The organism is Flavobacterium sp. GT3P67, assembly GCF_004349155.1.
GTDB lineage: Bacteria > Bacteroidota > Bacteroidia > Flavobacteriales > Flavobacteriaceae > Flavobacterium > Flavobacterium ranwuense.
The window spans coordinates 1-57,671 of record NZ_SMLF01000011.1 but is presented as its reverse complement, the minus strand read 5'-3'; the positions used below and the strand labels follow the sequence as shown (position 1 = coordinate 57,671).

Genomic DNA, 57,671 nt, shown 5'->3' with positions numbered 1-57,671 from the left:
TTTTTATAATTTTATTCGACATAACTATTTTTAAAAAACAATGTGCAAAGGTAATTTATATTTTATAATCCCTTTGTAAATTCGCCAGTTATAAAGTCCACCACTCTGGAAAGATCACCGGTTTCTTCAAAAACAGTTAATTGTTTATCTGCTCCAGTTCCGTTTTTCAAAATTTCATGAACATAATTAATATCTTCACGGCTTCCCAATTCATCTACTACATCGTCAATAAAATCTAACAATTCCAAGATAAGCATTTTGGTTTCCACTTCTTTTTGCAATCCAAAATCAATCATATTATTGTCAATTCCATATCGGGCTGCACGAAATTTGTTTTCCTTTATCAAAGCCAATCGATAAATATTAAAACTCGTATTATTCATGTTCAATTTGTAGAGTTTGGCCACAATTGCCTGAATAATGGCAACAATACAAATCGTTTCATCAACGGTTAAACACATATCACAAATCCTAAATTCAATCGTATTATAAAACGGGTGCAAGCGTAAATCCCACCAAATCTTCTTAGGATTATCAATACAATTGGTTTTTACCAACGTATCTAAATAATTTTGGTATGCTGCAACCGAATCAAAATATTCCGGTAATCCAGTTCTTGGAAACTTGTCAAAAACCTTAGTTCTAAAGGATTTATAACCTGTTTTTCTTCCTTCCCAAAAAGGGGAGTTTGTAGAAAGCGCAAATATGTGAGGCAGGAAATACGTGGCCTGATTCATCAATTGCAAGCCAATTTCACGGTTTTCAATACCTACATGACAATGCATTCCAAAAATCAAATTGGAACGTGCTGCATCTTGCAATTCGTTTACAATATCATGGTAACGAGGATCGTCAGTAATAGGCTGATCCTGCCACTTCGAAAAAGGATGCGTTCCTGCTCCACCCACAATCAAATCTTGCTTATCCGCTAACTCAACGATTTTGGAACGCAGAAATCGAATTTCATTTTTGGCATCATTTACATTATTGCAAATATTTGTCCCCACTTCCACCACCGATTGATGCATTTCGGCCTTCACTTGCTCATTCAAAATTATTTTGGCGCCATCCACAATTTTTGACAAATGCGACCGTAAATCCCTTGTTTCAGGATCAATAATTTGATATTCTTCTTCTACACCAAGTGTAAAAATGGGTAATTTTTTCATTCAATTTATTTTTTTTAGGAGCTATTTACTTCGTCAGTTCGCTTCGCTCGTGTCCCGCTTTCCGTTGCAATCTTTTTTGTCCTGAAAAAAATCAGGACAAAAAAGGATTTTTACTTTAATCGGGGCTAGGGCATTTCGTAATCAACAAAACTTTTATTTAAAACTACATTTTTCTTCCCCAAACTGAATACTGATTACTTTCCTCCGGCGGCGTCTTTTATAAAAGTTCCCCAAGTCAAATTCATTTTTCCCGTTTTCTGTTTTTTGGCAGCAGCAATAGCCATTTTAGCGGATTCTTCCACCACCCATTCAAAATTTTCAGCACCAACAGAAGTCAATTCTGCATCAGGCGCTGGATTTCCAAAATCAATAGCATATGGAATTCCGTCACGAACTGCGAATTCTACCGTATTAAAGTCATATCCTAAACCTTTACAAAGACTTAAAGTGTAGTCTTTTATGGTAGCTAATAACTTTTTATCAACTGGAGGTCCATCAATTACATACCGCAGATGATGCGGATTTCTTGGTTCGTATTGCATAATTCGAACCGCTTTGCAACCCAAACAATAGACCCTAAAATATTCCGTAAAAACAATTTCTTCTTGCAACATCATCACTAACTGCCCCGTTTCCTGATGCTTGTCCCAAAACTCTTCTTTGTTTTCTAAACGATACACGTTTTTCCAACCGCCACCAGCGTATGGTTTCATGTAAGCCGGAAATCCAATGTAATCAAATATTCCTTCCCAATCCATTGGGTATTTTAAGTTTCGGAAAGATTTTCCGGTGGTATCAGTAGGATGTTCGGCTGAAGGAAGAATTACCGTATTAGGCAGTGGAACTCCAAGGGTATCTGCTAAAGCGTTATTGAAAAATTTATCATCAGCACTCCACCAAAAAGGATTGTTAATTACATTAGTTCCTGTTAAAGCGGCGTTTTTTAAATAAGCACGATAAAAAGGAACGTCTTGCGAAATTCGGTCAATGATTACAGCATATTCACCATCTTTATTTTGAACTACTTTTTCAATAGCAACAGCTTCAGCAATGATTCCTTTCTCATTTTTTGAATTGACACGATCAATAAATGCTTGCGGAAAGGTGTCTTCCATTCCAAATAAAATTCCAATTTTTTTCATCTTGATACGTTTATAATTTTAAAAAAATTTAATTCTTGATAAATAATGCGGAAACATTTCTTTCCAAACAGGCCAGTCGTGCTTGCGTTCCTGACGGATATCTAACCAATGATGAATGTTCCTGTCGCTTAGAACTTTGCTTAATTTTAGATTGGCATCAAAACAAATATCCCAATTAGAAGTTCCTAAAACGATATCCATATTCCACAATTCAGAATCATTTAGACCGTATAAATAATCTTCCGGACTGTTGTAAAACACATCATCATTATGAAAACCATCCATAAAACTTTTAATATTGAAAGCACCGCTCATAGAGAACATATGACTGACATAACCAGGATGACGAAAGGCAAAATTAGCGGCATGATACCCGCCAAAACTGCAACCTGCCACAGCAACTTTTCCTGAGGAAGTATTGTTTTTTAACTTTTCGACGATTTCATGACAAATCATTTTATCGTATCTAACGTGATTTTCTATACGATGTATGGGATGAATATTATTATTGTAAAAACTGTCTTTGTCTATGCTGTCTGGACAAAATATTTGGATTAAACCCTGATCGATGTACCATCTTGCGGAATCAATCAATCCCATGTCTTTATTTTCATGATAACTGCCCATGGAAGTAGGAAACAAAATAATAGGATATCCTGCGTGTCCAAAAACTAACATTTCAATATCCCTGTTAAGATTAGGTGAATGCCATTTGAAATATTCTTCCTTCATAACTTTATTTTTAACAATTATAATGAAAAAATTCATGCAAATGACATAAATATTTATGCTTAATTAAGATTTATTATATAAAACATTACGATTATCAAATCGTAATTAAATTGCAAAATTCGAATCAATATCTTTCTGTTTTTTAAGTTATAAACAACAAATCAAGTCCTTTTAACATATTTCTAAAGCGAAAAAATCTAACAATTTCAAAAAACCGATGGGATTGTACTAAAAATTAAGATTTCATAGCCCTTTAATTAAATAGTCAAAATCAGGATTGCTTTTTTATTATTCATTTAATTCAAACAGTTGGACTTGACTTTTTAGTCTTTCAATTAGGATACTCATCATTCTTTTATTGATATTAGACGAGTTTTTTATGTAAACAGCATACTCATCCGAAGTAAATAATGCGATTATCATTCCTTTTAAAGCATTTCTAAACTTGATGTCTTTTTGGATTACATTTTCTATAACCGATAATTTTTTCTCAACTGTGTAGCTATAAAAGTCTGCTTTGTTTTTTGCTATATAATTAATAAAAGAAGCAATAAACAAATCATTTTGCAACTTTAAAATAGGCCTAAGTACTTCATTTTGAAATGATTCTTCGGTTGAAGATTGATTGGTTACCGAACCTATTGATTGTCCTCGGAATTGTTTTAAAAAAGTATCGCGTTCGCTCATGGTTTTTTCTTTAAAAATAAAGAAAATAGCTATAAGAAAAGTTTATTTTTGCAGTTATAAAGAAAAATTATGAGATTTCATACTAGAAAATGGGTAAAACCAGAAGATTTAAACCCAAACGGAACCTTATTTGGAGGTAAATTATTGGCTTGGATAGATGAAGAATTGGCTTTATATACCATCATCCAATTAGAAAATACCAGAATTGTAAATTTGGATGCTGAAGGAAAACCAAAAGCACACGGAAAAACAGCTATAGAATTTGTAAAGGACCGATTGTAATTCTCCTTGCATTTAAGAAAGTCAAAACAAAAAATATTTTTTAGACTTTAAAATCATTTTCGGAGGCAGTTTCAAAAATTTCCAAATCAAAATAGTCTACTGAAGCAATAATATGATCGAATATATCCGACATGATGTATTCGTAATTCTCAAATCGTTTGTCATGTGAAAATGCATAAACTTCAAGCGGAACACCGTGTGAAGTGGATTGCAATTGACGACAAAGCATAAGCATCTCTTTATTTAATCCGGGATAATTGAATAGGTATTCCGTAATATACTTTCGAAACAATCCTAAATTTGTCAAATTTCGTCCGTTAATCGCAATTGATTTATCAATTTTATTACTGAAATTATATTTGTCTATTTCTAATTTTCGGGTGTCAATATAATCCGATATAAGATGAATTTTTTTCAAGTCATTTAATTCTGCTTCTTCCAAAAATCGAATGCTACTTGTTTTAATAAGAATGTGTCTTTTGATACGTCGACCATCTGAATTTAGCATTCCGCGCCAGTTTTGAAACGAATCAGAACTTAAACTGTACGTTGGAATTGTAGTAGTGGTATTATCAAAATTTCGAACTTTCACTGTTGCCAGATTGATTTCAATCACATCACCATCAGCTCCAAATTTATCCATCGTAATCCAGTCCCCAATTCGAACCATATCATTTATAGAGACTTGAACGCTGGATACAAAACCTAAAATGGTATCTCTGAAAATCAAGATTATCACCGCTGAAACAGCTCCTAAAATGGTTAAAAGCTCTTTTTGGTCAATATCAAATAATTTGGAAATAATAACCGTAATCCCAACCGCCCAAAGCACAATCATGATTACCTGAATAAAACTGTCAATAGGTTTGTCGCTGTATCTTGGTTTCAGCTTTAAATAATCACGTAATGCATTGAAAATAGTGCGGATAATCCATAAAACGAGCATTACAATATAAATCCCGACCAGCTTACCAAAAACACCTTCCCAATATTCATATCGTTCTAGAATTATTGGAACCGATTTATAAATAAATAATAGCGGAATTAAATGTGCAATGTATTTTGCCGTTTTATTGGTAACCAGTAAATCATCAAATTTGGTTTTAGTTTTTTGGGCTATCACCGCCATGATCGTTACCAAAATAAGACGAAAGACCACATAAATAAAATACGCCAATATGCAAAGCACAATAATATTTATAATCAGACTCAGATAAGAAGCAAAACTGCTTCCAAATCCCCATTTTCTGAATACAGGATATAGAAAATTGAATATTTTTTCTATTAATTTATACATTTTTCAAGTATTTCTTTTCTATGTAAAAAGTCCCAAAAGGAACTACTGATGCCAGACAAATAATGCCGAATTTTTTCCAATCCCAGTTTTGCTCAAACTTTAGCATTATTGCCAAAATAATATAGGTAACAAACAAAAGTCCGTGTGCCATTCCTATTGGAAATAATAGTGTTTTATAAAGAGTGAAATTGGTAGGTTTTATAAAAAGCATATTCGAAAATAAAGCCAAGTAAGAAACTCCTTCGAGTAAAGCGATAACCTTGAAAAATTTAAACATAAAAAATAAATTAGATTATAAAAGTAAAAAATTAGGTTTTGAAAAACCGAACTTACTGTTTTTTTATGCCAAAATTAAGTATTATCATTGATTTACGGAGCATTCATTCCTAAAGTAAATTACTTTTGTATTCTTAAACTTTGATAATGAGCAAACGCGATTTAAAAAAATATTTAGCAGAACTTAATAAGGAGCAACTCGAAGAACAAATTATTGAATTGTACGAGAAATTCGCCCCCGTAAAAGTCTATTATAATTTTGTATTCAATCCAAAGGAAGAAACACTTTTGCAGGAATGCAAACTCAAAATTTCGAATGAATACTATCCGGTAAAAAAAATAGGAAGACGCAGTAAACCTAAAATGAGGCGATCCGTTGCTCAAAAATACATCAAGCATTTTATTCTTTTGGGCGTGGATCCCTTTATAATTGCTGATGTAATGCTCTATAACATTGAAATTGCACAAACGTTCTCATCTGAAAATACTATAAAGAATGACTTATTTTTTAAAAGTATGTTCAATTCTTTTGAACAAGCTGTAATTTTCCTTATCGCAAATGGAATTCTCAATGATTTCAAGCCAAGAATTATAGCCATACATAATCAATCCATTGTACAAAAATGGTATAATGAGCCTGAATTCAATGCGACTATAGAGCGATTTGAATATTAAGTCGTTTCATAATTCAATTTTATTTAATCAATCGTATTTTTTTTTAATTAAAATTGACAATTAAACTGTTTTTTAGGCGTATTTTTGCAAAAATCCAACAATAAGCAATGTCCCAAAACACTTTAGAAATAGAAATCGAAGACAAAAAAGAACTTTATGCGTACCAAAAAGGCGACATTGACGCCATCTTTGAGCGCATAGACAATGCACCTCCACAACATCATCTGTTATACCAATTGCCTACTGGTGGTGGGAAAACAGTCGTGTTTTCAGAAATTGTGCGTCGTTATTTATCACAACACGATAAAAAAGTAGTTGTTTTAACACACCGAATTGAGTTGTGTAAACAAACTTCAAAAATGTTGAAGGGTTTTGATGTTAAAAACAAAATCATCAACAGTAAAGTAAAAGAACTTCCGGACCAAAACGATTATTCCTGTTTTGTTGCCATGGTAGAAACTTTGAAAAACCGAATCAATGATGAAAAACTACATTTAGATAATGTAGGATTGGTAATCATCGATGAGGCGCATTACAACTCCTTCAGAAAATTATTAAGCTCTTTCAAAAATGCTTTCATCTTGGGAGTTACAGCAACGCCTTTAAGTTCGAATATTAAATTACCCATGCACGAGAGCTACGATGAATTAATAGTAGGAGACACCATTAGTTCGTTGATTGCAAATGGATTTTTGGCCAAAGCGATTACTTATAGTTATGATGTTGGTTTGACATCACTGAAAGTTGGTATCAATGGTGATTACACCGTTAAATCATCGGATGATTTATATACCAATATGGCCATGCAGGAAAAATTATTGCATGCATATACGGAGAAATCGTTAGGCAAGAAAACCTTGATTTTCAATAATGGTATCAACACCTCTTTATATGTGTATGAAACTTTTAGAGAAGCCGGTTATGCGATTCGTCACTTAGATAACACCAGTAATAACGAAGAAAGAAAAGATATTTTACATTGGTTCAAGCATACTCCTGATGCTATTTTAACATCAGTTGGAATTCTTACTACAGGTTTTGATGAGCCGACCGTAGAAACTATAATTTTAAATCGAGCCACAAAATCGTTGACATTATATTACCAAATGATTGGTCGTGGTTCCAGAAAACTACCTAACAAAGACACTTTTAATGTTATTGATTTAGGGAATAATGCCGCACGATTTGGATTATGGAGTGAGCCGGTAAACTGGCAACATATCTTTAAATCACCAGAATTTTACTTGGAAAATTTACGTGATGATACCGAAATTGAATTGTATTTTAAATACAGCATGCCACCGGAATTACGTGCTAAATTCAGTAAAACGGAAGTCGTAACTTTTGATGTCGATGAAGAACATAAACTCATCATCAAACTAAATTTACGTTCAAAAGAAGTACTGGAAAAATCATTGGATCAGCATGCTGCCATGTGTGTTGATAATTCGGAGACTTTACAAGAAGCTAAAATATTAGGAAAACTATTAGATGATGATATCGATTGTCGCATCAAACGCTATTCTAAATGTTTGAGTCAATGCAGTAAAAATTACCGCGAGTGGCTTGTTGACGATTACAAATTAAAACTGGTATTGTTAACCGGGAAAAAATATCGGGAAAAAATCATGAACGAACCGGACGAAGACTAAATTTCTTTTTAGGAGCTAATCTCGCTGTACACTATATCTGTCGTGGCGAACCCTGCCACAACAGGATGCTGTTTCCATCGGGGCTAAAAATTACGTTTACAAAACAACTATTTTTTATAAAAATATAAAATCCAAAAAAATGCCAAAACAATTCTCTGATTTAGCAATTTCAGCACCCATATTAAAAGCGATTACCGAATTAAAAATTGTTGTGCCCACAGAGATTCAGCAAAAAACAATTCCGTTACTTTTATCAAATACTACAGATTTGGTTGGACTTGCTAAAACCGGTACTGGAAAAACAGCGGCTTTTGGATTGCCTATTTTACAATTAATAGATACTGATTTGCCAGTTGTACAAGCTGTTATTTTAGTTCCAACGCGTGAATTAGGCCACCAGATTTTTAAAAATTTAGAAGATTTTTCAAAATATTTACCTCAAGTTTCTATTGCGGCAACTTGCGGAGGAATTCCAATAAAACCACAAATCGAAAGACTTTCATTGCCAACACATATTGTTGTTGCAACTCCCGGAAGATTGATTGATTTGATGCAGCGCAAAGCCATAAATCTAAAAGAAACCAAATTCCTTGTGCTTGATGAAGCGGATGAAATGGTGACTATATTAAAAGAAAGTTTAGATGAAATTGTAGCTGAGTTACCTAAAAACCATAATACTTTTTTGTTTTCGGCAACCATGCCAGGAACCATAAAACAATTGATTCAGAACTATTTGAATAAAAACGTGGTGCAAGTTAGTGCCAACATGGAAACGATAGGAAATCAAGGAATTGACCATGAATATATTGTGGTGGATCCAATTGAAAAACTAGATGTTTTGATGCATTTTTTAAATTCTAAAGAAGGAGAACGCGGAATTATCTTTTGTAAAACGAAAGCTGCGGTCAATAAATTAGCCAAAAACTTAGCCATCAACCGGTTTTCATCAGGAGCACTACACGGAAGTTTATCTCAAGGAATTCGTGACAGAATCATGGAGCAATTCCGTGAAGGACATATCAATATATTAGTAGCTACCGATTTAGCCGCAAGAGGAATTGACGTAAAGGAAATTTCTTACGTGGTAAATTATCACTTACCGGATGTTTATGAAGCATACGTCCATCGTAGCGGAAGAACAGCAAGAGCAGGAGCAAAGGGACTTTCTTTGACGGTATTACAACCAGAAGAAGTAGTGGAAATTGCTGATTTTGAAAAAGAATTAGGAATTAAATTTACCCAGTTCAAAAAACCAACTGTTGCCAGCATCGAAGAAAATAACACCTTGTTATGGGCCAAGCAAATCTTCAAGACAAAACCCAATCATGATGTTGCTCCAGAATTAAAAGAAAAAATAAAAACTGTTTTTCATCATTTGACTAAAGACGAATTGATTCAAAAATTATTGGCCAATTATATGCTTCAAAACAAAAATGAACCTTTAGAAAAGCCGGTTAAAAAACTAAAAAAGAACTAATATTTAAAGTTTTTTTAATATTTTATATTGTAACAGCATCCGTAAATAGTGTATATTTATGGATGCTTTTTTATTTTAGACTATAAAAATACGATATGGAAATTATAATAATAGGAGGAGGATTTGCAGGATTGAATCTTGCTAAAGAACTAGTAAATGAAAAAGGAATCAATGTAACGCTTGTTGACAAAAATAATTATAATTTCTTTCCGCCACTAATATATCAGGTTGCTACCGCTTTTTTAGAACCCTCAAGTATCAGTTACCCTTTTCGGAAATTTTTCTCAGGTAAAAAAAATCTACAATTCCGTCTGGGAAACCTATTAAAAGTAAACCCTTCAGAAAACAAAATCATTCTTAACAATGGAGAATTAGAGTACGATTACTTGGTTTTTGCTACAGGTGCCGAAACGAGTTATTTTGGAATGGAAAACGTAAAGAAAAATGCCATACCTATGAAAACGCTCAATGATGCCATTGTAATGCGTAATACATTGTTGAAAAATTTGGAAAAAGCAGCCATTTGTAAAGACATTCGCGAACGCAGAAAATTGTTAACCATTGTAGTTGCCGGCGGTGGACCTACAGGTGTTGAAGTTTCGGGAATGTTTGCTGAGATGCGCAAAAATATTTTGCTAAAAGAATACCCGGAATTAAGCACTACAGCGAGCAATATTTATCTAGTTGACGGTGCCAATGCCGTATTATCTCCAATGAGTAAAGCCTCACAAGAAGACACACTTGAAGCGTTGACAAAATTAGGTGTTGTAGTGAAATTAAATACTACGGTTGTGGATTATATCGATGACACGGTATATTTTGGAAATGGAGAAACGATACAAACCAAAAATTTAATTTGGGCAGCGGGAGTTTCTGCAAAAGTTTTCGAAGGAATTCCAGCTGAAAGTTATGGTCGTGGAAAAAGAATGGCTACTGATGCTTTTAATAAAGTTAATGGTACTGAAAATATCTTTGCAATCGGCGATACGTGTATTCAACTTACAGATGAAGATTTCCCAAATGGTCATCCACAAGTGGCGCAAGTTGCGATTCAACAAGGAATAAATTTGGCAAATAACTTTAAGCTACTGAACCAAAACAAGCCATTAAAACCCTTTAAATATAATGATAAAGGATCTATGGCTATAATTGGTAAAAACAAGGCTGTTGTAGATTTACCAAAACCAAAAATGCATTTCAAAGGATTTTTTGCCTGGATAATATGGCTCTTTATTCACCTCATTTCATTGATAACGTATCGCAATAGGGTGAAAACATTCTTCAATTGGATGATTGCTTATTTTGCAAAAGATCAATCTTTACGTATGATTATCAGGCCTGATAAAAAAATAAAAACAGAACCAAAACAACAATAAATCAAATTACAATTAATGAACTAATGCAATTCCTTCATCGTGAGAAGTTGCAATAGTTTTTTTAATGTTTCGTTTTCCAAAAATTAAAATGATTAATGCCAAAATTGTTGAAACAGTCATAATCACAACCATTGGTAAAATAGAATTTTTCACAAAAACACCAACGGAAAATGAAGCTAAAGCTCCTAACCCTAATTGAATAGCGCCCATCAAAGCCGATGCACTTCCCGCATTTCTTGAAAAAGGAGCCATGGTAAGTCCCGCTGTATTGGGATTTGAAATTCCTAAACAAGCTAAGAATAAAAATAGCATAGCAATAGTTTCATATAAGCCTAAAAGATTATTTATCGACAATGTGAGGAATGAAACACTGATAATTGTCTGCGAAATCAAAGCGCCAAAAATCATTTGCTCACTTTTGAATCTATTTAATAATACGGAATTAAGCTGGCTGGCAATAATAAAACTCAAAGACATAAAGGCAAATATCCAGCCGTAGGTTTTTGCGTCTACTTTGAAAATATCCATAAATAAAATGGGAGAAGCTGCCACATAAGTAAACAATCCGGAGAAAGCCACAGAACCTGTAAAAGCATACGTGTAAAACTGGGGTTCTTTTACGATTTTTATAAAATTGGAAATAATAGGTCTGGGTTTTAATGAAATTGAAATGTCTGGTTTGTACGTATTTGGCAAGCCAATTTGAGCAGCTAAAAGAATGACAATTCCAATGCACATCAATATAAAAAAGACAGTATGCCAACCATAATCTTCCGTGACATAGCCACCAATAGTTGGTGCTAACATTGGCGAAAGCCCGACAACAAGCATCAATAAAGAGAATACTTTAGGAATATCTTTCACAGGAAATAAATCACGAACCATAGAAACCGAAGCCACAGTTGCCGCACAACTGCCCACAGCCTGAATGAATCGTAAACCAATAAAAGTATCAATGTCAGTTACAAAAACACAACCTAATGAAGCCAAGATATACACTAACAAACCTATAAATAATGGTTTTTTTCGACCAAAACGGTCTAATAATGGTCCGTAAAGCAATTGTCCCGCAGAAATTCCAATGAAATAACTGGACAAAGTCATGGAAACATTAGCTACTGAAGTATTCAAATCTTTAGCGATTCCTGCAAAACCAGGTAAATACATATCGATCGAAAATGGGCCGAGCGCTGTTAATGATCCTAAAATTAGAATTAATTTAATATATTTTGCTTTTGTGATTGATTTATTGGTCATCAAATTGCTTTTTTTTAATTTTTTGCAAAGGTAAATATTTAAAAGGCGAATCAAATGTTAGATCCAATAAATTTAACATGCTGCAAAAACAGATTGTATGAAATGAAGCAATTAATGTTTAACTAATAGCATGATTCCGGACAGAAAAAGAAGTCCTAACATAATTCTCTTTAAAAAAACCTCATTTAATTTTAAATATACCTTTTTACCTAATACCAAAGCCAGTATAAAAAAAGGTAAAACATACAATGAATTGTACAATTGATTTACGGTTAAAATCCCTTCAAAAACAAGGACAGGAATTCGCATCAATGTTACCAAACCCAAAACACCAAACATAGTGGCACGCAAAGTCTTTAAATCTGAGGTTTCGTTTTTTACAATTATTAAATATAAAGGCCCGCCCGTTGAAAAAACACCTGAAAAAAAACCGCCTAAAAACCCAAAAAAATATTTCATTTTTGAGATTAACTGTATTTCTTTTTTTTCTTTTAAACTATTTAAAACAAACAGAATTATAAATACGCCTAACGCTTTTTTAAGAATTACGGGTTGGCCGTATGATAACACTACAATCCCAATTAGTAGTCCCAAAAATGATGATAAAGCTAATTTTTTAAGAAGTGGTTTATCAATGTAATTCCATTCTTTGTACACATGGATAGGAGTCGAAATAAAATAAAATATAGATAAATACCCAATTGCATCTGGTAGTGGCATTACAAATAATAAAAACGGTAACGCAATTAAAGCACCCGCAAATCCGGTAATAGTTTGAACAAAAAAACCAGTGAAAATTCCAATAGTAAGCAGCAATAACATCATATCCATAGTGCAAAATTAGAATAACATATAGCTAAATTAAAATTTAATCAACGGATTTAGTTTCATTATTCCATAATATAAATGTAATTTAGCCTATATTAAAGCTTTATTTATGGCAGATACACTTGATTTAAAAATATTAGAAAGTCTTAAAATTAATTCCAGGACTTCATTTGTAGAAATTGGTAAACAAATAGGACTTTCGCCATCATCAGTTAGAGAACGTGTTCAAAAATTAGAAGATACTGAAGTTATAAAAGGATATAATGTTCAACTCAATAATAAAAAACTTGGCTTTGGCTTAGAAGTTTTTATTATGTTCAAATTATTTAGTGGAAAACTAAAAATATTTTGTGATGATTTGAAACAGTTTCCTGAAATATATGAAATTTACAGAATTACTGGAACTCATAATATTTTCATGAAAGTAGTTTTAATAGACCAATTGCATCTGCAACAATTTATCGACAGACTTTTAGTTTATGGAGAGCCTACAACACATTTAATCTTATCAGATTTGAAGGATTTGTAACTTTATGCTTTTTTCTAGATTGTACAAAAGCTAGAATATTCTATTGTGATAAAATGCACTATAATTTATATTATGTAAAATAGAATTTTTTTAAATACAATCAAAGAATCAATTTAAGTAAAACAAAAAAGCATTACCTATTGGTAATGCCTTATAGAATTATAAAATAATTTTATTGTACAGAAATTGGTATACTCCAGTTATCCCAACTTAAAGCAATATTGTTTTTATCAATTGTATAAACTAATTTTTCAGATGCTGATTTTGCAATTTGCTGTTTAACAGTAACTCTTAACTGATCTTCTTTTTCTTTATATTTATAAGCTCCCCATTGTTTAGCTTCTTTATTAAAGATGATAATACATTCTTTTTCATTTGGTATAATAAAGAAAGAATATTTACCTGCAGGCAATTTAGATCCGTCAATAGTTAGCTCTTTGTCAGTTTCGAAAGTTGTGGCGTCGTTTGCACCTGCACGCCAAACTTGATTAAACGGAACCAACTTTCCCCAGATTTCTCTAGCTCTTACAGATGGGCTTCCATAATTGATACTAATGGTTGCCCCATTAATTTTCCCTGAAACAACCTCTTTTGTACTGGAAGGTTTCTCTTGAGCACTTAAAGAATTTATAATCAAAAATGCGATAAGTAAAAGATGTATTTTTTTTAGTAATCTCATGATTTAAAATGATTTAGTTTATCCTATAAAAATAAAATAACTTCATTTAATTTAGCATAATTCCCTTTAATTTTAAGAAAAAATTAAGAAATTTATAAATTAGTTGTTTTACTACAATAATGACAGCATTATAATTTATTATTTTATTATTTTTACAAACAATACACCATTTATTTGACCAACTATGAATACAATTGCTGAGCACATTGCTGATTTTTTAAAGGAATATCCGCCATTTAATCACTTGACATTTGAAGAGTTGTCCGAAATAGCTATGAGCATTCGCGTTGTAAATTTAGAAAAACACAAAATATTATTTCAAATAAATGATCTTTTACACGATAGTTTTTATGTAGTAGCTTCAGGAGTTATTAACTTATCTGTTATAGCAGATGCTGAGGAAACTTTATTAAACAAATGTAACGAAGGAGATATTTTTGGCTTACGTCCCTTTTTTGCTAAAAACAACTATATGATGACGGCCAAAGCCAGAGAAGAAAGCATTGTTTATGCTATTCCTATAGCCACTTTCCGCCCTTTTGTAGTCAATAATTCAGAAGTTCTGAACTTTTTGCTGGAGAGTTTTGCAACGAATACGCGAAATCCAAAAGACAAAGAAAATTTAAGAGGTAAACTGATCTCTGACAATGTTTTCTATTCTGACCAGCAATCAGAAATGCAATATTTTCAATCTTTATCCTATAATACATCACCATTAAAAACGACAATTACAGCAATTGTACAAGATGTTGCTCAGCAAATGACTGAAACATTAAAAAACAATATAATCATCTGTGACAATAACTTTCCTATCGGAATTGTGACAGACAGTGATATGCGTTCCAAAATTGCAACCGGTCGATTTCCTGTAACAGTTTCAGTAGATAAAGTAATGTCATCTCCAGTTATTACTGTGGTGGAGAATGTCTCCTTGGCCGAAGCTCAATTATTGATGTTGAAACATAATGTGACCCATTTATGCGTAACACAAGACGGAACTGATAAATCTGATGTAAAAGGAGTCATTTCTGAACATGATTTGATAGTTGCCCAAGCAAATAATCCCGGTGTTTTAATTAAAGAGATTAAGCGTTCACAAAACCCTAAGGAATTAAAACAAATTAGAGAACGTTTAACGGATTTAATCCAAACCTCTATTTCTAAAAACATACCGCTTTCTCACGTTTTCAATATTGCCAGTGAAATCAATTTAGCTATTATTAAGCGATCTGTAGAGTTATCAATTTTAGATTTAGGTTCCCCTCCTGCCCGTTTTGCTTGGCTAAGTATTGGAAGCCAGGGAAGAAAAGAACAGTTATTATTAACCGATCAAGACAGTATCTTGATTTTTGAAGATGTTTCAGCAGATAAATATCGAGAAGTGAAAGATTACTTCCTTAAACTTGGAAAAAGAACAACCGCTACACTCGAAAAAATTGGTTATGAATTATGTCCAAACGGACATATGGGGAGTAATATGCTTTGGTGTAAATCACTGACTGACTGGACTAAACAATATGACAGCTGGATGAATACTCCAGGTGAAAATAGTAATGATTTAAGTAGTATTTTCTTTGATTATGAAATTACTTTTGGAGAACAAAAAATTGAAGATGCAATTGGAAATGTTGTTTTTAAAAATGCAAAAAATAATACTCTATTCTTTGATTTCTTAGGAAATGATGCTTTAAGAAAAAACTCACCGCTGACTTTTTTCAAAAATTTCAATATAGAAGAAGAAGGTCCGAACAAAGATAAATTTGACATAAAAACGCGTGCTTTGATGCCATTAATTGACGGTGCTCGATTATTTACCTTAAATTTTGATATACGAGGAATCAATAACACATTTCAGCGATTCAAGCAGTTAGCTATTGCAGATCCTAAACATGCTGAAATTTATCTTAATTCTGCGGAAGCCTTTTTGATTCTATCAAAGTTCAGAACCTTAGAAGGTTTAAAAAATGATAATTCAGGCCAATTTATAAATTTGAATGAATTATCAAAAATTGATAGAGAAAAATTAAAGAATGCTTTAACTCCTATGAGAGAATTGGAAGAATTAATAAAAAATAAATTTCAACTTACTCAATTTTCATAATTATGTTAGACTGGTTAAAAAATATTAATAAAGAATATCCAGAATTCTGGAAAACCTATCTTTCTAAATTTGATAAGAAATCAGCCCGTTTTGTTGTTTTGTCAACAGAAACTTCTGGCATGAATCCTGTCAAAGATGTTATTTTATCCATTGGTTCTTTTGCAGTAGTCGACAATAGTATTGTCATCGGTGATAGTTTTGAAGCGGTTTTGTTACAATACAAATTTCTTCATGATAACGGTCTTTCAAATGAATTTTTGGTAGAAAGTAAAATGAAAAAATTAGGAGAATCAGAAGCTATAAAATTGTTAATTGAGTTTATTGGAAATTCAGTTTTAGTTGGTCATCACATTGATTTTGATGTTGAAATGATTAACGCAACATTAGAAAGGCTGGACTGTGGCAGATTGAAAAATGAAGCTTTGGATGTTGATATTATGCACAGAAAACTGCATGATATTAATGATAAACAATTTTCTCTTGATGAACTTTGTACGGTATATAATATTCCTAAAAGTGACCGAAATTCTTCTGCTGAAGATGCTTATAAAACTGCATTATTATTCTTAAAATTAAAATCAAAACTTGGAATAAAATAATCTTTATTCTAATCAATCAGAGTGATTCCTTCCCAAAATCGTCCGTGATGACTTATAGAAACGGGTTTGATTATTTTAGTTTGCTTGTCAATTATAAAAGGAATTCCATTAGCTTTACTAACTGTCTCGTTTGAATTTATTTTTTTTATAGCATCAAAATTTTCTTTTTTCACCACGGCAATTGTATGTACAAATGCATTAGAAATTATAGTTTTAGTAAAATACGTATTCCCTTTTATTGAGACTGAACCTGAAATTTCATTTTCATAGCTGCATTCTAATCGTAAAGGGAAATACCCTCTAATTCCTGTTTCTCTGTTATAGATTTTATAAGCTGCTTCTTTTCTACTCCATAAATTCCAAATCATAATTTCAGGATTTTCGTTGTCGGCTATCAGTAATTGTTCTTTTATAGTAAAGATTTTGTCTAAAAACCGGTTCCGTTTCCAATTACTTTCTTTTCTGGCCAAAGCCAAATCTACGATATCATTTCCAATCATTTTTTATTGACTTTTTTTCACTGCTAATTCACTGATTTTTCTCGGATAATTTAGTTTCAATAATTTCCAATGCCGATTTTACGTTAACCATGCGCTCCATAGCTTCATTGTCAATTACAATATCATATTTCTCTTCTATATCCAAAATAATATCTACTAAATTAGCAGAATTGATCTTCAAGTCATTTATAAAATCAGTATCTTCCGTAAGCGCATCAAAAGCCTCTTGATTTTGAATATACGGTTTTACTATATTTTTTAATTCTTTAATTGTTTGTTCTTTATTCATATTGCTTGGTTATTTAGTTTACAGCTATTAAAAAACTTAAAAATACAATGTCTTAATAGTTGAATTCTAGTTGATTATTATTGATTTTTGGATTCGGGATTAGATTTAAATTTCTTAAAAATTATGCATCCATTCACATCTCCAAAGCCAAAACTGGCTTTTGCAATTATATTTAATTCTTTTTCAATCAGTTGTTGTGGTATTCTCGATTCATCAATTATTGCTGTGATTTCAGGATGCAAATCGGCACAATTGATATTTGGAAAAACAAATCCGTGATGCAATTGCAATACCGAAGCCACACTTTCGATACTTCCCGCACCTGATAAGCAATGACCTACCATTGATTTTAAAGAGTTTATGTATGGAAATTCTTTTCCTTTTCTACCCAAAGCTTCACTCCAATTCTGAATTTCTAAACTGTCTTTCGATGTGGCCGTCAAATGTCCGTTGATTGCGTCTATTTCATTGGCGTTGATTCCAGCATTAATCAAAGCATTCTGGATGCATTTTTGTACAGCAATAGGATTTGGAGCTGTCATTGTTCCTAGTCCGCGTTGTCCACCGGAATTTACATTTCCACCTAAAACTTCTGCGTAAATTGTAGCGCCCCGTGCGATCGCAGTTTCTAAATCCTCCAAGACTAAAGCTCCTGCTCCACTTCCCGGAACAAATCCTGAAGCACTAGCAGACATTGGCCTTGAGCCTTGCTCCGGATTTTCATTATGCTTAAAAGTACATACTTTCATGGCGTCAAAACCACCCCAAATATAAGGTCCGGAATCACTGGTACTTCCTGCTAAAATTCGTTTTGCTTGCCCAAATTTAATTCGCTCGTACGCCATCAAAATACTTTCGGTTCCTGTCGTGCAAGCCGAGGAATTAGTTGTCACTTGGTCCCCTAAACCTAATTTTCCTCCTAAATAAGCGCTAACGCCACTATTCATGGTTTGTGCCACAGCTGTACTTCCTAATCTTCGGACTTGTAAATCGTCAATTTTGTACATGCTTTCTCGAAATTTATTGATTCCTGATGTTGATGTTCCAAAAATAGTTCCGCTGTTCCAATCCGGCTCTTCATTGATTTCTAAAGATAATCCTGCATCTTTCCAAGCATCAATTCCAGCAATTACGCCATATAAAATCCCCGTAGAATTGAAGTTACGCAACTCCAATTCAGAGAAGTATTGCAATGATAATTCAGTAGAAATTTCAGGCTTTCCGGAAATCTGACAGGAGAATTGCAATCTTTCCAATTCTGGATCGTGTTTAATACCCGAAATCCCATTTTTGATGGCATTAGTAAACGCATCAAGTCCTACTCCATTTGGAGCAACAACACCAAGACCGGTAATTACAACTCTTTTTTGCATATATGCTGAATTTATTTCAGTATCCATTGATTTTTTTGAACCATTAAATACTAAGAATATTAAGTTTTTTCAATCTTAAATTATCATTCCCGCAATAGTTCCCATACAAACTTCTTCACCTTTTGCGTTTTTCATGATGACTTTACATTTTAATTTTCCAAATCTAAAATATATTTTTTCCGAAATTACGGTTACTTTCTCCTTTGGAAAAACAGGTTTTAAAAATTCTATTTCTGTTGATGTTAAAGCAATTGAAGCAGTTTTCTTAAATGAATTATCGAATAAAAACACCCCCAGACAAACCAATCCAATTTGCGCCATGACTTCAGTTAAAATCACGCCTGGTGTAACTGGCATCTCCTTAAAATGTCCTTTATAAAAATCAAGATTTTCATCGAAAGTATATGTACCTTCAACCCCATTTTCATTAATGTGAACAATTTCGTCCACAAATAAAAAGGGTTTCGAATACGGTAATTGGGATATTATTTCTTCGTTATTCATTTTCCTGTCTAAAACTGTAATAATACTCTTTGTGCCGAAAATCCTGGTCCAAAACTCAGCATCAACCCTTTATCGCCTTTTTTTGGATTATCATCCATAATTCGTTCCAAAACATATAAAACAGTAGCGCTCGACATGTTTCCGTATAAACGCAAAACTTCTTTAGTATCGTTTATATTTTTTCCTAAATTAGAAAATAAGCCTTCTACAGTTTGGACAATTTTCTTTCCACCGGGATGAAAAATCAAATGGTCAATATCCTCCATTTTTAAGTTATTTTTTGTTAAAAATGGATGAATTATATCCGGAAAATGAGATGAAATCGTTTCTGGAACTTCAATATCCAACACCATTTGCAAACCTGAATCCGTTAGTTTAAAACCCATCATGTGGATATTATCATAAAAATGATACATTTCCTCTGCTAGAATTTCCGGTCCTTCATCGTTTTCATGGGAAGAAAGCAATACACAAGCGGCTCCATCTCCAAAAATAGCCGCGCTTACAATATTTGCCATTGAAAAATCATCCAATTGAAACGTTGCTGACGGGCTTTCAACTGCAATTACTGCTGCCCGTTTCCCTGGATTTGCCTGCAAGAAATTTTTAGCATAAATAATTCCCGAAATTCCTGCTGCACAACCCATTTCTGTAACCGGAAGACGCACAATATCCTGACGTAATTTCAACTTATTGATTAAATAGGCATCTAATGACGGAATCATAATTCCAGTACAACTCACAGTAATGATGTAATCTAAATCTTCCGGATTCCAATTGGCTTTTTGCAACGCTTTATCCAACACTTTTTCGCCTAAATCGATGACTTCACGAACATAAATATCGTTTTTTTCTTCAAAAGAATTTTTAGTAAAAACGGCAATGGGATCCATAATGGAATACCGTTTATCAACGGCTGCTCCCTCAAAAATTTTCTTTACTTTTCTGATAAAACGTTCGTCTTGCCCAATGAGCCAAGCATCAAGAAATGGGATAATTTCGTCTGTATTCCTTGAATATTTGGGTAATTGTTTGGTAACACACTTTATTTTTACACTCATAATTTTTTAGCCACGAATTATATAAATTAACACGAATTTCAAATCTATTCGTCTATTGTCTTTTTAGTCTTTCCATATAATCCATTGGTAGCGGAAAGCCCATTTCCATTGAATTTTATATTTTTTAAAATTTAATTTTTCTGAAAAACGAACCAATTCTTCTTTTTTAAAACCTCTTAGAATCGAAGTTAATCCATCCTGTCTCGGCACATTATTCAATCGGAACACAAAACATAATGCTTGAAATAATCGGTATGCAACTGAACTTCTATGCAAGTCATTAATAACAATTCCAACATTCGAATTTTTATAAAACACATTCAATAAATCAATAATCTCACTGTCTTTAAAATGATGCAACGTTAACGTGCAAAGTACAATATCATATTTTAATTCCTCAAAAGGTTTATCGAATATATCCTGACAACGATACCTAATATTTGGATAATTTTCAGATAATTTCTGAGCATGATTAATGGTAAAATTGTTAGCATCAACCCCAATTAATTGAAAATTCAAATTGTTTTTTAGCCCATAAGCGGCTAATGTTCGTAACATATCTCCGTTTCCACATCCTACATCTACTATTGTGATTCCTTTTGATTTAGAAATTTTTGCGGTCAATTCCTGAACTCCACGTAAAGTTAAGAGGTTTCCTCCTAAAAGCTGGTTGATTTTGGCAATTTTATCCAATGCATCACGCAAGATTTCTCCTTCCATGGCAAAATTATCCATCGTTTCAAGCGTATCAGTTCTGAATTTGGTGTTTAGAAACATCTATGGATTTAAAGTTATGGGATTTCCGTGCGTTTTCTTTATAATTTTGGATAATAAAAATGGAAATATAATTAATATACGCATCAATGTTGCTGAAAGTTTTTGTTTTTGCAAAAGATTCGATAACAATCGACCCGTTTCAAGCCTTTTCTTGAAATTAAAATTCCATTCCTGAATGTATTTTTCTTCTAGTTCATTTCTGGATTCAATTCCATTGGTGTAATATTTAGTAACTAATTCTGAAACAATTTTGGCGCTGTGGATTGCCATTGCCATTCCGTTGCCACACAAAGGATGAATTAGTCCTGCAGTATCGCCAATCATTAAAATATGATTTTCAACGGCTTGTTTTTTCTCAAAAGAAATTTGACTTATGGTTAAAGGTTTTTCAAAAAGCAAATTACTTTTTTCGAAAATTGTTTTTAAATGTGGATTTTGAAAAACTACCTTGTTTTGATATTCCTCTATATTTTTAAACTGTTTGAAAGTCTCGTAATCTGCTAAATAACAGATATTAATCCTGTCTTTTTCGACTTTAGAAACACCACAATATCCTCCTTTAAAATTATGTAAACCAACCAAATCATTAGGGAAATTTCCCGAATAATGTGCTTTTATGGCTAACCAAGGAGACTTCTTCTGGATGAAATTGCGATTCAATTTCTGATCAATATTAGAACGTTTTCCGAAAGCACCGATTACAATTTCTGATTTAAAAACCGTTTGATTTGAAGTAGTAATAATAAACTCATTTTTATCAAAAACTACACTTTCAACATTATCCTGAAGAATTTTGCAACCATTTTCAATTGCTTTTTTATATAAGTATTCGTCTAAAGCAAAACGACTAATTCCGAAACCACCAAGAGGCAGAACACTTTTAATTGTTTTTCCGCTTGCTGTTGAAAACTCAAGCTTGTTGATATTTGTGGGTTGTAAATCAGTAATATTTAAATCCAACCAATTGAGATAAGGCAAGACTTCATTTGATATATATTCTCCACAAACTTTATGCTTTGGAAATTCATTTTTTTCAATTACAATGACTTGAAGTCCAATTTTAGACAAATGAATCGCCGCAGTCAATCCTGCTAAACCACCACCAATAATTAAAACTTCATTGTTTTTCATAGAGAAGTAAATTTATGGATTTGTTTGAGAATGCAGCTATATTATTTCATATAAAACTTACATAATTATTGGATATAAAATAAGCGCTACTTTCATATTTTGAATTCAAAAAAAAGCCGTTTTGTTACAAACGGCTCCTAATTAATTTATAATTTTCCTTCTTTAATTTCTTCTACAATCTCAGGGTTTAAAAGTGTTGAGATATCTCCAAAATTTGAATAATCCCCTTCGGCTATTTTGCGAAGAATTCTACGCATGATTTTTCCGGAGCGTGTTTTTGGCAAACCAGAAACAAATTGGATTTTGTCTAATTTTGCAATCGGTCCAATGTGATCTGAAATATGTTGATTGATTTCCTTGCTTAGATTTTCTCTATCACGATATTCTCCAGTTTCTTTTAAAATAACAAAACCATATAAAGCATTTCCTTTTATATCATGTGGAAAGCCCACAATGGCACTTTCTGCAACGGCCGGATGTTCATTTATGGCATCTTCAATTGGTGCAGTTCCTAAATTATGACCGGAAACAATCACCACATCATCTACACGACCCGTAATTCTATAATAGCCTACTTCGTCACGCAAAGCACCGTCTCCAGTGAAATATTTGCCTGGAAAAGCACTAAAATAAGTGTCTTTATAGCGTTGATGATCGCCCCAAATGGTTCTGGCAATTCCAGGCCAAGGAAATTTGATACAAAGACTTCCCGTAACCTGATTTCCTTCTATTTCATTGCGCTTATCGTCCATAAGAACAGGTTGAATTCCCGGCAATGGTAAGGAAGCATAAGTAGGTTTTGTTGGGGTTACAAAAGCAATTGGTGAAATCATTATTCCGCCGGTTTCTGTCTGCCACCACGTATCAACAACAGGGCATCGCTTTCCTCCTACATGATCATTGTACCAGTGCCATGCCTCTTCGTTGATAGGTTCTCCAACAGATCCTATAACTTTTAAAGACTTTAAAGGATATTTTTGTACATAATCTAAACTCTCTTTTGCTAAGGCTCGGATAGCGGTTGGTGCCGTATAAAATTGAGTCACTTTATGCTTTTCGATAGTTTCCCAAAAACGACTAAAATCTGGATAGGAAGGAACTCCTTCAAAAATTACAGTTGTAGCGCCATTCAATAATGGGCCGTAAAGAATGTAAGAATGTCCGGTTATCCAACCAATATCGGCGGTACACCAAAAAATATCGTTTTCTTCGTAATTAAATACATTTTTAAAAGTATAAGCGGTATACACCATATAACCCGCTGTGGTATGCACCATTCCTTTTGGTTTTCCGGTAGAACCAGAAGTATATAGGATAAACAATGGATCCTCAGAATCCATAATTTCAGCTACATTATTGTCTGAAGCTTCCTCTAAAAGCGGTTGTAACCATTGGTCACGACCTTCTTGCATATTTATAGCAGTATTCGTTCTTTTGACAACCAATACATTTGAAACACCAGGACAGTTTATCAGTGCTTCGTCAATTATTCCTTTTAAATCTATAGTTTTATTACCGCGATAGCCACCATCAGATGTAATAACCATTTTACAATCACTGTCATTTATTCTTGTTGCCACTGCTGAAGCCGAAAATCCTGCAAAAACAACGGAATGTATCGCTCCAATTCTTGCACAAGCCAAAGTTGTAATGGCTAATTCAGGAATCATAGGTAAATAGATACAAACTCTATCTCCTTTTTTTATGCCTTGTTCACGTAGTACGTTTGCCATTTTACAAACACTTTGGTGCAATTCATTATAGGTAATGTGCAATGCTGTTTCTGTTGGATCATTTGGTTCGAAAATAATGGCCGTTTTTTCTCCTCTTTTTGCAAGATGTCTGTCAATACAGTTTTTAACGATATTTACTTTTGCTTCCGTAAACCATTTTATCTCGGCCTCACCCATATTAAAATCAACAACTTTATCCCATTGTTGGTACCACGTAAAGTTTTCTTCTGCTATTTTTCCCCAAAATTTTCTTGGTTCACGAACTGATTTATTATAATGTTTAAAATATTGTTCTAAATTTTGAATCTTATAGTAGCTCATGTTTTTATTTTTTATAAAAGTATTAAATCTCCCGCTATTCTTAAAATTATTTAAATCATAAATTTCCATTAAAAATTAAATAGAACATAAAAAAAATAGCGTTTAAATGGTTATTTTCTTGTTTTATGTTGTTTTTAACAATTATGTAGATATAAAAAAAGCGAGATAGATTTTTCTATCCCGCCTTTTATCTCAACAAAATTTAACAACAATTATTTTAGTACTAGTAATGATAATTTTTAAACATGATTTATTAAAAAAACAACCATGGATATTGCTACTATTTCCCGTTCTGTTTCGTTTCATAGGGATTACTTCACTCAACTTTAAGCTCGTTTAAAGTTAAGTGAATGTATAAGCATCCATATCCATTTATCTTTTTTAATAAATTTTAACTAATTCAAAATATTATGAAACCAAATGATATAGTGCAAATCCCAACACACCCTCTTGTGTGGTAATTCCTATTTTATTATCCTATTTTTTTCATAGCAGTCATCGATTCTCTCAACCACGCTCCTACATCTTCAATTGGATGCTGGCGAACAGTACTGTTTACCGCAATCAGCACTGCATTTTCAACACCGTTAGATTTTGAAAAAGGTTTTCCAATAACATTTGTTTCAATTTTTTTCATGAAATCAGCCAGTAACGGTTTACACGCATGATCAAATAAATAACAACCGTATTCTGCTGTGTCCGAAATGATTCTGTTCATTTCATATAATTTTTTTCTTGCCACAGTATTTGCAATTAAAGGCAATTCATGCAAAGATTCGTAATATGCTGATTCTTCAATAATTCCTGATTGTGTCATCGTTTCGAAAGCTAATTCTACACCCGCTTTTACCATTGCAATCATTAAAATACCATTATCAAAATACTCTTGCTCAGAAATATGAGCTGCTGTTGGAGCCGTTTTTTCGAAATTCGTTTCTGCCGTTGCTGCTCTCCATGTCAATAAATTAATATCATCATTAGCCCAGTCAATCATCATATTTTTTGAGAATTCACCAGAAATAATATCATCCATGTGTTTTTGAAACAACGGACGCATGATGTCTTTCAATTCATCTGCTAATTCATATGCTTCAATTTTTGCAGGATTAGACAAACGATCCATCATATTAGTAATTCCACCGTGTTTCAAGGCTTCCGTTACTGTTTCCCAACCGTATTGAATTAATTTTGAAGCATACGCAGGTTCGATTCCTTTTTCAACCATTTTATCAAAACATAAAATAGAACCCGTTTGCAACATTCCACAAAGAATGGTTTGTTCTCCCATCAAATCCGATTTTACTTCGGCTACAAATGAAGAGTTTAACACTCCCGCTTTGTGTCCACCAGTAGCAACTGCATATGCTTTTGCTTGTTCGAAACCTTCTCCGTTTGGATTATTTTCTGGGTGAACCGCGATTAAAGTTGGTACACCAAAACCTCTTTTATATTCTTCACGCACTTCTGATCCCGGGCATTTGGGAGCACACATAATTACAGTGATGTCTTTACGAATCTGCATTCCTTCCTCTACAATATTGAAACCGTGAGAATAGGCCAAAGTTGATCCGTTTTTCATCAAAGGCATAATCGCCGTAACTACAGCAGTATGTTGCTTGTCTGGTGTAAGGTTACAAACCAAATCAGCCGTTGGAATTAATTCTTCATAGGTTCCCACTTTGAATCCATTATCAGAAGCATTTTTAAAAGAAGCTCTTTTTTCTGAAATCGCATCTGCACGCAATGCATAAGAAATATCTAAACCTGAATCTCTCATGTTTAAACCTTGGTTCAAACCTTGTGCCCCACAACCTACAATGACTACTTTTTTTCCTGCTAAAGCTTTAATTCCGTCTACAAATTCAGATTGATCCATGAATTCGCATACGCCTAATTGTTCTAATTGTAATCTAAGTGGTAATGAATTGAAATAATTTGCCATTTTTTATTATTTAATGATTGTAAAATTTAATAATTTTTTTCTTTTTAAGAACTCTTTCTCGACTGAACAACATTAATCACTCTAAGAAAGTTCTTCTAATAAAGTTGATATTTCCATTTTTGCTTTGGAAACCGATATTCTTCCGGAACGTACAAATTGCATGATTCCAAAAGGTTTTAATTTTTCATATAACGATTCTATTTCAGCACGTTGTCCAGATTTTGAAATCACAAAAAAGTCTCTCGCAACAGTAACTATTTCAGAGTGGCTTTCTTTAATTATATTCTGAATTTGTTTTTCATCAAATAATAAGCTCGCTTCAATTTTGAATAGTGCATTTTCTAAGAAAATAGTTTCTTCGTCAACATGGTAAAATGCTTTAATGACTTCGATTTGTTTTTCGATTTGTCCTACTATATTTTGTACCCATTTTTCAGTGGTATTTACCACAATGATAAATCTGGAAACATTTTCAATTTCAGATTCGGATACATTTAAACTCAAAATATTGATATGGCGTTTCAAGAATATTCCAGATATTCTGTTTAATAAGCCAACGTTGTTTTCTGAATAAACAGAAATGGTGAATGTTTTATTTTCCATAATATTAACTTAATCGGATATCAGATACTGATGCTCCTGTTGGAATCATTGGGAATACGTTATTTTCTTTTTCTACCATAACTTCAAGGAAATAAGATTCTTTTGAAGCCATCATTTCGGCAACAGCCGCATCTAAATCTTCTCTTTTGGTTACTTTCTTCGCTTTGATATAATAGCCCTCAGCAATTGCGATGAAATTTGGATTAATCATTTCTGTAGAAGCATATCTTTTGTCAAAAAACAATTGTTGCCACTGACGTACCATTCCTAAAAATTCATTATTTAACACCACTATTTTCACAGGAACTTTGGTTTGAAAAATAGTTCCTAATTCCTGAATGGTCATTTGAAAACCTCCATCACCAATAATAGCCACCACTTCACGATCCGGCATTCCCATTTTGGCTCCAATCGCAGCTGGCAATGCAAATCCCATCGTTCCTAATCCTCCTGAAGTAACATTACTTTTAGTCGAATTGAATTTGGCATAACGGCACGCAAACATTTGGTGTTGTCCCACATCCGAAACCATAATGGCATCTCCTTTAGAATGTTTGTTAATCATTTCAATAGTTTCTCCCATAGAAATTCCTTCTTTCTTAGGCTTTAACTCGTCATTGATTACCGCTTCCAATTCAATTTCATATTTTTCCTTGAATTCATTGTGCCAAGATTCGTGCGAATTATTTTTGATTAAAGGAAGTAAAGCCGTCAACGATTCTTTTACATCCGCCAAAACTGCAACAGTTGTTTTCACGTTTTTATCAATCTCAGCCGAATCAATTTCGAGATGAATTACTTTAGCTTGTTTGGCATAAGTCGCCAAATTTCCTGTAACACGATCGTCAAAACGCATTCCGAGTGCAATTAAAACATCGCATTCATTAGTCAAAACATTAGGACCATAATTTCCGTGCATTCCTACCATTCCTACATTTAACGGATGATCCGTTGGCAATGCCGAAAGTCCTAAAATTGTCCAAGCAGCAGGAATTCCTGATTTTTCGACCAACTCTTTTAGCAAAGCTTCGGCTTCGCCAAGAATAATTCCTTGACCAAAAATGATAAATGGTTTTTTAGCAGTATTGATTAATTCCGCAGCCTCCTTTACTTTTTCAAGATCTAAAGTTGGTTTTGGATTGTAACTTCTGATACCAGTGCATTTTTTATAACTAAATTCGATTTCGTCAAACTGAGCATTTTTTGTAATATCAATTAATACTGGACCTGGACGACCTGATCTGGCGATATAAAATGCTTTTGCAATGATTTCAGGAATTTCTGAAGCCTCAGTAATTTGGTAATTCCATTTGGTTACCGGAGTTGAAATTCCAATAATATCTGTTTCCTGAAAAGCATCGGATCCCAATAAATGTTTTCCTACTTGTCCCGTGATACAAACCATAGGAGTCGAATCGATTTGCGCATCAGCAATTCCTGTAACTAAATTTGTTGCTCCCGGACCTGAAGTTGCAATCGCAACTCCCACTTTCCCTGTTGCTCTTGCAAAACCCTGTGCTGCATGAGTAGCGCCTTGTTCGTGACGTACTAAAACATGTTGCAATTGATCTTGAAATTTATATAATTCGTCATAAACAGGCATTATAGCTCCGCCTGGATAGCCATAAACCAAGTCTACTCCTTCTTCTAATAAGCATCTTATAACGGCTTCGGCGCCGGATATTTTATTGTTTTTCATTTTTTATTTTTTAGCTATTGCAAATGTTTTAATGCAATTGCAATAGATTTTTTGATATTATTTATCAGTTACACATCCTGTAGATGCACTTGAAACAGATCTGGCATATTTTAACAAAACTCCTTTAGTAGCCTTTAAAGCCGGTTGAACCCAACTCGCTTTTCTAGCTGCAAATTCATCATCAGAAATTTTGAGATTTATTGTATTGTGTTTTGCATCAATAGTTATTATATCTCCATTCTTGACGAGTGCAATTCCACCTCCATCATAAGCTTCCGGTGTTACGTGACCTACCACGAATCCATGTGAACCTCCAGAGAACCTACCGTCAGTAATCAAAGCAACACTACTACCTAATCCCGCTCCCATAATGGCCGATGTAGGTTTTAGCATTTCAGGCATCCCTGGACCACCTTTTGGACCACAGTTCCTAATGACGACTACATCTCCTGGTTTTACCATTCCACTTTGAATACCTGGAATAACATCGAATTCCCCTTCAAAAACAACAGCAGTTCCTTCAAAATATTCTCCTTCTTTTCCGCTTATTTTGGCAACACAACCTTCTGAAGCAAGATTTCCATATAGTATTTGAATGTTTCCAGTTGCTTTTAATGCTTTTTGGATTTCATGAATCACATCTTGTCCATTATTCAAATCTGGTACAGTTGCTAAATTTTCGGCCATTGTTTTTCCTGTTACAGTCAAACAATCTCCGTGAATAAATCCTTCTTTCAATAAATATTTCAGTACTGCAGGAACACCTCCAACAGCGTGCAAATCTTCCATCATGTATTTACCACTTGGCTTCAAATCAGCAAGTACTGGTGTTCTGTCACTTATTTCTTGAAAATCAGTTAAGGTAATTTCTACATCAACAGAATGTGCCATTGCAATTAAATGCATTACCGCATTGGTTGAACCTCCTAACACTGCTACAAGTGTAATCGCATTTTCAAAAGCCTTACGAGTCATAATGTCTCTTGGCTTAATATCTTTTTCTAATAATACACGGATGGCGCTTCCAGCATCAAGACATTCTTGTCTTTTTTCTTGACTCAAAGCAGGATTTGAGGAACTGTATGGTAAACTCATTCCTAATGCTTCAATTGCCGATGACATCGTATTAGCTGTGTACATTCCGCCACAAGCACCCGCTCCGGGACATGAATTTTGAATAACCCCTTTAAAATCTTCCGGAGTTATAGTGTTATTGAATTTTTTTCCTAATGCTTCAAAAGCTGACACAATATTCAAAGATTCTCCTTTCCATTTTCCAGAGTGAATTGTTCCTCCGTAAACCATAAGTGCTGGGCGATTTACTCTTCCCATAGCAATTAAGGCTCCAGGCATATTTTTATCACAACCAGGAATTGCAATCAAACTATCATACCATTGCGCTCCCATTACTGTTTCGATAGAATCCGCAATTACATCACGAGAAACTAATGAAAAACGCATACCATCTGTACCATTCGAAATACCGTCACTGACACCAATTGTATTAAAAATCAAACCGACTAAATCAGCATTCCAAACCCCTTTTTTTACATCTTTTGCAAGATCATTTAAGTGCATGTTACACGTATTTCCTTCGTAACCCATGCTTACGATTCCTACCTGTGCTTTTTTTAAATCTTCCTCAGTCAAACCAATTCCATACAACATCGCTTGCGCTGCAGGTTGTGTTTCATCTTGTGTTATGGTCTTGCTGTATTTATTTAATTCCATTATTTATGTTTGTTTGTATATTTAAATTTATTCCAAAAAAAAAACCTCCCAAATAGATGGGAGGTTTTAAATATTTTTTTAATTATATCTATACCATTCCCTCTGCACATGTGATAATCACATTGACATTAATAATTGAAGAAATAATAGATACGATTTGCATTTTTTATTTTTATTTGCGTCAAAAGTATAAAAACAAATAGAACTAAAAAAAATATAACCTCAATATTATATGCATTTTCAATTATTAAATGCATTTTTTGATTATTGTTTGTTAAACAATAGTCGATTGTCCTATATAGACATTGTCACTTTTAAAATATAAATCGTCTTTACTTAAAATATAATTTGAAATAAAGTCACCCACTTCATTTGTTCCAAATTTTGAATAGGGATTCAAATCTGCTGTGACAACATTTAATTCAATTGCTTTATGTACTGCTTCGTATACTCTTTGCGATTCCACTTGAAGTCCAAAATGTTCCAAAAGCATTGCCGCAGATAGTATTGAAGCAATCGGATTAGCGATGTTTTTTCTTTTAGCTTCTGGATAGGAACCGTGAATAGGTTCAAAAAGGGCATTTGAATTTCCTAAAGATGCGGATGGTAATAATCCTATTGAACCCGTAATTACACTTGCTTCATCAGATAAAATATCACCAAATAAATTTTCGGTCAGAATGACATCAAATTGTTTTGGATTAATAATTATTTGCATTGCAGCAGTATCAACAAAAAGAAAATCTAAGGTTACATCAGGATATCCTTCACCAATTTCTGTCACTACTTTTCTCCATAATCTTGATGTTTCAAGGATACTGGCTTTGTCAACCAAAGTCACCTTTTTTTGCCTTTTTTGAGCAGTTCTAAAAGCTAAATGACTGATTCTTATGATCTCTTCTTCGGAATATTCACATAAATCAGACGCTAATGTTCCTTGTTTGTTGATCTTTTTCTCGCTGAAATAAGATCCTCCCGAAATTTCTCTGAAGATTATAAAATCAACGCCTTCAATTATTTTTCTTTTTAAAGGAGATAAATCCAATAAGTCATTGTATGGTTTTATAGGTCTTATATTTGCATACAATCCTAGCGCTTGTCTCAATTTTAATAATCCTTGTATAGGACGTAGTTTTGAATCTGAATTGATATCATATTTTGAATCATCAACAGCCCCAAACAATATAGCATCAGTGTTCAAACAAAGGTTCAATGTTTGTTCCGGCAAAGGATTCCCTGTTTTTTCAATAGCAACAGCACCAATAAGAGCGTCTTCAAAAACAAACTCATGATCGAAAACCACACCAATTGCATACAACGCTTTTTTAGCTTGTAAAATTACCTCCGGACCTATTCCGTCTCCTGAAAGTACTGCTATTTTTAAGTTCATAATAGTAAGATTTAGATTTTAATAGAAATCAAAATATTTTTAGTTAAGGATTAATTCCTTATTCATTTTACAGGCTTCAATTATTTGATGAATATCGTCATCGAGAACTTCTTTTTTAATGTCGGCAAACTTTAAAAACTCTCCATAAACAATATCTAATTGCACTTTTGTAAGTTCGTACCCTACTTTTTTGGCTCTATAGGCCAATGCTGCTCTACCACTTCTGGCGGTAAGAACTATAGATGATTCATTGACACCTACTTCTAAAGGATCCATGATTTCATAAGTCGCTCTGTTTTTTATCACACCATCTTGATGAATTCCGGAGCTGTGTGCAAAAGCATTTGCACCGACAATCGCTTTATTAGGTTGCACCATCATTCCCATACTTTCAGAAACCAATCGGCTCATTTCATTCAGCTGACGTGTATTGATATTGGTATCCAAATTCAAATACGGATGTTGTTTGAAAATCATAACCACTTCTTCCAATGCTGTATTTCCGGCTCGTTCGCCTATTCCATTTATCGTACATTCAATTTGTCTGGCTCCATTTACTGCTCCTGCAATTGAATTTGCTGTTGCCATTCCTAAATCATTATGACAGTGACAAGACAAGATTACGTTTTCAATCCCTTTGACGTTTTCTTTCAGATATTTAATTTTTGCACCATATTCTTCTGGTAAGCAATAACCCGTTGTATCTGGTATATTAAGAACCGTAGCGCCCGATTTTATTACTTCTTCGCAGACACGAGCTAAAAACTCATTGTCCGTTCTACCAGCGTCTTCAGCATAAAATTCTACATCTTCAACATACGATTTAGCATGTGAAACGGCAAACTTTGCTCGGGCAATAATATCTTCTCTAGTTGTGTTTAGTTTGTGTATTATGTGCGAATCAGAAGTTCCAATTCCAGTATGTATACGAGGTCTTTTTGCATGTTTTAAAGCTTGTGCCGCAACATCGATGTCATTTTTCACTGCTCTTGTTAATCCGCAGACAACTGCATTTTTAACAACCTTACTTATTTTTGAAACAGATAAAAAATCACCTGGACTAGAAACAGGAAAACCAGCTTCGATAATGTCAACACCCATTTCGTCCAGTCGATTTGCTATAACGAGTTTTTGATTGGTATCTAATTTACATCCTGGGACCTGTTCGCCATCTCTTAAAGTGGTATCAAAAATTTGAACTTTCTCTCTATTCATTTTCATTTATTTAATGTAATTTCACATCTTGATAACAAAAATATCTTTCATTACTTTAATATAAAACTCAATTTAATGAAATATACTGCTTATAAAGCAAACAATAACTTTACAAACAATTGATTTACAACGCATTAAGTTACTATATTTTACAATGGCTAACCATCAAAAAGATTTCTTATTTGTATTAATAAAATCCCTTTCAAAATCTGAAAAAAGACAATTCAAGATTTTTGCAAGCCGATTGGAAACCAGTTCCAATACAAAATTCATCGAATTATTCAATATTTTAGACAAATCAGAAGTCTATGATGAGAAACTAATTCTGAAAAGCGGTATCATTAAAAAAGTACAATTATCGAATCTAAAATCATACTTGTACAAGCAAATTTTAGTGAGCATCCGATTGAATATTCCCAGCCAGAATATTCGGTATCAGCTGAGAGAGCAAATTGATTTTGCTGCCATATTGTACAATAAAGGGTTATACAAGCAGAGTTTAAAAATTTTGGATAAAACAAAAATTTTAGCTTTAGAAAATGATGAAAAACTCATGGCTTATGAAATTGTAGAATTCGAAAAGCTTATTGAATCACAATATATAACACGAAGTATTCAAGGACGCGCTGATGAATTGGTTATTCAGGCCAAAGAATTAAATTACCGCAATACCATTTCCAGTAAATTGTCTAATTTATCGTTGCAACTGTACGGCATTATGCTTAAAACCGGTTATGTAAAAAGTGACGAAGAATATAAATATATTGACGACTATTTCAACAAACACATTTCTAAATTTGATGATAAAAAATTCGGTTTTAGAGAAAAATATTGGTTTTATAATGCTTATCTCTGGAGAAGTTTCTTAGTACAGGATTTTCTTTCCTGTTATAAATACGCTTTAAAATGGGTGACACTTTTTTATGATAACCCAAGTATGATTCATTTGAATCCTGTATTTTTCTTAAAAGGAAACCATTATTTATTGGAGTCTTTATATATGTTGAAGTACAAATCAAAATTCAAAAAGTATTTATCGCTTCTGGAAGATACCATAAAAGATTCTCATTTCCCAGTGAATGATAATATCGCGTCATTATCATTTTTATATGTCTATAATAATAAATTGAATTACCATATTCTGGAAGGTACCTTTGCCGAAAGTGAATACTTAATTCCCGAAGTATTAAATAAATTAAAAATTCACACGGACCATCTTGATGAACATCACGAAATGTTGTTCTATTATAAATTTGCGTCAATTTATTTTGGGAACGAAAAATATGCGGAATGTATCTTTTATTTAGAGAAAATCATAAACAACAAAAATCTTTCGATGCGAGAAGATTTAATGTGTTTTGCCAGAATACTCTGTTTGATTGCTCATTATGAATTAGGAAAAGATTATTATTTGGAAAATCAGTTAAAAAACACCTATAAATTCCTAATCAAAATGAATGATTTACATGAAGTACAAAAAGAAATCATTAAGTTTTTGAAAAATTTAAACGCCATTTATCCAACAGACATCAAAAAGGAGTTTATAAAAATGAGAGCAAGATTTATCGAATTGGAAAAAAACACCTACGAAAAAAGGGCTTTTCTGTATTTAGATATTATTTCTTGGCTCGAAAGCAAAATTGAAAACCGAAAAATAAGTGATATTATTAAAGAAAAAGCCAAATTGATTAATCGATAAGACTCTATATGACAAAAGGAGGCTTTTAGCCTCCTTTTTGTTAACTTATAATATTTAAAAAATTAAAATATCGAAGAGTACTACCCCAATTATTAAGCTAATTTCTCGGTTCTGTGAATAACGGGTACTTCTTGCAACAATGGTTTAGCATTTTCGAAAAAAGAAATAAGATACGATTGCTCATTATGAAGCTTTAATCCCGCCTCATTTTCCCAAACTTCGTGAAAAATAAAAATCGTTGACTCTTCCATATTTTGATGCAAATCATATTGCAAACAAGCCGCTTCTTTAGTGGAATTTTGAACCAAATCAAGTAAAAGTGATTTCAAGGTGTCTTTACTTTCCGGTTTGCTTTTTAGAATAACTGTTAGATTTATTGGCATAATTAATTTAAAAATAATTGGGCTAAATGGTTTTGATACAATTTAAGATCATTTTCAACATTTGCATTTTTTTCTATATCATGAAAATGAATACTTTGTAACGGTTTCATGCCTGTAAAAGCGTTCATTCTGTAAAAACCAAATAACGGTCCTTCATCCACACTGTGCTGATTAAAAAATTCTCCGGGTAAAGTAAAAGCTTCTTTTGGTGCATTCCAAGAGGTAGTCAGCATATATTTTTTGCCGTGGAGCATTCCTCCTGTTCCATAATTAATTGTTGGATTTTCAGCGGAACGTCCGTCACTTTTATAAATTCCTTTGGCATGACCTTCAGTAAAAACGACATCAATGTATTTTTTAAACCCGTGAGGCAATTGAAACCACCATATTGGCGTGTGGTAAATAATTATATCAGCCCAAACAAATTTTTCGACTTCAGAAACAGGATTGTAATCGTCATTAATATTGGTTGTTTTTATTTCAAAAGCGGTATTATTTTTGAAAAAATTCAAGGTTTCATTCGAAATGGTTTCATTAAACCTTCCTCCAGAATGGCCAAACTTTTGTCCCCCATTGATTATAAATATTTTTGTCATGATTTATGTTTTTAATTTGATGGTGCAAAGTTAGAACGATAAAGTCTATTATTAAAATAACTTAATTCATACCTTTGTATCATAATTATAATAGTTATGATAAATTTAGAATGGTATCGTACGTTTAAAGCGGTTTATAAAACAGGAACGTTGACTAATGCAGCAGAAGTATTATTTATTTCCCAACCTGGAGTGAGTCTGCATTTGAGTTCATTGGAAAATTATGTGGGTTATAAATTATTTGACCGAACAGGTCGAAAAATGGTTCCCACCGAAAAAGGAAAAGTGCTCTACAATTTCATCATTGAAGCATTAACCAAACTGGAAGAAGCCGAAAAAAATTTTCAAAGAAGCACTGAGAAAAATACGCCAACCATAAGTGTGGGAATGTGTTTTGAAACTTTCCAAATTACATTGGAACAGTATATTTCGACCTTACCATTTAATGTTATTATTCAATTTGGTGAATATCCGGAAATGGTTGAGAGTTTAGAAAAAGGTATTTTGGATTTAATTATCACGCCACAAATGGTAGTTAAAAACGCAATCGAATACCAGGCATTTTCATCAGAAACTATTGTACTTGTTGGCGGAAGCGAAATTGACGATTTGGAATTCAATTCGATAGAAAAACAGGAAAGTATTCAAGAAATTGAGCTTTGGCTGAAACAACAAAAATGGTACGGAACCACAGGAGACATGGAGCATTTACGCCGTTTTTGGCAGCTAAACTTTAATAAACATCCTGATTTCAGACCCAATTATATTGTTCCAAATCTAAACTCAATAATCCGTTGTTTAAGCAGTGGTAAGGGATTAGCTGTTGTTCCTGATTTCCTTTGCCGAAAAGAAATTGACAACGGTTCTATTAAAATGATTTGGGAAGGAAAAACTCCACTGAAAAACACACTCTATTTCGCCACCAGAAAAAAAACAATGTATCAGGAAGAAATAGCGCTAATTAAGAAAATATTTTTGGAATTAAATTAAAACACTACGTTTAAAAAATATTTATTACTTTTAAGGTATACTTAAAAATTTAAAATTATGAACGGATTTTTCAAAACACTAATAGCAGGTTACGGAGCCAAAAAACTAGGCGGAGGTTGTATTGGGACAATTATATTATTTATAATTATCTATTGGATATTAGGTTATTTTTAGAATCAAAACTCTAAAAATAACCTTATTTAAGATTTAAATATCTAGTATGCCAAAAGTTGTTTCAAATCAGTTTCAAACCTGCCTTTCGGCAAATATTGATCTTCTAACGCTTTTGTAAACGGAATTGGCGTGTCTAAACTTGCTGTGCGTTTTACGGGAGCATCTAAGTATTTGAAACAATTTTCCATTACCATTGCCGAAATATCACTGGCTATTCCACCAAACATAGAATCTTCCTGATAAATAATCACTCTTCCCGTTTTCTTTACAGAAGCAAAAATAGCTTCAGTATCCAAAGGTTGTAAAGTTCTCAAGTCCAATAAATCAGCCGAAATTTCAGGATTTTTTGCTAATGTATCCAAAGCCCAATGTACTGCCGCACCAAACGAAATAATTGTAACATCATTTCCTTCTTTCAACAAAGCCGCTTTTCCTAATGGAATCGTATAATAATCAGTAGGAACATCTTGGTAAACACTTCGATACAGTTGCTTGTGCTCAAAAAACAATACTGGATTCGGGTCGTTTATGGAAGTGTTTAAAAGTCCTTTTGCATCATACGGAAATGCAGGATAAACTACTTTCAAACCTGGCGTTTTTGTAAACCAAGCTTCATTGGTTTGAGAATGAAAAGGACCTGCTTGTGTTCCGCCACCGCAAGGCATACGAACCACAACATCAGCTTTTTCTAACCAACGGTAATGTGATTTGGCCAATAAATTCACAATTGGATTAAAACCTGTCGAAACAAAATCGGCAAACTGCATTTCTACAATCGCTTTATATCCATTAATCGACAATCCCATTCCTGCCGAAACCACCGCACTTTCGCAAATAGGTGTATTAATGACACGCTCTTTGCCAAACTGCGCTACAAAACCATCTGTAATTTTGAAAGCACCGCCATATTCAGCAATATCCTGACCCATGATTACTGAATTTTCATGACGTTCCATCGATTGCCTCAAACTAGTTGAAATCGCATCTATAAAACGAATATTTTCTTTTTTATCTGAAGGGTTAACTTGTTCAAATACATACGGTTTGTAAGTATCATTTAGCTCTTCACTTAATGAAGCTTCAATCTCAGGTTCTGCATTGGCTATAGCCAAACTTTCGTCGATATCTTTCTTTATTTCAGCATGCAAGGTCGCATCAAAATCGGCTGTAAGAATTCCGTTTTCGGTCAAATAGTTGAAGTAATTTTTAACGGGATCTTTAATTGCCCACATATCCATTAACTCTTGCGGAACGTATTTGGTGCCACTCGCCTCTTCATGCCCGCGCATTCTGAAGGTTTTGAATTCCAATAATACTGGACGTGGATTTTCTTTCATCGAAGCCTTTAATTCGAATAACAAATTATAGACTTCCAGAATATTATTTCCATCAACAATATGGCTTTCCATTCCGTATCCTTTTCCTTTATCGGCTAGGTTTTCGCAACGGTATTGTTCATTCGTTGGGGTCGAAAGGCCATATCCGTTATTCTCAATAACAAACATAACCGGTAATTCCCAAACGGAAGCAATATTCAATGCTTCATGAAAATCGCCTTCACTTGTAGCACCTTCTCCAGTGAAAACTGCCGTAACTTTTCCGTTTTTCTTGAGTTTATTGGCTAAAGCGATTCCGTCAGCAACTCCTAATTGTGGACCTAAATGCGAAATCATTCCAATAATCTTGTATTGTTGTGTTCCAAAGTGAAAACTTCGATCACGGCCTTTGGTAAAACCATTGGCTTTGCCTTGCCATTGCGAAAAAAGGCGGTATAGCGGAATGTCTCTTCCGGTGAAAACACCTAGATTTCTGTGCATTGGCAAAATGTACTCATCCGAATCTAAAACTGCCGTTACGCCAACAGAAATAGCCTCTTGGCCAATTCCAGAAAACCATTTGGACACTTTTCCCTGACGGATAAGAATCAACATTTTTTCTTCTATCAGTCTTGGTTTCAGTATTCGCTTGTATAAATCTAATAATTGATCGTCCGTAAGATTTTTTCTGTCAAAGGTCATTTTTTTGGTTTTATTGTATGGTTCAAAGATAAAAAAATATAACAATTTATCAATATTTTGTTATATTTTTTTAATTTACTTCTAAGTTTAAAATTTAGATATAAAATTATTCTTTACATTTGTATCTGCAAGGTTTTTAACCTTACAATTATTAAAAAATATTTAAAAATATGCAAAACATTCCTAGTGTTGACTTGCGTGATTTCCTTTCGGACGACCCGAAACGTAAACAAAAATTTGTAAATGAAATCGGAAGTGCATTTGAAGATATTGGCTTCGTTGCACTCAAAGGGCATTTTTTAAACGATCACTTAGTTGATGAATTGTATGGCGAAATTAGAAAATTTTTCGCTTTACCATTAGAAACAAAACACAGTTATGAAATCCCTGGAATTGGCGGGCAAAGAGGGTATGTTTCTTTTGGAACAGAGCATGCCAAAGGCAAAAAAGAAGGCGATTTGAAGGAGTTTTGGCACTTTGGACAATATGTATCTGAAGATTCAAAATACGCATCAGAGTACCCTGAAAATGTTGAAGTTAAAGAACTTCCCCGTTTTAACATTGTAGGCAAAGAAGCCTATCAAATGCTGGAAAAAACAGGAGTTTATGTTTTGAGAGCTTTATCCCTTCATCTGGGTTTGGATGAATTTTATTTTGACCAGTATGCTAAAGACGGTAATTCAATCTTAAGACCTATTCATTACCCACCTATCACATCTGAACCAGCAAACGCTATTCGTGCAGCTGCTCACGGTGATATCAACTTGATTACTTTATTGATGGGTGCGCAAGGAAAAGGGTTGCAAGTACAAAATCACAATGGAGAATGGATTGATGCCATTGCTGAACCGGACGAATTAGTCATCAATGTGGGTGATATGTTATCGCGTCATACCAATAACAAATTGAAATCTACGATTCATCAAGTGGTAAACCCACCAAGAGAATTATGGGGAACTTCACGTTATTCTATCCCGTTTTTTATGCATCCAGTGAGTGATATGAAATTGGATTGTTTGGAAAATTGTATTGATGCAGAACATCCAAAAAAATTCGAAGATATTACCGCGGGAGCCTATTTATACGAGCGTTTAGTAGATTTAGGGCTTATTAAAAAATAAACTTAATTTACGTCAAATACTAAAAGACATTAAGTTTATGCTTAATGTCTTTTGTTTTTCACCAATTTAAATCAGCATTATCTGCGTTCAAAATATATAAAGTTATGGACTTACAAGACCAATTAAAAAACCTTTTTCCAGATCACGAACCATCTCCTGAAGATCCAATTGAAGAAGTGGCTCACGAATTATACGTTCAAAAAGAGCCTATGATTTGTAAATTCGAAAAAAGAAAAGGAAAGGCGACTACCATAATTGAAGGGTATGAAGGTACTGACGAAGATTTTAAAATTTTGGCCAAAGAAATCAAAACAAAATTGAGTGTTGGCGGAACTTTTAAAGATGATTCTATTATCATACAAGGTGATTATCGCGATAAAATAATGACTATTTTAAAAGAAAAAGGTTTTAAAGTAAAACGTGTTGGAGGGTAATCCCCTCCTAACCTCTCCGAAGGGGAGGAACCAAAACGAAATAAAAAAATACTATCTAAATCCGGCACTGGCTCCCTCTCCTTTGGAGAGGGCTGGGGTGAGGAAAAAATAATTTAACAATGATACAATCATCAGAATTAATATTAAATCCAGACGGTAGCGTTTACCATTTGAATTTAAAACCAGAACATATTGCACACGATATCATTTTTGTAGGGGATCAAAATCGAGTGGAAAAAATCACGCAGTTTTTTGACAGCATCGAATTTTCGACTCAAAAAAGAGAATTCAAAACCCAAACCGGAATTTTCAAAGGCAAACGAATTACGGTAATATCAACAGGAATTGGCCCTGACAATATTGATATCGTTATCAACGAACTGGATGCTTTAGTCAATATTGATTTAAAAACCCGTCAACCAAAAGAAAATCTTACTTCATTGAACATCATCCGAATTGGAACTTCGGGTTCTTTGCAAGCGGATATTCCTGTGGATAGTTTTGTGATGTCAAAATTTGGATTAGGTTTGGACAACATGCTCCGCTCCTATTTGATTGACGAAGTTTCGAATCTTGAGATGGAAGATGCTTTTGTAAAACACACCAATTGGGATTTACGAAAAGGAAAACCGTATGTGATTTCGTGTTCTGAAAAGTTAGAGAAAATTATAGAAAGCGATAAAATGCATAAAGGAATTACGGCGACTGCAGGTGGTTTTTATGGTCCTCAAGGACGAGTGTTGCGTTTGAATATACAAGATGAAGAATTGAATGCTAAAATGGATAATTTTGAATTTGGCGACAACCAAATCACAAATTTAGAGATGGAAACGGCAGCTATTTATGGACTTTCAGCTCTTTTAGGACATAATGCACTTTCTTTAAATGCTATAATTGCTAACAGAGCTTCGGGAATATTTAGTGAAGATCCATACAAAGCCGTGGATGAATTGATTGCGTATACGTTGGATAAATTAGCTAATCAATAGTAGAAAATCAATTTTATTTTGGAGCTAATTTCTACTCTACACTGTATCTTTTATGCTGTCTGAAAAATTGACTCGTTCCTCGCAATGACAACACAAAAGGATGCCGTTTCGATCAGGGCTAAATCGGTACATAACAACATTTTTTATAAACATCATGAATCTTATTTTAGAAACCAACCGATTGCTTTTAAGAGAAATGCTGCTGTCAGATGCAGAAGCTTTATTTGAAATGGACAGCAATCCTAAGGTACATCAATATCTTTGGAACAAACCATTAACGGATATTAGCGAAGTACATTCCTATATAAAACTTGTTAGAGAACAATACATCCAAAATAATATTGGACGATTTGTGGTTGTTTTGAAAGAAACCAATGAATTAATTGGTTGGGCCGGATTAAAATACAACACCGAAATGGTCAATAACAAGGTTAATTTTTATGATATTGGATATCGTTTAAACGAAAAATTCTGGGGCAAAGGATATGCCAGTGAAGCCAGTTTTGCTTGGCTGGACTATGGTTTTAATGTAATGGAAATCAAAATTATGGAAGCCGCAGCGCATACGGATAATATCGCCTCAAACAGAATACTACAAAAAATTGGACTGAAAATGACCGAACAATATATGGAAGACGGCGTTTCTTGGAATTGGTATGAATTAATAAATCCTAACCTATAATGAAAACAATAAAAATAGCTGGAGTTCCGGAACATTTCAATCTTCCTTGGCATTTGTCAATAGAAAACGGAGATTTCAGAAAAGAAAACATTCATTTACAATGGACTGACGTTCCAGAAGGAACCGGAAAAATGTGCCAAATGCTTCGTGATGACGAGACTGATATCGCCGTAATCTTAACCGAAGGAATCGTAAAAGATATCGTTGCCGGAAACCCGAGTAAAATAGTTCAGGTGTATGTAGAAAGTCCTTTGATTTGGGGAATTCATGTGGCCGCAAAATCAAATTATAAGACATTAGCTGACTTAGAAAATACCAAAGTAGCCATTTCCAGATTGGGTTCCGGTTCGCAATTAATGGCGTATGTAAATGCCGATAATCAAGGTTGGAAAACGGATAATCTTCAGTTTGAAATTATAAATACTATTGATGGAGCTGTCGAAGCGTTGACAAATGGAACCGCTGATTATTTTATGTGGGAACGTTTTATGACCAAACCATTAGTCGATAAAGGTATTTTCCGAAGAATTGCAGATTGCCCAACACCTTGGCCCTGTTTTGTAATTGCGGTTCGTGATGAAATTTTGGAAAAAAATCCAGCTATTATTTCAAAAATTCTTGCAATCATTAATCAGACTACGCAGGAACTCAAAGATATTCCAAGTATTGACAAAACTTTGGCTTCAATTTACCACCAAAAAATTGAAGATATTCAAGAATGGTTGTCGTTAACGCAATGGTCACAAAAACCATTATCAGAAAAAATGTTAAACAAAGTTCAAAATCAACTTTTTCAACTTAAAATTATCGATAAAAAAGGTACTTTTGAGGATATTGTAAAAACAGTCTAGATTACTGTTTTTATTTTTACTATGATAAAAATAAAAGAAATTAATTTTCAGGGTATAAAACAGCGATTTCAGGTCAAAAAACCCTGGGATGACGTTATTATTTTTATCCTGAACATATTAATTGCCGTACCCGTTTTTATAATTGTACATCAAAACTTAATCAACCCAAATTGGTTTCTTAATATTGATCGAGTTGTTTTATTCTTGTTGATAATCGTAATTATTCAAATCATTCTGCGATTTTTAAGAACGATTATTCTATTTTGTATCATCTTGTATTTGTTAGTCTTACTTTATGGCTCTACGATAGGAAACTATGGGTTCAACAGCGTTTATGAGGATTATAATTCAATAATGTATACAATGTCGGATAATCCATATCCACAAGATATTATCATTGCAAAACTGCTACCGTTTCCCAATAAAACAAAAATCATCAATGCCATAGAATATCAAAATCCTAAAATCAGGAATTTTGCGATTATGGCAACTTCAAAACATTTTAAAGACGTAAAAGGATATTCTGATTATAGAACCATTATTCAATGCTTTGCAGTTTTCAAGGAAATAAATAGCAGATGGAACTATGTGAGCGACCCAAAAGCACGAGATTATATTGCTACTGCTACTGAATCATTGCTTTATTTTTCTGGTGATTGTGATGATCATTCGATATTAATGGCTGCCACTATCAAGTCTATTGGTGGAACTCCCAGATTAATCCATACTACAGGACATATTTATCCAGAAATACTGATAGGTTCGCTTACTGATTTAGAAAAAGTCAATTTTCTAATTAAGAATGTGTTATTTGTCAATGAAAGTAATGAAAAAAAACTTCATTATCACGTTGATGAGCGTGGTCAAATTTGGATGAATCTGGATTACACAGCCAAATATCCCGGCGGACCTTTCCTGTCCGAAGAAATTTTAGGTGCCTTGACATTGGATTAATTTGATTTCATTTTTTGTTTAATAAATCAAATCTTATCCCCTTCCAAATTTATAAGTATACCGTTACTCCTTCTCTTTAGTCATTAAATTTTCCTATCTTAACCAAACTTAAAATTTTTTTTTATTAAAAGTTTACTATGGAAAATTCAAAACTCAAAGCCTTTATCCCTCTTTTTTATCTGGTGTGGTCAGATGACTTCTTAACTCAAAAAGAATTCATTACGCTACAAGATTTTATTCGTTCCCAGAGCTGGATTTCGGAAAAGGAACAGGAATTTCTTCTTTCAAAAGTAACTGTTTCATCTCCACCATCCAGAGAGCAACTCGCTGATTGGAAAGCTGAAATTGAGCAAATTATTCAAAAAAAGCCTTCCATCAAATCCATTTTTGATATTTCAACTGTACTTTCAGAAAATGATGCAATTATTAAAAACCTCGCAGCTGATTTTATAAAACTTGAAAATGATCTGGGAATTTTAGGCGAAGAAGCTATTGGAAGTTTTAAAACAAAGGCAAAAACCTTTACTTCAAATTACCAAACTGCTAACACATTCGAAATAGAAAAACTGACAAAAATTTTGGATGGAGAACAATCCGCAATCATTAAGAAGGTAAAATCAATCATCAGTCGACCTGAATTTGCCTACGAAACTTCGACTGATACTGCCGTTTACCGTGAAAAAGTATACGATTGGTGCAAAATCCTAGCGAAAGAAAACTTAGGTAATATGGCCTATCCAAAACAATACGGCGGTGGCGAAAACATTGGTGATTATTTTGCCATCATGGAAACATTGAGCTATCATGATTTAAGTCTTGTAATCAAATTTGGGGTACAATTCGGGCTTTGGGGAATGAGTATACAATCGCTCGGAACAGAAAAGCATTATAGTAAATACTTAAAAGATATTGGTTCGCTCCAATTACCCGGCTGTTTTGCAATGACTGAAACCAATCATGGTTCGAATGTAAAAGGAATGGAAACAACGGCGACATATAACCACGACAGCCAAACATTTATTATTCATACACCACATGAAAATGCGCAGAAAGAATATATTGGTAACGCCGCATTACATGGTCAAATGGCTACGGTTTTTGCCAAATTAATCATTGATAAAATTGATTACGGAGTGAATGCCTTTATTGTTCCAATACGTGATACTAATAATAAAATTCTGAAAGGTATTACTATTGGTGATTGCGGACTTAAAATGGGACTTAATGGCGTTGATAACGGAACAATTCGTTTTGAAAATGTTGTCATCCCGAAAGAAAATATGCTAGATCGCTTTGCCTCTGTAAACGAAGAAGGGATATTTGAAAGCCCGATCCCGAGTGATAATCGACGGTTTTTTACGATGCTAGGAACGTTGGTAGGTGGCAGAATTGGAATTCCGAGATCTGCACTGGCCGCAGCCAAATCAGGATTAACAATAGCAATTAAATATAGTGACAAACGCAGGCAATTTGGACCAGAAGGCGGCTCAGAAGTCCCAATCTTGAATTACCGTATGCATCAACGCAGACTAATTCCATTATTAGCAAAAACATATGCAATACATTTTGCGCTACACTATTTGACTTCCCGTTTTATCAATAAAAAGGAATCTGAAATGCAGGAAATTGAAGCCCTCGCTGCCGGGATGAAAGCCTACTCAACCTGGAGTACTACAGATATTTTGCAAGAATGTCGCGAGGCCTGCGGTGGCAAAGGATATCTATCTGAAAATCGTATTGATTCCTTAAAAAATGATACCGAAATCTACACCACTTTCGAAGGCGATAATACTGTATTGATGCAATTGGTGGCTAAGAATCGTTTGTCAGAATTCCGAAAATCATTTGGTGAAATGGATGCAATGGGAATGATTAATTACGTTTATGAAAATGCCAAGACTGTAATTTCTGAAAAAAATCCAATTATAACCCGAAAAACAGATGATGGGCATATACTCGATGATGAGTTTCATTTGAATGCCTTTCAACACAGGGAAAAAACTACATTGGCTTCTGCAGCAAAACGATTGAAAAAACTGATTGATAGCGGACTTGATCCCTATGATGCATTTAATGTGGTACAGCACCAAATGATTGATGTCGCTCAGGCTTATCTCGAACGAATTGTTCTGGAGCAATTTCAAAAAGCCATTCAGAGTATCAAGGACAAAAAAAGCAAGAAAATTGTATTGAAATTGAGCCAATTATACGCCCTTTCACAGATTGAAAAAAATAAAGGCTGGTATCTTGAAGATGGTTACATGGAAGCCGCAAAAACAAAAGCCATACGCAAGATGGTGAACCAGCTTTGCTGGGAAATCAGGCCGGATGCAGTTTCTTTAGTAAAAGCATTTGACATTCCTGAAAGTTGTCTTGCCGCTCCAATTGCATTGTAATAGGATCCAAGCTTTAATCAGTTTCCAGTGTAAAAAGTGATTTTATTAAAAAAATTCATCAAATAAGGAGTTTTTATAGTTCAAACGAAACTATTTAGGAGCTATTTTGGGCACGAATTAAAGAAACAAAGTATACGTAATACTATAACTATAAAATTTTTATCTTGATTTGTTTTTTAGCATTTATAACAAACTTAAAACAGGGATCTTTCAAACTAAAAAATTACATTAATGGCATCAATAGACTTTGAACAATTGAAACAACGTTCCATAAAAATAAGAGAACGCTACCACGAATTAGAACTTATACACCACGGGAGCGAATGGACCGTACAAGAAGATGCCTTAGCTTTCCTAACCGATGCTGGTTTAGTAGGAAGACTTGCAATGTCACAGCAAGGAAGATGGCCAAAAGAAAATACCCAAGAAGAACTCAAACATAAATTAGGGGAAACTATCTGGTGGCTAACAGTATTGGCTGATAGAATGAACATCAATATTGAAGAAGCCACAGAAAAATTCTTAACTAAAACTGAAAAATTATTAGAAAAATAAACTAAGGATAAGTGTCTAAAAATAAGGCAAGATGCTAAAATCGATTATTGGTTGTGAAAAAAGGAGTTTATGAATTTTTGAGTCAATATTTAAACCATACAAAAACTCCATTATTTCTAATGGAGTTTTTGTATGGTTCATACGATACTGTCTACGGACCATCTTCTTAAAATTTAGTTTTTTTCCCTTTTAAAAATTTCCCTTCCTTGGTGAATTCTAGATCAATATTGTTCGTTAAATCCACATCGAGGTCTTTGTGTCCATAATCAATGTGCGTGATTTTTTCGTTCGGATAGTTCTTTGCCACGTAATCTTTGATTGAGGCAGGAATGAATGCGGTTGGAATGGGTTTGTCGCCACCATCTACCTCACGGTAGGAACCGTCTTTCCAAAATTCTACTTCTGTACCATCTTTAAGCTTGACTTCATATCCTTTTTCTCCTTGTTCCGCATCTTTCTTTGCGATGTTAACGGATGTATGGTTAAAATATTTTTGCAGGAAATCCTGTGCTGCTTTTGGTAATTCAGTAATTTCTATTTTCTTTTGAGCATTGGCCGATAGTACAAAACCCAATAATAATGCTATAAAAGTGATTTTTCTTTTCATGGTTTGCATATTTAAGTTATCGTACTGCTAATTTACGATAAGTAAAAATGCATTCAAATCAATTTAAGAAACCTTTAATTTTTATGATAATTTTTTTGACGCTTATATTTAATAATCTATCAAAAATAAAAAAATTCGGAAATAATGGAGTTTTTTGTAGTTCTTACAAACCTGTTTACGAACCATTTTTTGCAAAATTTCAAAAAACTTTCAATAAAATAGCGCTGAGATATCCTTTCTATTTCAATTTGAAAAAAGTAGTTTTGTGCCGCTAATATTTTGGCTTAAAGTTATGCTACTGCCACAAGCGACAAACGCTGAAAAATGTAAATTTCTCAGGTTAAATCATATAGAAGTAATGAAAGTCATAACCACTACTATACTATTAAGCCCAACATCAATTGTATCGGTTAAGTTTTTTCTTTTAAAGAGAAGTCAAGATCAAGTAAAATAAAGAGGAAGTGAAAAAAGTGGAAAATGAAGAAGTAAGCTGGACTATTTGTCCCGAATGTCAGGGACGCGGTAAAAAAAGTCGAGGGCTCAGCAAAAAAGTACGACTCCGCTACCAGTTGGCATTCGATCAATTTGAAAAAACGAAAGGCGAAGGGACGGCTCCAGTTCGTCCTCAGGGCCACCTATACTCCTGCTTGAACTGCTACGGATCCGGTTTAGTTCATTCTGCCAGTCCTCCAATAGCGGATAAAGAAAACTACCCACACGTTGCTATTATTGGCGGTGGTATAGGTGGAGTGGCTCTAGCTGTGGCTTGTTTGCACCGCGAAATCCCCTTTACCCTTTATGAGCGCGATAGCAATTTCGATACCCGATCTCAGGGCTACGGACTCACTTTGCAACAAGCTAATAAAGCAATCAAGGGATTGGGTATTTTCTCGTTAGAAGAAGGGGTGATTTCAACAAGACATGTGGTTCACACTACAGAAGGAAAAGTGATCGGTGAATGGGGAAACAGAAAGTGGATAAAGTCAGAAGCGAAAACGTCTCCGAAACGTTCAAATGTACATATCGCAAGGCAATCTTTGCGCTTAGCTCTTTTGGAGCAACTTGGCGGACATGGTGCGGTACAGTGGGGGCACCAGTTAGTGGATTTTAAGGAATGTGAGGGTGTAGGTGTTGATCTCAACTTTCAAGTAAATGGGGAAATGAAGAGCTACAAAGCGGATCTTGTAGTTGGAGCCGATGGTATTCGCAGTTCGGTGCGGAGGTTACTGATTGGTGACGATATTACCCCTTTACGTTATCTAGGTTGTATTGTGATATTGGGTATTTGTCCTTTGAGTGCTCTCGAAGGTCTTACTAGTTCTTTACTGGACTCGGCCACTGTATTTCAAACCGCCAATGGGAATGAGCGAATTTACATAATGCCTTATGCGTCAGACTCAGTGATGTGGCAACTTAGCTTCCCAATGCCAGAAGAAGAGGCTAAGATGTTAAGTGCCCAAGGACCTCAAGCACTCAAGGAAGAAGCGTGTCGTAGAACGCTGTGGCATGATCCCATTCCTCCCATTTTAGCGGCAACCCAGGAAACTCAAATTTCTGGTTATCCCGTGTATGACCGAGAATTGCTCAGTTCAGAATTGCTAGCAAAAGCAGGAAACGCAACTCTAATTGGAGATGCGGCTCACCCAATGAGTCCATTCAAAGGACAGGGAGCGAATCAAGCACTACTGGATGCGCTCACGCTGGCTCGGGGAATCTCAAGAGGATGTAGAACTGCATCTCAATGGCGAAAAGTTGGAGTGAGGGAATCTGTATTAGCTGAGTTTGAAGCAGAAATGTTAGAACGCTGTGCTACTAAAGTGAAAGATTCAGCTGCCGCCGCACAGTTCCTACATTCCGAAATTGTGCTTCATGAGAGTGATGCTCCGAGAGGGCGGTGTCTAAAGAAAAAAGAAGCATAACAAGGTACTTAAATATAACTTAAATAGTTAGTTACGTTTATTGCGGCAACAATTTTAATATTGAAAAAGGTAGATACAATAAAACGTAAACCAAAAACGAGATAAAAATGATTCTGAAATAATTTTTTGGAACAAAAAAACCTCCAAAATCAAATGATTTTGGAGGTTTGTATTTTTTGGTGGGCCATACGGAACTATTTACGAACCATTTTATGCAAGATTTGAAGAAAATTTCAAATGAAAAATACTAAAAAAAATCTTTTTTCTTTTAATAAGTGATTTAAAGAGAAAGTTGGATTATATCTCCATCATCTGGAATTAACAATTTGTCTGAACTAATCTTCAATTCGGCAGCTTTCTTTTTTAAAGATGCTCTTGTTGTAAAGCAATGATCCAAAGCGTCCATATGAACTGTTATGACTTTTGCTTTTCCACTCTCCTTTATTAAAGTCATTGTTTGTTCTTCGTTCATCAAAATTGGCGTGTTTTCATAACCTTTGATAACCGCTCCACCCGAATTAACTACAATATAATCAGGCTTAAACTTTTTGATTATTTTTTTAACATCCTCTGTCCAGATTGCGTCTCCTACAATATATACAGTCGGTTGTTTTTTTGCCTGTAATACAAACCCAGAAGTCTTACCCATCTTCGCTAAAACCTCTCCTGTGCCATGTTGTCCTTCAATTCTAGTGATTGTTATACCATTCCATACTTTCTGATTTTCTAAAACAGTTGCATTAACAAAGCCTTCTTTATTAAAGAAATCTTTATCGGCAGGTTGCATGATTAATTCTATGGATTTATCAAGTATTTTGCTTGCAGGTTGGTCAAAATGATCTTCATGTGTATGCGTTACAATAACCAAATCAACACCTTTAACAATTTCTTCTATAGGAATTTTCAATTCAACGGTAGGATTTTTTTGGATTCCAGCCCAAGAATCAATTGCTCCTTTTGAGGACAACATTGGATCAAGCAACATTTTCTTTCCACTATATTCTATCAATAATGTTGCATTTCTAACTAACTGAATCGTAGGTTTTTTATCTGAATTAATTTGTCCAAACGACAAGACACTGGACAACAGCAGTGCTACTGCTAAAATTACTTTTTTCATAAATTTTTGTTTAATTTTATTTATCTCCAAAGCCTCTTCATTAAGGCTTTTAGAGCATTTAATATGTTGCAAAGGTCTGAACAACAAATTATTTGTATGCTATCAAAAACATACTATTTGATACCATTTTGATAACCTTTTATATTTTGACTCTTGTTATTATTTAAATTGTACTCAAATTTGGCATGTTATAAGCATCTGCTATCAATTTTGCCGAATGCAATATTCCTTCTAGAGAATGTCCTAAGTTGGCAATCATTAATTCATCTGCTCCTGAAGTTTTCTGAAATTCATTCAACTTGCTTACTACTTGGTCCGCAGTTCCATGTATCATTTTTTCATTCCAACCTTCTAGTATGAATCTTTCCGAATTATCATAACTATAGTTTTTCAATTCTTCTGGAGACGGAATAACATAGGTTTGCCCTTTCATCATTCGAAGCATACTGTGTGCAAAAGCATGCGTTTGGATTTTCGCTTCTTCTACAGTATCTGCTGCAAATACAGAGAAACAAGCAATAGTATGTGGTTTATCCAAAACCTTTGACGGTTTGAAATTCTTTCTATACAAATCAAATGCAAATAACATATTCTCTGGAGCCAACTGCGCTGCAAAGCCAAAAGGTAATCCCAATTTTCCTGCCAATTGTGCCGAATATCCTGAAGAACCTAATAACCAAACCGATGGACTATCAAAAGATCGGGCGATGCCGTTTTCACGATCTTGTCCTGGACCTGGAACAGCAAATACCCTATTCTTAAAAGGATGTCCATCATGAAAATCATCTTCAAGAAAATGCAATAGTTCTGTCAAGAGTTCAGGAAAATCTTCCGCTCCTAAATGATTATCACGAAGTGCTGATGCAGTAAGTCCATTGGTTCCAGGCGCACGTCCTATCCCTAAATCGATACGTCCCGAAGCCATCGCCTGAAGCATACCAAACTGTTCGGCAACTACCAAGGGTGGAAAATTAGGCAACATCATACCACCAGATCCTAATCTAATATTTTTTGTGTCACCAATAAGTCTAGCAAGCATCATAGCGGGTGACGAAGTAGAAACGGCAGGCATGCCATGGTGTTCTGCTACCCAGTAGCGAGCAAATCCACGTTGGTCGGCAAACTTTGCCAAAGCAATACTGTTTGCAATAGCTTCAGCAGCAGAATATCCTTTTCCGGTTGTCGCCACATCCAGAATTGACAAAGGCACCGGAGCATTTCCTTGTTTTTTAAGCCTTTGAAAAGAAGCTTGTTTATTATGTGAGTTATCTATATTTATATCATTATTTTTCATAACCTATTGATTTTAAATTGTGTTACAAAACTACTTCGGTAATGCAGAAAAAAGGATACCAAAAAATAGTTATAAACTACCGTTTTGATAATCTGAATTAAAACTGTTTTTATAAAAAAAAAGAGAGTGTCCAAAATGAACACTCTCTTTAAAATAGTTTAAAATTTTACGAAAAATTAACCCCAAAACTCATCTTCTGCAACTTGATCTTCAGAAAATAACCAAACCTGAACAATCTTTTTATCAACAACTTCAAACAAATCCACACCATTCATATCAACTGTTTTATCACCAATTTTTCCACTGAAATGAACAGGAAAGGAAACTAAATTTCCGTTAGACATCAAAGCACCAGTAGGTTATATAACCAACGAACCTTGCGTTGCACCCATCATATCGCCAAGCATTTTGCCGATTGCTTCAAGTCCTGTTTTGGTTCCAGCAAACTGATGTTTGCCTGGTTGATGCCATTTTGCATCTGGACTGAAATGAGAAAATGCTGTAGGAATATCTCCTTTTGAAAGGGCTATTGAATAAGCCGTTACTATTTCTATTGCTGTCATATTGTTGTGTTTTTAAATTTCTGTAAATACTAAAATTTTCATATACTTTATTTTTTATTTTTTCACTTAAAGTTGTACAAAATTACAATAGTACTTACTTTTGCACAAGTACTTACTTGTTAGTTGGGTACTTACCAAATGGTTAGAATTACTGAATAACAATGGAAAAAAACTCAAAAATAAATCCACCTTGTGATGAAAAGTGTCCAGTAAGAGCCTCTTTATCGCTATTAAGTGGCAAATGGACGTTGATGATATTGTTTCAAATCAACGAAAATGCAGTGCGATATGGCGAACTGAAAAGATCGGTTACAGGCATCAGTGAAAAAATGCTGATTCAAGAATTAAATATGCTTGTTGAAAATAAATTGGTTAGCAAAAAAGTCTTTCCCGAAATTCCTCCAAAAGTAGAATATCGACTGACTGAATTAGGATTGAAGACTTTGCCCATCGTGGATCAGCTGGCTCAATTCGGATTAGAAAATTTAGTTTAATAGACCTTTCTTAAAAAGAAATTGCTTAACAACAAACAAGCACCAAACGCTTAATCCAAGATCTAATGAGGATATTAAAATTTCACAAAACCGAATGCGGTGTTGACTTTCTGCTAAATGTATTGCCTTCTGAAGAAGTTAAAGATAACTATAGCAATTCTGAAATTTATAATACCGACTACTTTGAAATTATAGTCTTTAAAAAAGGTCGCGGAACATTATTATTAAATCAACAGAAAATAAATATTTCAGACAATACCATTATTTTTATTTCGCCGTTTCAGCAACGTCAATGGTTTTTAGAAGGTGATGATCTTGATTTTACCGTTCTTGTTTTTCAGGAAGATTTTCTAAATGATTTTTTCGCAGATAAATTATTCACTTATAGTTTACTCTATTTTTATCAGTTAGAATACCCATTGTATTTACCCGTTGATCGATCAGAGATCTTAAAATATTGCGAGCTACTTACAGAAATTAAAACAGAGTTGGTGACTACTAAACCCGATAGCGTACATATTATTCGCTCATTACTTTATTATTTATTACAAAAAATAAATCGACAATATGCGCAACAAAATGAATTGTCAATCGATAAGAATGGTAGTAATTATGCTTTTCAGTTTAAACAATTGTTAGAAAAACACATCAAAGAAAAACAGCGAATTGAAGATTATACTGCTTTATTAAATATCAGCCGAATTTCGCTGAACAAAGCGGTTAAGACGCATTTTAATGTTACAGCAACTTATTTACTCAAGCAACGTTTGCTTTTTGAAATTAAGAATTATTTGATTTATTCTGGTCTTACTGTAGCCGAAATTGCTCACGAATTACACTTTTCTGAACCCAATCATTTGATGCGTTTTTTCAAAACTCAAACAGGAATGACCACAAGTTTATTTATATCCGATTATCAAAATGGTAGTTAATGAATAGTGTTTGGTAGTCTATTTCTTTTAGGTATTTTCTAATTTTGTTATTTTAATTTAAAAAATAAAATCATGAGCAAAGCATTAATTATAGTAGACATTCAAAACGATTACTTTGAAAACGGAGCAATGGAATTAGTATGTTCATTGCAAGCCAGCGAAAACGCAAAACAAGTTTTATCAAAATTTAGAAGCGAAAAATTACCTATTGTGCACATTCAGCATCTTTCGGTAGCACCAGGTTCTACCTTCTTTTTACCAGATACCAAAGGTCAAGAAATTCACGAAAATGTAACACCTTTGGGCGGAGAAAAAGTAATTGAAAAATACTATCCAAACAGTTTTAGAGAAACAGAACTTTTAGAGTATCTAAAATCTCAAAACGTAACCGAATTAGTATTTGTTGGTATGATGACACAAATGTGTATCGATGCAACTGTAAGAGCGGCAAAAGATTTTGAGTTCCAATGTACTGTAATTGGGGATGCTTGTGCGACATTGGATCTTGAAGTAAACGGAAAACAAGTAAAAGCAGCTGATGTACAAACGGCATTTTTAGCTGGCTTGAGTTTCTTTTATGCTGATATAAAAAACACAGCAGATTATCTATCTTAATAAAAAGAAGTACATAACCACAGCCTTGAACAAACATACGTATGTAAAGTAATGTAAGTATTATAGTTTAACTAATAGGTTTGCTGTTTGTGTCAATTAACCATACGAGCCTCGAACCATAATTTCCAGTAAATACGGGAACTTATACAAATAAAGTATTTTAATTCAAGTTTATCGAATCAAAAAAAACCTCCAAAGTCTAAGACTTTGGAGGTTTGTAATTTTTGGTGGTCCATACGATACCGTTTACGAACCATTTTATGCAGGATTTGAAGAAATTAAGTAAGTTGTAAATCCAATTAATTTGGTTCAAATCCAATCAGGGTCTATAATTTATTTTATTTTTTATTGACCCTGTCGGGACAATTTTCAAACCATTTTATGCAAGATTTAAAGAAATTGGCGATGTGTAATTCTTTGTCAATTGCATAAGCTTAATGTAAAGATAATTATTAATTATTGAAGTAACTTGGTCATAATTTGACCATGATGTTGATGTTTACTTTTAAAATTCAGAAACGATAGCCTAAATTTCGACTAATTCTTACTAAATTTCATTACTTGCCTGCCCTGTTTTTCTCTTCTTCGTTACCAAAATCTCGTTGTTTTACATTTATTTGATTATTTCCAAAATTTGAAACTAACTCCCGAGCAGGAAAAAATTCATGAACTGGAGAAAAAACTCAAAGATGCCGAGTTAGAGCGTGACATATTAAAAAAAGTAATCGGCATTTTTCCCAAGAGCGGTCGATGATTTATAGTTTCATTAAAAACAATGAACAACTATTCCCGATTGAAAAAATGTGTAAAGTTCTTTTGGTTAGCAGTGGAAGTTATTACCGTTGGAAAAAACAAAAAATTACCGCTAGGTTACAACGAAAAATTGCCATAAAATAACAAATAACATTGATTTATTTTGAATCCAAGCAACGCTATGGAAGTCCTAGAATAACATTTGAACTTCAGAATTTAGGTTACGAAATTTGTAGAATTACTGTAACAAAATATATGAAACAACTAGGTTTACGAAGTAAATTAAGCAAGAAATTCAAGGTTACAACCAACTCGAATCATAGTTATTTAGTTGTCGAAAATATATTAAATAGAGAGTTTGTTGTAAAAATACCTTCAAAAGTATGGGTTTTGGACATTACTTATATCCAAACTAAAGAAGGATTTGTATAACTGACAACTATTATGGATTTATATGACAGAAAAATTATAGGTTGGAGTTTAAGCGATGGAATGTGTACAGATGAAACCTCGCTTAAAGCTTGGAAAATGGCGGTTAAAAACCGAAATATTGAGGAAGGTTTGATTTTTCATTCCGACAGAGGTGTTCAATATGCCAGCAAAAAGTTTGTAAATGTTCTCGATTCCTATAAAAAAATAACCCGCAGTATGAGCCGTAGAGGAAATTGTTGGGACAATGCTGTAGCTGAAAGCTTCTTTAAATCCTTGAAAACTGAATTGATTTATGGAAACAAACTAATTTCTAAAGAACAAATGAAACTGGAAATCTTTGAATATATTGAAGTTTGGTACAACAGAAAAAGGAGACATTCAGCTTTGAATTATAAAACTATGTAAGTTAAGAATTGATTCAAAAATTTTTGGCTTTAGTCTAACTTATATATGTAAATTAAGTATATCTTTAAATTCATACCAAGCAGAAAAGGAAGTTGCTATCAAGGCAACTGTTTTCTTTACGGGGCTTTGGTTTTCGTTGATAATAGCTTTTAAAGCATACCAGTTTAAATAATTTTGTAAATATTTTGTTGATACTCCATTGAATGTTTCCAGCCATTTTTTTAAGTCCTGTGCTGTTTGATTGACGTGTTGTACATGATAAATTCCTTTTTTTACATATTCTTTTGCTGATACTTTTATGGTTTGATGTTCTAGGGAATTTTCTTTAGCAAAAGCCTCAAAACTTCGATGTCCATCGGTACATAAAACGGTATTCGGTTCTAATTTATCTTTTAATACCTTGTTTATGTCTTCTGCAGATATTCTTCCTCTTGCAGCAACTTGCAGATGTTTATTGCCTTTTCTGTCACAACTAATTAGAAATCTCCTTTTCGGGTGTCGAATTTTCATAACACTATTTTTTCTAATGCTATGCATTAGGATTTGAAGTCCTCTTTAATGATTATTTTCTAATGCGGAATTTGGATTGAAAATATTTTAAATTTTCATGCTAAATTTCTGATCGACCACGTTTTTTATCGGATAAAACTGGATGTTAACGATTTTTTTATTTGCTTCAATACATTTTGGTGATTTGTTTATTATCTTTAGCTATTATTTTGAAAATGTGATTTTTAGTTGTTTAATAAAATAACTTTGAAGATTAACAAATAACTTAGTTAGTGATCTCAACAATAAGTTTTTTTGTAGAGCGGATGCTTCAAGTTTTTTTGAAGTTAATCCTATTTCTGTAAGCTGCGCTCCCCAATGTGTAAGTTTCAGATCTTAGCCTATTTATTGGTTTATAAATTTTTTTAAAATGAGTATTTTATTTTTTTAAGTTTTTATGACCAAATTTTCTGATATTATCCCCAACAACAGAGTGTCTTTTTGAAGTTGATCCCATTGCTGTAAGTTACATTTCTCCAATGTGTAATTTTCAGTTTTTATCCTACTTTATTTATTTAAGAGATTTTGTGGATATTAATAAAGTAGCCCTATTCAACTTGTTCGAATAAAAATATTTGTGATTTGCTACAATTCATAGGGCAAGTCATAAGTGTATAATTTTTTGTAAATATAAAATTATAAAAAGCTGTTAGTTATCGTATTGTAACGGAACTAACTATCAATTTTTTAAGGAGTATTTAAACTAAATTTCAGATATAATGAAATCAAAAATTACCCTTTTTTTACTGGCATTCTTAATCTTTGTTGGTAATGTAAATTCGTATTCTAACGGTGCTAAAATTGACCCTCCAAAAGTGTCAACTTTAAGTAATGGAACTGTTCAATGTGCAACAGTTACGCTGATTCAACCCACCTGTCTATTGGCCACGGGAACCATTACGGTTACCGCACCACTAGGAGTTGGATTGACTTACAGCATCGATGGCATCAACTATCAAAGCAGCCCAATCTTCGCTGGTCTTGCAGCGGGTAGCTATAACGTAACGGTAAATGGTGGCGGTGGCTGTATTTCCACAATAACAGTGGCGGTGATTCTCAGTGCACCAGCAGTACCGGTAGCGGCAACAGTTACGCTGATTCAACCCACCTGTCTATTGG

At 33.7% G+C, this 57,671-nt stretch carries 58 protein-coding genes and 1 pseudogene (1 of these 59 running past the window's edge); 26 read left to right on the top strand and 33 right to left on the bottom strand.

The annotated features are described in order from the left end of the window. The 5 genes from E0H99_RS15590 to E0H99_RS15570 all read right to left on the bottom strand — a co-directional run. Positions 1–22 carry the 5' end (the start) of a type 1 glutamine amidotransferase gene (locus E0H99_RS15590; RefSeq protein WP_131997698.1) on the bottom strand. 809 nt of this gene lie to the left of the window's left edge, so 22 of the gene's 831 nt are visible here — the first part of the coding sequence; the start codon lies at positions 20–22; its stop codon lies beyond the left edge, outside the window. A 40-nt stretch (positions 23–62) separates the two neighbouring features. Continuing rightward, complete coding sequence (locus E0H99_RS15585) at positions 63–1,169, bottom strand: carboxylate-amine ligase (RefSeq protein WP_131997695.1); 1,107 nt, start codon at positions 1,167–1,169, stop codon at positions 63–65. A gap of 194 nt (positions 1,170–1,363) precedes the next feature. Continuing rightward, complete coding sequence (locus tag E0H99_RS15580) at positions 1,364–2,311, bottom strand: RimK family alpha-L-glutamate ligase (protein ID WP_131997692.1); 948 nt, start codon at positions 2,309–2,311, stop codon at positions 1,364–1,366. 18 nt (positions 2,312–2,329) lie between these two features. Further along, positions 2,330–3,043 carry an esterase family protein gene (locus E0H99_RS15575; protein ID WP_131997689.1) on the bottom strand — a complete coding sequence of 238 codons (714 nt, stop codon included), beginning with the start codon at positions 3,041–3,043 and terminating at the stop codon, positions 2,330–2,332. A 288-nt stretch (positions 3,044–3,331) separates the two neighbouring features. Beyond that, complete coding sequence (locus E0H99_RS15570; protein WP_131997686.1) at positions 3,332–3,730, bottom strand: glyoxalase; 399 nt, start codon at positions 3,728–3,730, stop codon at positions 3,332–3,334. A 69-nt stretch (positions 3,731–3,799) separates the two neighbouring features. Between E0H99_RS15570 and E0H99_RS15565 the strand changes: the two genes are divergently transcribed. Then, entirely contained in the window at positions 3,800–4,012 is a 213-nt protein-coding gene (locus E0H99_RS15565; RefSeq protein ID WP_131997683.1) for a hypothetical protein, read from the top strand. Positions 4,013–4,052: 40 nt separating this feature from the next. On the opposite strand, the gene E0H99_RS15560 is transcribed toward E0H99_RS15565, so the two are convergent. After that, positions 4,053–5,309, bottom strand: coding sequence for a mechanosensitive ion channel family protein (locus E0H99_RS15560; protein ID WP_131997680.1), 1,257 nt, complete (start codon positions 5,307–5,309; stop codon positions 4,053–4,055). Continuing rightward, positions 5,302–5,586, bottom strand: coding sequence for a DUF3817 domain-containing protein (locus E0H99_RS15555; RefSeq protein WP_131997677.1), 285 nt, complete (start codon positions 5,584–5,586; stop codon positions 5,302–5,304). The genes E0H99_RS15560 and E0H99_RS15555 overlap by 8 nt, the downstream gene beginning before the upstream one ends. A 146-nt stretch (positions 5,587–5,732) precedes the next feature. Between E0H99_RS15555 and E0H99_RS15550 the strand changes: the two genes are divergently transcribed. The 4 genes from E0H99_RS15550 (at position 5,733) to E0H99_RS15535 (ending at position 10,765) form a co-directional block, all read left to right on the top strand. Next, positions 5,733–6,260: a DUF6155 family protein gene (locus tag E0H99_RS15550; protein ID WP_131997674.1), complete on the top strand. Its 528-nt coding sequence runs from the start codon at positions 5,733–5,735 to the stop codon at positions 6,258–6,260. A 107-nt stretch (positions 6,261–6,367) separates the two neighbouring features. Beyond that, positions 6,368–7,912, top strand: a complete 1,545-nt coding sequence (locus E0H99_RS15545) for a DEAD/DEAH box helicase (RefSeq protein ID WP_131997671.1) — start codon at positions 6,368–6,370, stop codon at positions 7,910–7,912. 139 nt (positions 7,913–8,051) lie between these two features. Further along, on the top strand, positions 8,052–9,389 hold the full coding sequence (locus E0H99_RS15540) for a DEAD/DEAH box helicase (protein WP_131997668.1): 1,338 nt from the start codon (positions 8,052–8,054) through the stop codon (positions 9,387–9,389). 95 nt (positions 9,390–9,484) lie between these two features. Beyond that, positions 9,485–10,765, top strand: coding sequence for an NAD(P)/FAD-dependent oxidoreductase (locus E0H99_RS15535; protein ID WP_131997665.1), 1,281 nt, complete (start codon positions 9,485–9,487; stop codon positions 10,763–10,765). Between the two features lie 12 nt (positions 10,766–10,777). On the opposite strand, the gene E0H99_RS15530 is transcribed toward E0H99_RS15535, so the two are convergent. After that, the gene (locus E0H99_RS15530) at positions 10,778–12,007 is read right to left on the bottom strand and encodes a multidrug effflux MFS transporter (protein WP_131997848.1); all 1,230 of its coding nucleotides are present in this window, start codon (positions 12,005–12,007) and stop codon (positions 10,778–10,780) included. Between the two features lie 126 nt (positions 12,008–12,133). Continuing rightward, positions 12,134–12,853 (bottom strand): sulfite exporter TauE/SafE family protein, encoded by a 720-nt coding sequence (locus E0H99_RS15525; protein WP_131997663.1) that lies wholly within the window; start codon positions 12,851–12,853, stop codon positions 12,134–12,136. Positions 12,854–12,959: 106 nt separating this feature from the next. Here E0H99_RS15525 and E0H99_RS15520 point away from each other — a divergent pair, with 106 nt between their 5' ends. Continuing rightward, entirely contained in the window at positions 12,960–13,379 is a 420-nt protein-coding gene (locus E0H99_RS15520) for an Lrp/AsnC family transcriptional regulator (RefSeq protein ID WP_131997660.1), read from the top strand. 172 nt (positions 13,380–13,551) lie between these two features. Here E0H99_RS15520 and E0H99_RS15515 read toward each other — a convergent pair whose 3' ends face one another. Continuing rightward, positions 13,552–14,058: a DUF2911 domain-containing protein gene (locus E0H99_RS15515; RefSeq protein ID WP_131997656.1), complete on the bottom strand. Its 507-nt coding sequence runs from the start codon at positions 14,056–14,058 to the stop codon at positions 13,552–13,554. Positions 14,059–14,242: 184 nt separating this feature from the next. Between E0H99_RS15515 and E0H99_RS15510 the strand changes: the two genes are divergently transcribed. Together E0H99_RS15510 and E0H99_RS15505 are read left to right on the top strand one after the other, a co-directional pair. Further along, on the top strand, positions 14,243–16,159 hold the full coding sequence (locus tag E0H99_RS15510; RefSeq protein ID WP_131997653.1) for a DUF294 nucleotidyltransferase-like domain-containing protein: 1,917 nt from the start codon (positions 14,243–14,245) through the stop codon (positions 16,157–16,159). Positions 16,160–16,161: 2 nt separating this feature from the next. Next, entirely contained in the window at positions 16,162–16,758 is a 597-nt protein-coding gene (locus E0H99_RS15505) for a PolC-type DNA polymerase III (protein WP_131997650.1), read from the top strand. A gap of 8 nt (positions 16,759–16,766) precedes the next feature. Here the strand turns inward: E0H99_RS15505 and E0H99_RS15500 are convergent, their stop codons facing one another. The 14 genes from E0H99_RS15500 to E0H99_RS15435 form a co-directional block, all read right to left on the bottom strand. Continuing rightward, positions 16,767–17,258, bottom strand: coding sequence for a 4'-phosphopantetheinyl transferase superfamily protein (locus tag E0H99_RS15500; RefSeq protein WP_131997647.1), 492 nt, complete (start codon positions 17,256–17,258; stop codon positions 16,767–16,769). 28 nt (positions 17,259–17,286) lie between these two features. Then, positions 17,287–17,547, bottom strand: coding sequence for an acyl carrier protein (locus E0H99_RS15495; protein WP_131997644.1), 261 nt, complete (start codon positions 17,545–17,547; stop codon positions 17,287–17,289). Between the two features lie 77 nt (positions 17,548–17,624). Continuing rightward, positions 17,625–18,920, bottom strand: a complete 1,296-nt coding sequence (locus E0H99_RS15490; RefSeq protein ID WP_131997641.1) for a beta-ketoacyl-[acyl-carrier-protein] synthase family protein — start codon at positions 18,918–18,920, stop codon at positions 17,625–17,627. 75 nt (positions 18,921–18,995) lie between these two features. Further along, positions 18,996–19,424, bottom strand: coding sequence for a 3-hydroxyacyl-ACP dehydratase FabZ family protein (locus E0H99_RS15485; RefSeq protein ID WP_131997638.1), 429 nt, complete (start codon positions 19,422–19,424; stop codon positions 18,996–18,998). An 8-nt stretch (positions 19,425–19,432) separates the two neighbouring features. Further along, entirely contained in the window at positions 19,433–20,485 is a 1,053-nt protein-coding gene (locus tag E0H99_RS15480) for a type III polyketide synthase (RefSeq protein WP_131997635.1), read from the bottom strand. Between the two features lie 63 nt (positions 20,486–20,548). Beyond that, a complete protein-coding gene (locus tag E0H99_RS15475; RefSeq protein WP_131997632.1) occupies positions 20,549–21,262 on the bottom strand; it encodes a methyltransferase domain-containing protein in 714 nt (237 codons plus the stop codon). Beyond that, the gene (locus E0H99_RS15470) at positions 21,263–22,393 is read right to left on the bottom strand and encodes an NAD(P)/FAD-dependent oxidoreductase (RefSeq protein WP_131997629.1); all 1,131 of its coding nucleotides are present in this window, start codon (positions 22,391–22,393) and stop codon (positions 21,263–21,265) included. A gap of 146 nt (positions 22,394–22,539) precedes the next feature. Further along, entirely contained in the window at positions 22,540–24,516 is a 1,977-nt protein-coding gene (gene acs / locus E0H99_RS15465; RefSeq protein ID WP_262711311.1) for an acetate--CoA ligase, read from the bottom strand. Positions 24,517–24,919: 403 nt separating this feature from the next. Beyond that, the gene (gene ilvC / locus E0H99_RS15460) at positions 24,920–26,389 is read right to left on the bottom strand and encodes a ketol-acid reductoisomerase (RefSeq protein WP_131997624.1); all 1,470 of its coding nucleotides are present in this window, start codon (positions 26,387–26,389) and stop codon (positions 24,920–24,922) included. Positions 26,390–26,470: 81 nt separating this feature from the next. After that, positions 26,471–26,992 (bottom strand): acetolactate synthase small subunit, encoded by a 522-nt coding sequence (gene ilvN, locus E0H99_RS15455; RefSeq protein ID WP_131997621.1) that lies wholly within the window; start codon positions 26,990–26,992, stop codon positions 26,471–26,473. A gap of 4 nt (positions 26,993–26,996) precedes the next feature. After that, positions 26,997–28,691, bottom strand: a complete 1,695-nt coding sequence (gene ilvB / locus E0H99_RS15450; RefSeq protein WP_131997618.1) for a biosynthetic-type acetolactate synthase large subunit — start codon at positions 28,689–28,691, stop codon at positions 26,997–26,999. Positions 28,692–28,748: 57 nt separating this feature from the next. Beyond that, complete coding sequence (gene ilvD / locus E0H99_RS15445; RefSeq protein WP_131997615.1) at positions 28,749–30,422, bottom strand: dihydroxy-acid dehydratase; 1,674 nt, start codon at positions 30,420–30,422, stop codon at positions 28,749–28,751. Between the two features lie 274 nt (positions 30,423–30,696). After that, positions 30,697–31,812: a 3-isopropylmalate dehydrogenase gene (gene leuB / locus E0H99_RS15440; protein ID WP_131997612.1), complete on the bottom strand. Its 1,116-nt coding sequence runs from the start codon at positions 31,810–31,812 to the stop codon at positions 30,697–30,699. A gap of 39 nt (positions 31,813–31,851) precedes the next feature. After that, complete coding sequence (locus E0H99_RS15435; protein ID WP_131997609.1) at positions 31,852–33,027, bottom strand: 2-isopropylmalate synthase; 1,176 nt, start codon at positions 33,025–33,027, stop codon at positions 31,852–31,854. A 154-nt stretch (positions 33,028–33,181) separates the two neighbouring features. On the opposite strand from E0H99_RS15435, the gene E0H99_RS15430 reads away from it, so the two are divergent. Beyond that, complete coding sequence (locus E0H99_RS15430) at positions 33,182–34,726, top strand: hypothetical protein (RefSeq protein WP_131997606.1); 1,545 nt, start codon at positions 33,182–33,184, stop codon at positions 34,724–34,726. A 92-nt stretch (positions 34,727–34,818) separates the two neighbouring features. Here the strand turns inward: E0H99_RS15430 and E0H99_RS15425 are convergent, their stop codons facing one another. Together E0H99_RS15425 and E0H99_RS15420 are read right to left on the bottom strand one after the other, a co-directional pair. Beyond that, on the bottom strand, positions 34,819–35,109 hold the full coding sequence (locus E0H99_RS15425; protein ID WP_131997603.1) for a putative quinol monooxygenase: 291 nt from the start codon (positions 35,107–35,109) through the stop codon (positions 34,819–34,821). Between the two features lie 2 nt (positions 35,110–35,111). Next, entirely contained in the window at positions 35,112–35,705 is a 594-nt protein-coding gene (locus E0H99_RS15420) for an NAD(P)H-dependent oxidoreductase (protein ID WP_131997600.1), read from the bottom strand. Positions 35,706–35,801: 96 nt separating this feature from the next. Here E0H99_RS15420 and E0H99_RS15415 point away from each other — a divergent pair, with 96 nt between their 5' ends. Then, entirely contained in the window at positions 35,802–36,695 is an 894-nt protein-coding gene (locus tag E0H99_RS15415; protein ID WP_131997597.1) for a LysR family transcriptional regulator, read from the top strand. A 215-nt stretch (positions 36,696–36,910) separates the two neighbouring features. On the opposite strand, the gene E0H99_RS15410 is transcribed toward E0H99_RS15415, so the two are convergent. Then, the gene (locus tag E0H99_RS15410; RefSeq protein ID WP_131997594.1) at positions 36,911–38,887 is read right to left on the bottom strand and encodes a thiamine pyrophosphate-dependent enzyme; all 1,977 of its coding nucleotides are present in this window, start codon (positions 38,885–38,887) and stop codon (positions 36,911–36,913) included. A gap of 170 nt (positions 38,888–39,057) precedes the next feature. On the opposite strand from E0H99_RS15410, the gene E0H99_RS15405 reads away from it, so the two are divergent. The 8 genes from E0H99_RS15405 (at position 39,058) to E0H99_RS15370 (ending at position 46,869) form a co-directional block, all read left to right on the top strand. Then, complete coding sequence (locus E0H99_RS15405) at positions 39,058–40,008, top strand: isopenicillin N synthase family dioxygenase (RefSeq protein WP_131997591.1); 951 nt, start codon at positions 39,058–39,060, stop codon at positions 40,006–40,008. A gap of 104 nt (positions 40,009–40,112) precedes the next feature. Further along, entirely contained in the window at positions 40,113–40,442 is a 330-nt protein-coding gene (locus tag E0H99_RS15400) for a translation initiation factor (RefSeq protein ID WP_121342010.1), read from the top strand. Between the two features lie 119 nt (positions 40,443–40,561). Further along, the gene (locus E0H99_RS15395) at positions 40,562–41,431 is read left to right on the top strand and encodes a nucleoside phosphorylase (RefSeq protein WP_131997588.1); all 870 of its coding nucleotides are present in this window, start codon (positions 40,562–40,564) and stop codon (positions 41,429–41,431) included. Between the two features lie 154 nt (positions 41,432–41,585). Beyond that, positions 41,586–42,113 carry a GNAT family N-acetyltransferase gene (locus tag E0H99_RS15390; protein ID WP_131997585.1) on the top strand — a complete coding sequence of 176 codons (528 nt, stop codon included), beginning with the start codon at positions 41,586–41,588 and terminating at the stop codon, positions 42,111–42,113. After that, positions 42,113–42,964: a substrate-binding domain-containing protein gene (locus E0H99_RS15385; RefSeq protein WP_131997582.1), complete on the top strand. Its 852-nt coding sequence runs from the start codon at positions 42,113–42,115 to the stop codon at positions 42,962–42,964. Before E0H99_RS15390 ends, E0H99_RS15385 begins: the two co-directional genes overlap by 1 nt. A gap of 21 nt (positions 42,965–42,985) precedes the next feature. Beyond that, positions 42,986–43,918: a transglutaminase gene (locus E0H99_RS15380; protein WP_131997579.1), complete on the top strand. Its 933-nt coding sequence runs from the start codon at positions 42,986–42,988 to the stop codon at positions 43,916–43,918. Positions 43,919–44,055: 137 nt separating this feature from the next. Then, positions 44,056–46,314, top strand: a complete 2,259-nt coding sequence (locus E0H99_RS15375) for an acyl-CoA dehydrogenase (RefSeq protein ID WP_131997576.1) — start codon at positions 44,056–44,058, stop codon at positions 46,312–46,314. A gap of 231 nt (positions 46,315–46,545) precedes the next feature. Beyond that, on the top strand, positions 46,546–46,869 hold the full coding sequence (locus E0H99_RS15370) for a MazG-like protein (RefSeq protein ID WP_131997573.1): 324 nt from the start codon (positions 46,546–46,548) through the stop codon (positions 46,867–46,869). Positions 46,870–47,035: 166 nt separating this feature from the next. Here E0H99_RS15370 and E0H99_RS15365 read toward each other — a convergent pair whose 3' ends face one another. Further along, a complete protein-coding gene (locus tag E0H99_RS15365; RefSeq protein ID WP_131997570.1) occupies positions 47,036–47,476 on the bottom strand; it encodes a PepSY-like domain-containing protein in 441 nt (146 codons plus the stop codon). Between the two features lie 461 nt (positions 47,477–47,937). On the opposite strand from E0H99_RS15365, the gene E0H99_RS15360 reads away from it, so the two are divergent. Continuing rightward, positions 47,938–49,395 (top strand): FAD-dependent oxidoreductase, encoded by a 1,458-nt coding sequence (locus E0H99_RS15360; RefSeq protein WP_131997567.1) that lies wholly within the window; start codon positions 47,938–47,940, stop codon positions 49,393–49,395. Between the two features lie 280 nt (positions 49,396–49,675). On the opposite strand, the gene E0H99_RS15355 is transcribed toward E0H99_RS15360, so the two are convergent. The 4 genes from E0H99_RS15355 to E0H99_RS17330 form a co-directional block, all read right to left on the bottom strand. After that, complete coding sequence (locus tag E0H99_RS15355; RefSeq protein WP_131997564.1) at positions 49,676–50,515, bottom strand: MBL fold metallo-hydrolase; 840 nt, start codon at positions 50,513–50,515, stop codon at positions 49,676–49,678. A 163-nt stretch (positions 50,516–50,678) separates the two neighbouring features. After that, positions 50,679–51,809 (bottom strand): LLM class flavin-dependent oxidoreductase, encoded by a 1,131-nt coding sequence (locus E0H99_RS15350; RefSeq protein ID WP_131997561.1) that lies wholly within the window; start codon positions 51,807–51,809, stop codon positions 50,679–50,681. 176 nt (positions 51,810–51,985) lie between these two features. Beyond that, on the bottom strand, positions 51,986–52,153 hold the full coding sequence (locus tag E0H99_RS17335; RefSeq protein ID WP_205728701.1) for a hypothetical protein: 168 nt from the start codon (positions 52,151–52,153) through the stop codon (positions 51,986–51,988). A 15-nt stretch (positions 52,154–52,168) separates the two neighbouring features. Continuing rightward, positions 52,169–52,372 (bottom strand): nuclear transport factor 2 family protein, encoded by a 204-nt coding sequence (locus tag E0H99_RS17330; RefSeq protein WP_205728700.1) that lies wholly within the window; start codon positions 52,370–52,372, stop codon positions 52,169–52,171. A 161-nt stretch (positions 52,373–52,533) separates the two neighbouring features. Between E0H99_RS17330 and E0H99_RS15340 the strand changes: the two genes are divergently transcribed. The 6 genes and pseudogenes from E0H99_RS15340 to E0H99_RS15320 all read left to right on the top strand — a co-directional run bounded on the left by E0H99_RS15340 (position 52,534) and on the right by E0H99_RS15320 (position 56,003). Beyond that, positions 52,534–52,866: a winged helix-turn-helix transcriptional regulator gene (locus E0H99_RS15340; protein WP_131997558.1), complete on the top strand. Its 333-nt coding sequence runs from the start codon at positions 52,534–52,536 to the stop codon at positions 52,864–52,866. 65 nt (positions 52,867–52,931) lie between these two features. Continuing rightward, on the top strand, positions 52,932–53,798 hold the full coding sequence (locus E0H99_RS15335; protein WP_131997555.1) for a helix-turn-helix domain-containing protein: 867 nt from the start codon (positions 52,932–52,934) through the stop codon (positions 53,796–53,798). Positions 53,799–53,870: 72 nt separating this feature from the next. Beyond that, entirely contained in the window at positions 53,871–54,413 is a 543-nt protein-coding gene (locus E0H99_RS15330; RefSeq protein WP_131997552.1) for a cysteine hydrolase family protein, read from the top strand. A gap of 906 nt (positions 54,414–55,319) precedes the next feature. Then, positions 55,320–55,403 (top strand): annotated as a pseudogene (locus E0H99_RS17665) (hypothetical protein); the annotation flags it as partial. An 18-nt stretch (positions 55,404–55,421) separates the two neighbouring features. Then, positions 55,422–55,598 carry a hypothetical protein gene (locus E0H99_RS17490; RefSeq protein ID WP_240723498.1) on the top strand — a complete coding sequence of 59 codons (177 nt, stop codon included), beginning with the start codon at positions 55,422–55,424 and terminating at the stop codon, positions 55,596–55,598. 12 nt (positions 55,599–55,610) lie between these two features. Then, the gene (locus E0H99_RS15320) at positions 55,611–56,003 is read left to right on the top strand and encodes an IS3 family transposase (protein WP_131997546.1); all 393 of its coding nucleotides are present in this window, start codon (positions 55,611–55,613) and stop codon (positions 56,001–56,003) included. A gap of 39 nt (positions 56,004–56,042) precedes the next feature. Here E0H99_RS15320 and E0H99_RS15315 read toward each other — a convergent pair whose 3' ends face one another. Next, a complete protein-coding gene (locus tag E0H99_RS15315; RefSeq protein WP_131997543.1) occupies positions 56,043–56,540 on the bottom strand; it encodes an IS1595 family transposase in 498 nt (165 codons plus the stop codon). A gap of 731 nt (positions 56,541–57,271) precedes the next feature. On the opposite strand from E0H99_RS15315, the gene E0H99_RS15310 reads away from it, so the two are divergent. Beyond that, on the top strand, positions 57,272–57,671 hold a 400-nt coding region (locus tag E0H99_RS15310; protein WP_131997539.1), incomplete at its 3' end, for a hypothetical protein.

What these genes read in the sequence shown, in the direction of transcription:
- E0H99_RS15525 (WP_131997663.1), bottom strand. Translation starts at nt 12,853, where the DNA reads ATGGATATGATGTTATTGCTGCTTACTATTGGAATTTTCACTGGTTTT.
- E0H99_RS15420 (WP_131997600.1), bottom strand. Translation starts at nt 35,705, where the DNA reads ATGACAAAAATATTTATAATCAATGGGGGACAAAAGTTTGGCCATTCT.
- E0H99_RS15540 (WP_131997668.1), top strand. Translation starts at nt 8,052, where the DNA reads ATGCCAAAACAATTCTCTGATTTAGCAATTTCAGCACCCATATTAAAA.
- E0H99_RS15410 (WP_131997594.1), bottom strand. Translation starts at nt 38,887, where the DNA reads ATGACCTTTGACAGAAAAAATCTTACGGACGATCAATTATTAGATTTA.
- E0H99_RS15480 (WP_131997635.1), bottom strand. Translation starts at nt 20,485, where the DNA reads ATGAGTGTAAAAATAAAGTGTGTTACCAAACAATTACCCAAATATTCA.
- E0H99_RS15470 (WP_131997629.1), bottom strand. Translation starts at nt 22,393, where the DNA reads ATGAAAAACAATGAAGTTTTAATTATTGGTGGTGGTTTAGCAGGATTG.
- E0H99_RS15385 (WP_131997582.1), top strand. Translation starts at nt 42,113, where the DNA reads ATGAAAACAATAAAAATAGCTGGAGTTCCGGAACATTTCAATCTTCCT.
- leuB (WP_131997612.1), bottom strand. Translation starts at nt 31,812, where the DNA reads ATGAACTTAAAAATAGCAGTACTTTCAGGAGACGGAATAGGTCCGGAG.
- E0H99_RS15500 (WP_131997647.1), bottom strand. Translation starts at nt 17,258, where the DNA reads ATGATTGGAAATGATATCGTAGATTTGGCTTTGGCCAGAAAAGAAAGT.
- E0H99_RS15330 (WP_131997552.1), top strand. Translation starts at nt 53,871, where the DNA reads ATGAGCAAAGCATTAATTATAGTAGACATTCAAAACGATTACTTTGAA.
- E0H99_RS15475 (WP_131997632.1), bottom strand. Translation starts at nt 21,262, where the DNA reads ATGTTTCTAAACACCAAATTCAGAACTGATACGCTTGAAACGATGGAT.
- E0H99_RS15315 (WP_131997543.1), bottom strand. Translation starts at nt 56,540, where the DNA reads ATGCATAGCATTAGAAAAAATAGTGTTATGAAAATTCGACACCCGAAA.
- E0H99_RS15545 (WP_131997671.1), top strand. Translation starts at nt 6,368, where the DNA reads ATGTCCCAAAACACTTTAGAAATAGAAATCGAAGACAAAAAAGAACTT.
- E0H99_RS15340 (WP_131997558.1), top strand. Translation starts at nt 52,534, where the DNA reads ATGGAAAAAAACTCAAAAATAAATCCACCTTGTGATGAAAAGTGTCCA.
- E0H99_RS15570 (WP_131997686.1), bottom strand. Translation starts at nt 3,730, where the DNA reads ATGAGCGAACGCGATACTTTTTTAAAACAATTCCGAGGACAATCAATA.
- E0H99_RS15370 (WP_131997573.1), top strand. Translation starts at nt 46,546, where the DNA reads ATGGCATCAATAGACTTTGAACAATTGAAACAACGTTCCATAAAAATA.
- E0H99_RS15510 (WP_131997653.1), top strand. Translation starts at nt 14,243, where the DNA reads ATGAATACAATTGCTGAGCACATTGCTGATTTTTTAAAGGAATATCCG.
- E0H99_RS15400 (WP_121342010.1), top strand. Translation starts at nt 40,113, where the DNA reads ATGGACTTACAAGACCAATTAAAAAACCTTTTTCCAGATCACGAACCA.
- E0H99_RS17335 (WP_205728701.1), bottom strand. Translation starts at nt 52,153, where the DNA reads ATGTCTAACGGAAATTTAGTTTCCTTTCCTGTTCATTTCAGTGGAAAA.
- E0H99_RS15520 (WP_131997660.1), top strand. Translation starts at nt 12,960, where the DNA reads ATGGCAGATACACTTGATTTAAAAATATTAGAAAGTCTTAAAATTAAT.
- E0H99_RS15405 (WP_131997591.1), top strand. Translation starts at nt 39,058, where the DNA reads ATGCAAAACATTCCTAGTGTTGACTTGCGTGATTTCCTTTCGGACGAC.
- E0H99_RS15365 (WP_131997570.1), bottom strand. Translation starts at nt 47,476, where the DNA reads ATGAAAAGAAAAATCACTTTTATAGCATTATTATTGGGTTTTGTACTA.
- E0H99_RS15375 (WP_131997576.1), top strand. Translation starts at nt 44,056, where the DNA reads ATGGAAAATTCAAAACTCAAAGCCTTTATCCCTCTTTTTTATCTGGTG.
- acs (WP_262711311.1), bottom strand. Translation starts at nt 24,516, where the DNA reads ATGGAAATTTATGATTTAAATAATTTTAAGAATAGCGGGAGATTTAAT.
- E0H99_RS15355 (WP_131997564.1), bottom strand. Translation starts at nt 50,515, where the DNA reads ATGAAAAAAGTAATTTTAGCAGTAGCACTGCTGTTGTCCAGTGTCTTG.
- E0H99_RS15435 (WP_131997609.1), bottom strand. Translation starts at nt 33,027, where the DNA reads ATGAATAGAGAGAAAGTTCAAATTTTTGATACCACTTTAAGAGATGGC.
- E0H99_RS15320 (WP_131997546.1), top strand. Translation starts at nt 55,611, where the DNA reads ATGGATTTATATGACAGAAAAATTATAGGTTGGAGTTTAAGCGATGGA.
- ilvN (WP_131997621.1), bottom strand. Translation starts at nt 26,992, where the DNA reads ATGGAAAATAAAACATTCACCATTTCTGTTTATTCAGAAAACAACGTT.
- ilvD (WP_131997615.1), bottom strand. Translation starts at nt 30,422, where the DNA reads ATGGAATTAAATAAATACAGCAAGACCATAACACAAGATGAAACACAA.
- E0H99_RS15515 (WP_131997656.1), bottom strand. Translation starts at nt 14,058, where the DNA reads ATGAGATTACTAAAAAAAATACATCTTTTACTTATCGCATTTTTGATT.
- E0H99_RS15350 (WP_131997561.1), bottom strand. Translation starts at nt 51,809, where the DNA reads ATGAAAAATAATGATATAAATATAGATAACTCACATAATAAACAAGCT.
- E0H99_RS15580 (WP_131997692.1), bottom strand. Translation starts at nt 2,311, where the DNA reads ATGAAAAAAATTGGAATTTTATTTGGAATGGAAGACACCTTTCCGCAA.
- E0H99_RS15565 (WP_131997683.1), top strand. Translation starts at nt 3,800, where the DNA reads ATGAGATTTCATACTAGAAAATGGGTAAAACCAGAAGATTTAAACCCA.
- E0H99_RS15585 (WP_131997695.1), bottom strand. Translation starts at nt 1,169, where the DNA reads ATGAAAAAATTACCCATTTTTACACTTGGTGTAGAAGAAGAATATCAA.
- E0H99_RS15560 (WP_131997680.1), bottom strand. Translation starts at nt 5,309, where the DNA reads ATGTATAAATTAATAGAAAAAATATTCAATTTTCTATATCCTGTATTC.
- E0H99_RS15395 (WP_131997588.1), top strand. Translation starts at nt 40,562, where the DNA reads ATGATACAATCATCAGAATTAATATTAAATCCAGACGGTAGCGTTTAC.
- ilvC (WP_131997624.1), bottom strand. Translation starts at nt 26,389, where the DNA reads ATGGCAAATTATTTCAATTCATTACCACTTAGATTACAATTAGAACAA.
- E0H99_RS15335 (WP_131997555.1), top strand. Translation starts at nt 52,932, where the DNA reads ATGAGGATATTAAAATTTCACAAAACCGAATGCGGTGTTGACTTTCTG.
- E0H99_RS15485 (WP_131997638.1), bottom strand. Translation starts at nt 19,424, where the DNA reads ATGAATAACGAAGAAATAATATCCCAATTACCGTATTCGAAACCCTTT.
- E0H99_RS17330 (WP_205728700.1), bottom strand. Translation starts at nt 52,372, where the DNA reads ATGACAGCAATAGAAATAGTAACGGCTTATTCAATAGCCCTTTCAAAA.
- E0H99_RS15550 (WP_131997674.1), top strand. Translation starts at nt 5,733, where the DNA reads ATGAGCAAACGCGATTTAAAAAAATATTTAGCAGAACTTAATAAGGAG.
- E0H99_RS15430 (WP_131997606.1), top strand. Translation starts at nt 33,182, where the DNA reads ATGGCTAACCATCAAAAAGATTTCTTATTTGTATTAATAAAATCCCTT.
- E0H99_RS15380 (WP_131997579.1), top strand. Translation starts at nt 42,986, where the DNA reads ATGATAAAAATAAAAGAAATTAATTTTCAGGGTATAAAACAGCGATTT.
- E0H99_RS15555 (WP_131997677.1), bottom strand. Translation starts at nt 5,586, where the DNA reads ATGTTTAAATTTTTCAAGGTTATCGCTTTACTCGAAGGAGTTTCTTAC.
- ilvB (WP_131997618.1), bottom strand. Translation starts at nt 28,691, where the DNA reads ATGAAAAACAATAAAATATCCGGCGCCGAAGCCGTTATAAGATGCTTA.
- E0H99_RS15535 (WP_131997665.1), top strand. Translation starts at nt 9,485, where the DNA reads ATGGAAATTATAATAATAGGAGGAGGATTTGCAGGATTGAATCTTGCT.
- E0H99_RS15490 (WP_131997641.1), bottom strand. Translation starts at nt 18,920, where the DNA reads ATGCAAAAAAGAGTTGTAATTACCGGTCTTGGTGTTGTTGCTCCAAAT.
- E0H99_RS15415 (WP_131997597.1), top strand. Translation starts at nt 35,802, where the DNA reads ATGATAAATTTAGAATGGTATCGTACGTTTAAAGCGGTTTATAAAACA.
- E0H99_RS15575 (WP_131997689.1), bottom strand. Translation starts at nt 3,043, where the DNA reads ATGAAGGAAGAATATTTCAAATGGCATTCACCTAATCTTAACAGGGAT.
- E0H99_RS17490 (WP_240723498.1), top strand. Translation starts at nt 55,422, where the DNA reads ATGAAACAACTAGGTTTACGAAGTAAATTAAGCAAGAAATTCAAGGTT.
- E0H99_RS15495 (WP_131997644.1), bottom strand. Translation starts at nt 17,547, where the DNA reads ATGAATAAAGAACAAACAATTAAAGAATTAAAAAATATAGTAAAACCG.
- E0H99_RS15505 (WP_131997650.1), top strand. Translation starts at nt 16,162, where the DNA reads ATGTTAGACTGGTTAAAAAATATTAATAAAGAATATCCAGAATTCTGG.
- E0H99_RS15390 (WP_131997585.1), top strand. Translation starts at nt 41,586, where the DNA reads ATGAATCTTATTTTAGAAACCAACCGATTGCTTTTAAGAGAAATGCTG.
- E0H99_RS15425 (WP_131997603.1), bottom strand. Translation starts at nt 35,109, where the DNA reads ATGCCAATAAATCTAACAGTTATTCTAAAAAGCAAACCGGAAAGTAAA.